The sequence below is a fragment of the Streptomyces abikoensis genome (assembly GCF_014648775.1).
In the GTDB taxonomy this organism is placed as follows: domain Bacteria; phylum Actinomycetota; class Actinomycetes; order Streptomycetales; family Streptomycetaceae; genus Streptomyces; species Streptomyces abikoensis.
Map to the genome: position 1 here is coordinate 57,672 of NZ_BMRT01000009.1, position 57,301 is coordinate 114,972.

At 70.3% G+C, this 57,301-nt stretch carries 52 protein-coding genes and 2 pseudogenes (2 of these 54 only partly in view); 27 read left to right on the top strand and 27 right to left on the bottom strand.

All coding sequences use genetic code 11. From position 1 onward, the window contains the following. From IE096_RS25070 to IE096_RS25085, 4 genes are all read left to right on the top strand, one after another. Positions 1–395, top strand: partial view of a metallophosphoesterase gene (locus tag IE096_RS25070; RefSeq protein WP_189455463.1) — the end only. Its footprint begins 715 nt before the window's first position; the window shows 395 of its 1,110 coding nt (coding positions 716–1,110); its start codon lies beyond the left edge, outside the window; it ends in the stop codon at positions 393–395. Positions 396–581: 186 nt separating this feature from the next. Continuing rightward, positions 582–1,484 (top strand): hypothetical protein, encoded by a 903-nt coding sequence (locus IE096_RS25075; protein WP_308430376.1) that lies wholly within the window; start codon positions 582–584, stop codon positions 1,482–1,484. A gap of 160 nt (positions 1,485–1,644) precedes the next feature. Next, the gene (locus IE096_RS31610; protein WP_229820599.1) at positions 1,645–1,833 is read left to right on the top strand and encodes a hypothetical protein; all 189 of its coding nucleotides are present in this window, start codon (positions 1,645–1,647) and stop codon (positions 1,831–1,833) included. 330 nt (positions 1,834–2,163) lie between these two features. Further along, entirely contained in the window at positions 2,164–2,925 is a 762-nt protein-coding gene (locus IE096_RS25085; RefSeq protein WP_189455467.1) for a DUF6585 family protein, read from the top strand. A 168-nt stretch (positions 2,926–3,093) separates the two neighbouring features. Here IE096_RS25085 and thiC read toward each other — a convergent pair whose 3' ends face one another. Then, entirely contained in the window at positions 3,094–4,869 is a 1,776-nt protein-coding gene (gene thiC, locus IE096_RS25090) for a phosphomethylpyrimidine synthase ThiC (RefSeq protein ID WP_189455469.1), read from the bottom strand. A gap of 193 nt (positions 4,870–5,062) precedes the next feature. Here thiC and IE096_RS25095 point away from each other — a divergent pair, with 193 nt between their 5' ends. The 3 genes and pseudogenes from IE096_RS25095 to IE096_RS25105 form a co-directional block, all read left to right on the top strand. Next, on the top strand, positions 5,063–6,421 hold the full coding sequence (locus IE096_RS25095) for a YibE/F family protein (protein ID WP_189455470.1): 1,359 nt from the start codon (positions 5,063–5,065) through the stop codon (positions 6,419–6,421). Between the two features lie 22 nt (positions 6,422–6,443). Further along, positions 6,444–6,644, top strand: coding sequence for an NfeD C-terminal domain-containing protein (locus IE096_RS25100; RefSeq protein WP_189455472.1), 201 nt, complete (start codon positions 6,444–6,446; stop codon positions 6,642–6,644). Positions 6,645–6,747: 103 nt separating this feature from the next. Next, positions 6,748–8,181, top strand: a pseudogene (locus IE096_RS25105) (SPFH domain-containing protein); the annotation flags it as partial. A gap of 302 nt (positions 8,182–8,483) precedes the next feature. On the opposite strand, the gene IE096_RS25110 reads toward IE096_RS25105, so the two are convergent. From IE096_RS25110 to IE096_RS25120, 3 genes are all read right to left on the bottom strand, one after another. Next, complete coding sequence (locus IE096_RS25110) at positions 8,484–8,930, bottom strand: SsgA family sporulation/cell division regulator (RefSeq protein ID WP_126915073.1); 447 nt, start codon at positions 8,928–8,930, stop codon at positions 8,484–8,486. 427 nt (positions 8,931–9,357) lie between these two features. Further along, positions 9,358–9,576 (bottom strand): DUF5326 family protein, encoded by a 219-nt coding sequence (locus IE096_RS25115; RefSeq protein ID WP_189455475.1) that lies wholly within the window; start codon positions 9,574–9,576, stop codon positions 9,358–9,360. A gap of 218 nt (positions 9,577–9,794) precedes the next feature. Continuing rightward, positions 9,795–10,112, bottom strand: a complete 318-nt coding sequence (locus tag IE096_RS25120; RefSeq protein ID WP_189455477.1) for a cupin domain-containing protein — start codon at positions 10,110–10,112, stop codon at positions 9,795–9,797. Between the two features lie 93 nt (positions 10,113–10,205). Between IE096_RS25120 and IE096_RS25125 the strand changes: the two genes are divergently transcribed. From IE096_RS25125 to IE096_RS25135, 3 genes are all read left to right on the top strand, one after another. After that, positions 10,206–10,586: a phage holin family protein gene (locus IE096_RS25125; protein ID WP_126915070.1), complete on the top strand. Its 381-nt coding sequence runs from the start codon at positions 10,206–10,208 to the stop codon at positions 10,584–10,586. Between the two features lie 253 nt (positions 10,587–10,839). Further along, entirely contained in the window at positions 10,840–11,736 is an 897-nt protein-coding gene (locus IE096_RS25130) for a LysR family transcriptional regulator (protein WP_189455479.1), read from the top strand. 41 nt (positions 11,737–11,777) lie between these two features. Further along, complete coding sequence (locus tag IE096_RS25135; RefSeq protein ID WP_189455481.1) at positions 11,778–12,275, top strand: NUDIX hydrolase; 498 nt, start codon at positions 11,778–11,780, stop codon at positions 12,273–12,275. A gap of 6 nt (positions 12,276–12,281) precedes the next feature. On the opposite strand, the gene IE096_RS25140 is transcribed toward IE096_RS25135, so the two are convergent. The 3 genes from IE096_RS25140 to IE096_RS25150 form a co-directional block, all read right to left on the bottom strand. Next, positions 12,282–13,394, bottom strand: a complete 1,113-nt coding sequence (locus IE096_RS25140) for a globin domain-containing protein (RefSeq protein ID WP_373298202.1) — start codon at positions 13,392–13,394, stop codon at positions 12,282–12,284. Between the two features lie 709 nt (positions 13,395–14,103). Beyond that, positions 14,104–14,736 (bottom strand): HAD family hydrolase, encoded by a 633-nt coding sequence (locus tag IE096_RS25145; protein ID WP_189455485.1) that lies wholly within the window; start codon positions 14,734–14,736, stop codon positions 14,104–14,106. A 38-nt stretch (positions 14,737–14,774) separates the two neighbouring features. After that, positions 14,775–16,040 (bottom strand): MFS transporter, encoded by a 1,266-nt coding sequence (locus IE096_RS25150; protein WP_189455487.1) that lies wholly within the window; start codon positions 16,038–16,040, stop codon positions 14,775–14,777. A gap of 211 nt (positions 16,041–16,251) precedes the next feature. Here IE096_RS25150 and IE096_RS25155 point away from each other — a divergent pair, with 211 nt between their 5' ends. Next, positions 16,252–16,716 carry a MarR family winged helix-turn-helix transcriptional regulator gene (locus IE096_RS25155; RefSeq protein WP_189455489.1) on the top strand — a complete coding sequence of 155 codons (465 nt, stop codon included), beginning with the start codon at positions 16,252–16,254 and terminating at the stop codon, positions 16,714–16,716. 105 nt (positions 16,717–16,821) lie between these two features. On the opposite strand, the gene IE096_RS25160 is transcribed toward IE096_RS25155, so the two are convergent. From IE096_RS25160 to dnaB, 4 genes are all read right to left on the bottom strand, one after another. Further along, complete coding sequence (locus IE096_RS25160; RefSeq protein WP_189455491.1) at positions 16,822–17,571, bottom strand: TetR/AcrR family transcriptional regulator; 750 nt, start codon at positions 17,569–17,571, stop codon at positions 16,822–16,824. 205 nt (positions 17,572–17,776) lie between these two features. Then, on the bottom strand, positions 17,777–18,904 hold the full coding sequence (locus IE096_RS25165; protein ID WP_189455494.1) for a pyridoxal-phosphate-dependent aminotransferase family protein: 1,128 nt from the start codon (positions 18,902–18,904) through the stop codon (positions 17,777–17,779). A 92-nt stretch (positions 18,905–18,996) separates the two neighbouring features. After that, positions 18,997–20,406 carry a serine hydrolase domain-containing protein gene (locus tag IE096_RS25170; protein ID WP_189455495.1) on the bottom strand — a complete coding sequence of 470 codons (1,410 nt, stop codon included), beginning with the start codon at positions 20,404–20,406 and terminating at the stop codon, positions 18,997–18,999. 57 nt (positions 20,407–20,463) lie between these two features. Continuing rightward, a complete protein-coding gene (gene dnaB / locus IE096_RS25175) occupies positions 20,464–21,924 on the bottom strand; it encodes a replicative DNA helicase (RefSeq protein ID WP_189455818.1) in 1,461 nt (486 codons plus the stop codon). A gap of 523 nt (positions 21,925–22,447) precedes the next feature. Here dnaB and IE096_RS25180 point away from each other — a divergent pair. Next, positions 22,448–23,788: an MATE family efflux transporter gene (locus tag IE096_RS25180; RefSeq protein WP_189455497.1), complete on the top strand. Its 1,341-nt coding sequence runs from the start codon at positions 22,448–22,450 to the stop codon at positions 23,786–23,788. Positions 23,789–23,964: 176 nt separating this feature from the next. Here the strand turns inward: IE096_RS25180 and rplI are convergent, their stop codons facing one another. The 4 genes from rplI to rpsF all read right to left on the bottom strand — a co-directional run bounded on the left by rplI (position 23,965) and on the right by rpsF (position 25,700). After that, positions 23,965–24,411, bottom strand: coding sequence for a 50S ribosomal protein L9 (rplI, locus tag IE096_RS25185; RefSeq protein WP_126915059.1), 447 nt, complete (start codon positions 24,409–24,411; stop codon positions 23,965–23,967). An 18-nt stretch (positions 24,412–24,429) separates the two neighbouring features. After that, complete coding sequence (gene rpsR, locus IE096_RS25190; RefSeq protein WP_004950692.1) at positions 24,430–24,666, bottom strand: 30S ribosomal protein S18; 237 nt, start codon at positions 24,664–24,666, stop codon at positions 24,430–24,432. Positions 24,667–24,741: 75 nt separating this feature from the next. Next, positions 24,742–25,329 (bottom strand): single-stranded DNA-binding protein, encoded by a 588-nt coding sequence (locus IE096_RS25195; protein WP_189455499.1) that lies wholly within the window; start codon positions 25,327–25,329, stop codon positions 24,742–24,744. Between the two features lie 80 nt (positions 25,330–25,409). Then, a complete protein-coding gene (rpsF, locus tag IE096_RS25200) occupies positions 25,410–25,700 on the bottom strand; it encodes a 30S ribosomal protein S6 (protein WP_049719052.1) in 291 nt (96 codons plus the stop codon). Between the two features lie 276 nt (positions 25,701–25,976). Between rpsF and IE096_RS25205 the strand changes: the two genes are divergently transcribed. From IE096_RS25205 to IE096_RS25215, 3 genes are all read left to right on the top strand, one after another. Then, complete coding sequence (locus IE096_RS25205; RefSeq protein WP_189455502.1) at positions 25,977–26,306, top strand: hypothetical protein; 330 nt, start codon at positions 25,977–25,979, stop codon at positions 26,304–26,306. A gap of 101 nt (positions 26,307–26,407) precedes the next feature. Then, positions 26,408–27,526 carry a lipid II:glycine glycyltransferase FemX gene (locus IE096_RS25210; protein WP_189455503.1) on the top strand — a complete coding sequence of 373 codons (1,119 nt, stop codon included), beginning with the start codon at positions 26,408–26,410 and terminating at the stop codon, positions 27,524–27,526. Between the two features lie 45 nt (positions 27,527–27,571). Continuing rightward, on the top strand, positions 27,572–28,603 hold the full coding sequence (locus tag IE096_RS25215) for an alanine racemase (RefSeq protein WP_126915054.1): 1,032 nt from the start codon (positions 27,572–27,574) through the stop codon (positions 28,601–28,603). Between the two features lie 35 nt (positions 28,604–28,638). Here the strand turns inward: IE096_RS25215 and IE096_RS25220 are convergent, their stop codons facing one another. Both IE096_RS25220 and IE096_RS25225 read right to left on the bottom strand, forming a co-directional pair. Further along, a complete protein-coding gene (locus tag IE096_RS25220; RefSeq protein WP_189455505.1) occupies positions 28,639–30,132 on the bottom strand; it encodes a glycosyltransferase family 87 protein in 1,494 nt (497 codons plus the stop codon). A gap of 130 nt (positions 30,133–30,262) precedes the next feature. Continuing rightward, complete coding sequence (locus IE096_RS25225) at positions 30,263–32,911, bottom strand: transglycosylase domain-containing protein (protein WP_189455506.1); 2,649 nt, start codon at positions 32,909–32,911, stop codon at positions 30,263–30,265. Between the two features lie 394 nt (positions 32,912–33,305). Here IE096_RS25225 and IE096_RS25230 point away from each other — a divergent pair, with 394 nt between their 5' ends. From IE096_RS25230 to IE096_RS25245, 4 genes are all read left to right on the top strand, one after another. Next, a complete protein-coding gene (locus IE096_RS25230) occupies positions 33,306–33,893 on the top strand; it encodes a PadR family transcriptional regulator (protein WP_126915051.1) in 588 nt (195 codons plus the stop codon). Between the two features lie 48 nt (positions 33,894–33,941). Continuing rightward, the gene (locus tag IE096_RS25235; RefSeq protein WP_189455507.1) at positions 33,942–35,024 is read left to right on the top strand and encodes an inositol-3-phosphate synthase; all 1,083 of its coding nucleotides are present in this window, start codon (positions 33,942–33,944) and stop codon (positions 35,022–35,024) included. 98 nt (positions 35,025–35,122) lie between these two features. Then, positions 35,123–36,391, top strand: a complete 1,269-nt coding sequence (locus IE096_RS25240) for an MFS transporter (RefSeq protein WP_189455508.1) — start codon at positions 35,123–35,125, stop codon at positions 36,389–36,391. Positions 36,392–36,502: 111 nt separating this feature from the next. Beyond that, positions 36,503–37,024 (top strand): LppU/SCO3897 family protein, encoded by a 522-nt coding sequence (locus IE096_RS25245; RefSeq protein ID WP_189455509.1) that lies wholly within the window; start codon positions 36,503–36,505, stop codon positions 37,022–37,024. Between the two features lie 78 nt (positions 37,025–37,102). Here the strand turns inward: IE096_RS25245 and IE096_RS25250 are convergent, their stop codons facing one another. Continuing rightward, a complete protein-coding gene (locus tag IE096_RS25250) occupies positions 37,103–38,584 on the bottom strand; it encodes a CCA tRNA nucleotidyltransferase (protein WP_189455510.1) in 1,482 nt (493 codons plus the stop codon). 209 nt (positions 38,585–38,793) lie between these two features. Here IE096_RS25250 and IE096_RS25255 point away from each other — a divergent pair, with 209 nt between their 5' ends. From IE096_RS25255 to trxA, 7 genes are all read left to right on the top strand, one after another. Then, positions 38,794–41,136, top strand: a complete 2,343-nt coding sequence (locus IE096_RS25255; RefSeq protein ID WP_189455512.1) for a DUF6049 family protein — start codon at positions 38,794–38,796, stop codon at positions 41,134–41,136. 45 nt (positions 41,137–41,181) lie between these two features. After that, positions 41,182–43,392 carry a murein biosynthesis integral membrane protein MurJ gene (murJ, locus tag IE096_RS25260; protein ID WP_189455514.1) on the top strand — a complete coding sequence of 737 codons (2,211 nt, stop codon included), beginning with the start codon at positions 41,182–41,184 and terminating at the stop codon, positions 43,390–43,392. A gap of 109 nt (positions 43,393–43,501) precedes the next feature. Continuing rightward, positions 43,502–45,181 (top strand): protein kinase family protein, encoded by a 1,680-nt coding sequence (locus tag IE096_RS25265; RefSeq protein WP_189455516.1) that lies wholly within the window; start codon positions 43,502–43,504, stop codon positions 45,179–45,181. A 35-nt stretch (positions 45,182–45,216) separates the two neighbouring features. Continuing rightward, complete coding sequence (gene sigM, locus IE096_RS25270; protein WP_189455518.1) at positions 45,217–45,906, top strand: RNA polymerase sigma factor SigM; 690 nt, start codon at positions 45,217–45,219, stop codon at positions 45,904–45,906. Continuing rightward, on the top strand, positions 45,903–46,844 hold the full coding sequence (locus IE096_RS25275; protein ID WP_189455520.1) for an RsmA family anti-sigma factor: 942 nt from the start codon (positions 45,903–45,905) through the stop codon (positions 46,842–46,844). Before sigM ends, IE096_RS25275 begins: the two co-directional genes overlap by 4 nt. Positions 46,845–46,958: 114 nt before the next feature. Then, positions 46,959–47,933, top strand: a complete 975-nt coding sequence (gene trxB / locus IE096_RS25280; RefSeq protein ID WP_189455522.1) for a thioredoxin-disulfide reductase — start codon at positions 46,959–46,961, stop codon at positions 47,931–47,933. A gap of 47 nt (positions 47,934–47,980) precedes the next feature. Continuing rightward, a complete protein-coding gene (gene trxA / locus IE096_RS25285) occupies positions 47,981–48,307 on the top strand; it encodes a thioredoxin (RefSeq protein ID WP_189455524.1) in 327 nt (108 codons plus the stop codon). A 64-nt stretch (positions 48,308–48,371) separates the two neighbouring features. Here the strand turns inward: trxA and IE096_RS25290 are convergent, their stop codons facing one another. From IE096_RS25290 to rpmH, 9 genes and pseudogenes are all read right to left on the bottom strand, one after another. After that, the gene (locus tag IE096_RS25290; protein WP_189455526.1) at positions 48,372–48,989 is read right to left on the bottom strand and encodes a GNAT family N-acetyltransferase; all 618 of its coding nucleotides are present in this window, start codon (positions 48,987–48,989) and stop codon (positions 48,372–48,374) included. A gap of 342 nt (positions 48,990–49,331) precedes the next feature. Then, positions 49,332–50,489 (bottom strand): ParB/RepB/Spo0J family partition protein, encoded by a 1,158-nt coding sequence (locus tag IE096_RS25295; RefSeq protein WP_189455528.1) that lies wholly within the window; start codon positions 50,487–50,489, stop codon positions 49,332–49,334. Continuing rightward, positions 50,486–51,538, bottom strand: a complete 1,053-nt coding sequence (locus IE096_RS25300; protein WP_189455530.1) for a ParA family protein — start codon at positions 51,536–51,538, stop codon at positions 50,486–50,488. Before IE096_RS25300 ends, IE096_RS25295 begins: the two co-directional genes overlap by 4 nt. A gap of 236 nt (positions 51,539–51,774) precedes the next feature. After that, complete coding sequence (gene rsmG, locus IE096_RS25305) at positions 51,775–52,488, bottom strand: 16S rRNA (guanine(527)-N(7))-methyltransferase RsmG (protein ID WP_189455532.1); 714 nt, start codon at positions 52,486–52,488, stop codon at positions 51,775–51,777. Positions 52,489–52,618: 130 nt separating this feature from the next. Continuing rightward, complete coding sequence (locus IE096_RS25310; protein WP_189455534.1) at positions 52,619–53,128, bottom strand: Jag family protein; 510 nt, start codon at positions 53,126–53,128, stop codon at positions 52,619–52,621. Positions 53,129–53,142: 14 nt separating this feature from the next. Continuing rightward, positions 53,143–54,237, bottom strand: coding sequence for a membrane protein insertase YidC (yidC, locus tag IE096_RS25315; protein WP_189455536.1), 1,095 nt, complete (start codon positions 54,235–54,237; stop codon positions 53,143–53,145). Between the two features lie 3 nt (positions 54,238–54,240). Then, positions 54,241–54,558, bottom strand: a complete 318-nt coding sequence (gene yidD, locus IE096_RS25320; RefSeq protein ID WP_126915033.1) for a membrane protein insertion efficiency factor YidD — start codon at positions 54,556–54,558, stop codon at positions 54,241–54,243. A 56-nt stretch (positions 54,559–54,614) separates the two neighbouring features. Then, positions 54,615–54,983: pseudogene (rnpA, locus tag IE096_RS25325) on the bottom strand (ribonuclease P protein component); the annotation flags it as partial. A gap of 24 nt (positions 54,984–55,007) precedes the next feature. Further along, positions 55,008–55,145: a 50S ribosomal protein L34 gene (gene rpmH / locus IE096_RS25330; protein ID WP_003949374.1), complete on the bottom strand. Its 138-nt coding sequence runs from the start codon at positions 55,143–55,145 to the stop codon at positions 55,008–55,010. Positions 55,146–55,565: 420 nt separating this feature from the next. On the opposite strand from rpmH, the gene dnaA reads away from it, so the two are divergent. Next, on the top strand, positions 55,566–57,301 hold the 5' portion of the coding sequence (dnaA, locus tag IE096_RS25335) for a chromosomal replication initiator protein DnaA (RefSeq protein ID WP_189455541.1). It continues 112 nt past the right edge of the window; only the first 1,736 of its 1,848 coding nucleotides appear in the window; it begins with the start codon at positions 55,566–55,568; the stop codon falls past the right edge of the window.

The window sequence follows — 57,301 nt, forward strand, 5'->3', positions numbered from 1 at the left end:
TCGTCCACTCCGACACGACCGCCTATCTGGAGTACGGCGACTCCATCGAGGCCGTCAACGACGCGATCACCGAAGCCCTCCAGCGGAACGACCCCGACGAATGCTGGGATCTCTTCCGCAAATTCACCAAGCGCTTCGCCTTCCGCGACGAGGAAGCGGGCCCCCTGGCCGTACGCGAGCTGCTCCACGCCTACGGCGGCAGCCGTATCGTGCACGGCCACAGCCCCATCCCCTACCTCCTCGGCGAAGTCGGCACCGAGGACGCGGACGGTGACGAGGGCGCGCCCCGCGTGGACGGCCCGCACCTCTACGCCGACGGGCTCGCGCTCGCCATGGACGGCGGCGTCACCATGGCCGGAAAGCTGCTGGTCGTACAACTTCCCCTGGCGGGCTGAGGGTTCAGCGGGGCGGCGCACGGGCAGGTGAGGAGTTCCACCGACGCGGGGTAATTCGGGAAACCGACTGTCACCACGCGCCGGTGCGGCTCTACCATCGGCTTATCCGTAGCAGGCTCTCCTCCGTTTCCGCCCACCGTCGGCACCGGCCGGCAAGAGGGCCCTACGGAGCATCGGGGGATGCACATGAACAGCGCTCCGCACCTGCTGACCGAGGACCGCCCGGAATTCGAGCGAGTTCTCGACCAGGCGTTGCGTACCGCGAACCATGACCCACAGATCAGCGCCCTGGCCGCCGCGATAGGACAGCGCCTCAATACCGAACAGTTGCGCAGTATGGCCCTCAGCGCCATGACGGCCATCTCCGCCTGCGCGATGACGGAATATCAGGACTTCGTCAGGGCGCGGGAGGAACAGCGCGCCTGGTCGGCCACCGCCAGGCCGCCGGCGGGCGAGGACGACGACCCCACGGGCGCGCCGTCCCCCTCCCTCTCCCCCGCGGACGTCCCCGAGGACCCGGGAGCGGGCGCCGGCGCGGTCGTCGTCGTGCTCGCCCCCGTCCTGGCGGGGATCGCCGCCTTCCTCTTCCTGCTCATCGGCTACGTCCTGCGGACGGTCGGGTCGAACGGCGCCGTCGCCGACCCGATCATCAAGATCGGCTGGTGGTTCGGCGGTTTCACCGTCGCCGCGGTGCTCATCGCCAGCTCCGGCATGCTGGTCACGGCCGTGCGCAACGGCAGGCAGACGGAGGAGACGCCGCGGCACGACGGTCTTCCCGACGGCTACGACCAGCTCTCGCAGGAGACCGAGCGGGCCCGTGAGGCCTGGCGGCAGGCGCTGCTGGACCGGGGCATCCTGCCGTTCCTCCGGGAGTCGCTGGCCAACACCCCGGCGGCCCAACGCCGCCCGCCCTCCCCCAGAAACCGCACCAGTCCCGGCCGCACCCCCCAGCTCGGCTACTCCCGCCCCGGCTTCTCGAGCCCCGACGACGGCCGGTCCTCCCCCACCCGGACGGGCTTCACCAGCCCGGACTACACGGGCCCCGAGTTCGGCGGCCCGGCCCCCCGCCAGGCCCCCCGGAAGGACTGACGACGGTGGTGCGCGACAGGGCGTCGCGCACCACCGTGAAAGCGGCCCGGAGGGCCCTGTGCGGGCGGCTCCGTCGGCTACTCGGCGATCGGGAGATACACCCGGTTGCCGGCGGCGCGGTACGCCCGAAGGCTTACCGAGCGTGGAGACGGTCCGGGCCATGGTGGACACGGACCCCACCCTCAACTGCGTGGTCTGCTACGCCCGCATCTCGTTCGACGGCCGTGTCAGGGATGCTCACGGCGTCGAGGACCAGCACCGGCACATGACCGGCGATGCCGCGAAGTTCAATTGGCTGGTCGTTTATCAGAGCAAAGAGGAAGTCGTCCGCGACGATTTCGAACAGTGACTCGTCGACCTCGCGAAGGGCACCACAACCGAGGGATACCCGATCCACGTCGACGATTCGAACGGGATCCAGGACCTCTCTGCGGAGGGCTTCGTGGCCAAGGGGCTGGCCGACGTGGCCTGGAAAGGCCGTCGCGGCATGGCGACCATTCGGGTGGAGGACGACAGGGCCACCCTTCGTCCGAAGGAGGCCGCCGTCCGGTGTTGATGGAACAGCACCAGGTGCGGAACGGCAGCCCAGTGGGGAGGTCCATCCGGCGACCAGTAGGCTCCGCATGCTCGAATCGCTCTTGCCCGTGGAAGACACCTCGGGCGCTATGAAAGAGGCACCATGGCGACAGCCGCAGCCCACGCGGCCCCGGAGCGGATACCGGACGCGGTTGCGTCCCTCGCCGCCGCCCAGGGACTGGGGTGGCACCGGGAGACTTTCTTCCCCAAGCGCCTCGGCGCCGGCCGGACAGCCGGGATGGTCTTCTTCGCACTCCTCGGCCTGGCGTGCTTCGTCCTGCCCGGCCTGTTCTTCGTCTGGCTCCTTCTCCAGGCCCCCAACTTCTCCCGCAAGCAGGCGGCAAAGCGCATCCACCTGTTCGAGCACGGCCTGATCGTCGCCGACCATAGCGGTCCGGTCAGCGCCTTCCGCTGGGACTCGATGACGGTGCTCCAGCAGATCACCAGGCGGTACGCCAACGGCGTCTATGTCGGGACCACCTACCTGTATACGCTGTTCAAGCCGGACGGTTCCACGATCAAGCTGACCAACTTCTACGCCGATCCAGACCGCTGGGGCAGTGCTATCCAACACGAGGTCACCCGGGCCCAACTGCCCAACGTGATCGCCACGCTGGAACGGGGCGCCGCCATTCAGTTCGGCGACATCGCGATGACCATGGGCGGGATCGCCACCGTCAAGCGTGGTGCCGTGCAGTGGAGCGAGATCCAGAAGATCGAAGTCAAGAACGGCGTCGTCTTCCTGGCGAAGGCCGGCAAATTGCTGTCGTGGTCGAACACCCCGGTAGCGAAGATCCCCAATTTCTTCCTGTTCCTCACGGTCGTCGACCAACTCTGTGCCGGTCACCGGCTCAGGAGGAACTGACACGCAACCCGGGATAGCCCGACCTCTGACTCGACAGCCCCGCAGTCTGTTCGGCACTCCTCCGCAAATTTCTGCGGAGGAGCACTAGGTCCCGGGCCGTAGCGAAGCAGCGGAGCGAACGCTGTACGACGACAGCGCCCGCTCCGCGCACCCGAGACTTCCGGATGCCTACTCGGCCATCGGCAGGTAGACCCTGTTGCCCGCAGCCGCGAACTCCTTGGACTTCTGGAGCATCCCGGCCTCAACCTCCTCGGAAGAGGCCGATTCGTCCGCATCGGCACCGAATCGTTCTGTGATGCTTCTGCTGATTTTCATCGAACAGAACTTCGGACCGCACATCGAGCAGAAGTGCGCGGTCTTCGCCGGCTCCGCCGGAAGCGTCTCGTCGTGGAAGGCGCGGGCGGTGTCCGGGTCGAGGGCCAGATTGAACTGGTCCTCCCAGCGGAATTCGAAACGCGCGTCGGAGAGCGCGTCGTCCCACTCCTGGGCGCCCGGGTGGCCCTTGGCCAGATCCGCCGCATGTGCCGCAATCTTGTAGGTGATCACACCGGTCTTGACGTCGTCGCGGTCCGGCAGGCCCAGGTGCTCCTTGGGCGTGACGTAGCAGAGCATCGCCGTGCCCCACCAGGCGATCATCGCCGCGCCGATGCCCGAGGTGATGTGGTCGTACGCGGGCGCGACGTCCGTGGTCAGGGGGCCGAGCGTGTAGAACGGGGCCTCCTCGCAGATGTCCTGCTGGAGGTCGATGTTCTCCTTGATCTTGTGCATCGGGACATGGCCCGGGCCCTCGATCATGGTCTGGACGTTGTGCCGCTTGGCGATCCGGTTGAGCTCGCCGAGGGTCTTGAGCTCGGCGAACTGGGCCTCGTCGTTCGCGTCCGCGATCGAACCGGGGCGCAGGCCGTCACCGAGGGAGTAGGTGACGTCGTACGCGGCGAGGATCTCGCAGAGCTCCTCGAAGTTCTCGTAGAGGAACGACTCCTTGTGGTGCGCCAGGCACCACGCGGCCATGATCGAGCCGCCGCGCGAGACGATGCCGGTCTTGCGGCGGGCGGTCAGCGGGACGTAGCGGAGCAGGACGCCGGCGTGGACGGTCATGTAGTCGACGCCCTGTTCGGCCTGCTCGATGACCGTGTCCTTGTAGATCTCCCAGGTCAGCTCCTCGGCCTTGCCGTCGACCTTCTCCAGGGCCTGGTAGAGCGGCACGGTGCCGATGGGCACGGGGGAGTTGCGCAGCACCCACTCACGGGTGGTGTGGATGTTGCGGCCGGTGGAGAGGTCCATGACCGTGTCGGCGCCCCAGCGGGTCGCCCAGGTCATCTTCTCCACCTCCTCCTCGATGGAGGAGGTGACGGCGGAGTTGCCGATGTTGGCGTTCACCTTGACCAGGAACTTCTTGCCGATGATCATCGGCTCGATCTCCGGGTGGTTCACGTTCGCCGGGAGGACGGCCCGGCCGGCCGCGATCTCCTCGCGGACCGTCTCGGGGGAGACGTTCTCGCGGAGGGCGACGTACTCCATCTCGGAGGTGATCTCGCCCCGGCGCGCGTAGGCCAGCTGGGTCACCGCCGCGCCGCCGCGGCCTCGGCGCGGCTGGCGGGGGCGGCCGGGGAAGACCGCGTCGAGGTTCTTCAGGCCTCCTCGGGGGGACGTGTGCTTGATGCCGTCGTCCTCCGGGCGCATGGGGCGCCCCGCGTACTCCTCGGTGTCGCCGCGGGCGATGATCCAGTTCTCCCGCAGCGGGAGGAGACCGCGCCGGACGTCCGTCTCGACGGCCGGGTCGGTGTACGGGCCGGACGTGTCGTACAGCCGCACGTCCTGCCCGTTGGTGAGGTGAACCCGCCGCACCGGAACCCTGAGGTCCGGCCGCGAGCCGGTCACGTAGTCCTTGTGCCAGCCGATCTCCCGGCCGGTCGCGGACGTGCGTGCATCCTGCGTGGTCATATGACCGTAACTCCCTACGCCGGCATTACCCGGTAACAGGTTCGGCGGTCGACGCAGCGGCTTCCGTACGTGCTCCCGTACGAAGGTCAGCGCCCTCTCAGCCCGGTGCTCCGAGCTCCCGCGATTGCAAAGGTGGCACCACGCTAGCGCCTCCGTCGACCGGAGGGCCAGTGGGGCTTGCGATGATGCGGCGGTGACCCCCACCGAGCCCACACCCCACGCCCCCCACTCGCATGCGCAGGCCCAACCGCACGGACATTCCCACGGGCACTCCCCTGGACATTCCCATGGGCACTCCCACAGCCACGGGCCCGCGACGCCCGTTTCGGCACACCTCCGCAAGGTGATCGCGGCGGTACTCGTCCCCTTCACGGTGGCGGTGCTGGCCGGGCTGATAGTCCTCTGGCCGGGCGGCGCGCCGCCGCATCAGCACACCGGTGTCGGCCTCGACCAGCAGTTGCGGTCGGGGCAGGTGACGAAGATCGAGAAATTCGACTGCCCGAAGGGCGGCGGGCTGCCGGGCGCGCCGCAGCAGGGACCCTCGCCCGCCCCGGCGCCCGCGCAGGGCACCTGCGAGAAGGCCACCATCGAGGTGACCGAGGGCCCGGACAAGGGCAGGACCTTCACCGAGATCGTCCAGCCGAGCGCGTCGCGCCGCTACGACGTGGGCCAGAAGGTGGTTCTCGCCTACGCGCCGAAGGCGCCGGAGAACCTGCGCTATTCGGTCACGGACGTGGACCGCGACTTCCCGATGGCCCTGCTCGCGGGGGTGTTCGCGCTCGCGGTCGTGGTCGTGGGCCGGTTGCGCGGCGTCTTCGCGCTGGTGGCCCTGGTGATCAGTTTCGGGGTCCTGACAATGTTCATCCTCCCGGCGATCCTCCAGGGCTCGAATCCCCTGCTGGTCGCCGTGATCGGCGGCAGCGCGATCATGCTGATCGCGCTCTACATGTGCCACGGGCTCAACGCGCGCACCTCCGTGGCGGTGCTGGGCACGCTGACCTCCCTGCTGGTCATCGGGCTGCTCGGATCGGTGTTCATCGACTGGGCCCATCTGACGGGCAACACCGACGACCAGACGGGACTGGTGCACGGCCTCTACCCGCAGATCGAGATCCGGGGCCTGCTGCTCGCCGGCATCATCATCGGCTCGCTGGGTGTGCTCGACGACGTCACGGTCACCCAGACCTCGGCGGTATGGGAGCTGAAGGAAGCCAACCCGTCGGCCAATTGGCGGAAACTCTACGGTTCCGCGATGCGCATCGGGCGGGACCACATCGCCTCGGTCGTGAACACGCTGGTCATGGCGTACGCGGGCGCGTCCCTGCCGCTGCTGCTGCTGTTCTCGATCGCGGACAGCGGCGTGGGCACGGTGGCCACCAGCGAGATCGTCGCGGAGGAGATCGTCCGGACGCTGGTGGGCAGCATCGGCCTGGTGGCCTCGGTGCCGGTGACGACCCTCCTCGCCGCGCTCGTTGTCAGTGCCGACCGGCATGATGGAGGAGGCAAGGGGCGGGCCAGGGCCCGGGGCGGCAGGCGCCGCCGCGCGAAGTAACGGGAAGGCGGGGGGGCTTCCAGTGGTCGGTGAGCTGGGCAGAGTGACGGGGACGGTCGGCCCCGGGCTGGTCGGCGAGGTGATCGTGCGGGTCCGGGGCGGCGCCGAGGCCTTCCTGGCCTACGCCGCCGAGCCGGGCGAGCGCATCGAGCGGGGGACGGTCGTGATGGTCACGGAATATCAACCGCCGCGCACCGTCTATGTGACGTCCGTCTACACCTGATTTCGGAGTCGCGGGCGGGGTATCAGCGTCTTCACCCGGCTCTGCCGGGTCGCACACTTCGTGAACGTACGGCCCGCAGTGGGTCGTAAAGGGGGAGGGACGCATGGTCGTTGGCGTCGTGGCGGGGGCTGTCCTCGTCGCGGTCATCATCCTGGTCGGGCTGTTCAAGCTCATGTGGCGGGTCGCGGAGCCCAATGAGGCCCTGATCATCTCCGGTTCCAGGCACCGCACGGAGGGCCTGGGGGACGGGCTGGGATTCCGGATAGTCACGGGGCGGGGGACGTTCGTGCTGCCGGGGGTGCAGGCGGTACGCAAGTTGTCCCTCGACCTCAACGAGGCGGATCTCAACGTGGATTGCGTCACCAAACAGGGCATTCCACTGAAGGTGCACGGCGTGGTGATCTTCAAGGTGGGCGATGACTTCGTCTCGATCGCCAACGCCGCCCGCCGCTTCCTCGACCAGCAGAAACACATGCCCGAGCGGGTGCACAACGTCTTCGCCGGCCATCTGCGCTCGATCGTCGGCGGGTTGACCGTGGAGGACATGATCCGCGACCGGGAACGGCTGACGGGTGAGACCCGGGCCGCCTCGGGCACGGAGATGGAGAAGCTGGGCCTGATCATCGACTCCCTCCAGATCCATGAGATCCAGGACCCCACGGGCTACATCCAGAACCTCTCGGCGCCGCACGCCGCCGCCGTGCGCCGGGACGCCCGGATCGCCCAGGCGGAGGCGGACCGGCTGGCCACCGAGGCCGAGCAGCAGGCCGCCGCACGGATGTCGGAGGCCCAGCGCGACAGCGAGATCCTCCAGGCCGGATATCAGGCCGAGCGGGACAGCGCTGCCGCGAAGGCGCGACAGGCGGGCCCGCTGGCGGAGGCCGCCGCGCGCCAGGAGGTCGTCGTCCAGGAGACGCGGGTCGCGGAGCTGGACGCCATGCGCCGGGAGCAGCAGCTCCAGGCCGATGTGCGCAAGCCCGCGGACGCGGCGGCGTACGAGAAGCGGACGCTCGCGGAGGCCGAGCGCGACGCCCGGATCTCGGCGGCCGAGGCCCAGGCCAAGGAGACGGAGCTCGCCGCGGCGGCCGAGGCGACGCGCGTGAAGGCGGCGGCGGGGGCCGAGGCGGAGGCCACCAGGACGCGCGGTGACGCCGCCGCCGCGGCGACCCGTGCCACCGGTGAGGCCGAGGCCGCCGCCGCGCAGGCCAAGGGTCTGGCGGCGGCCGAGGCGGCCAGGGCCCAGGGGCTCGCCGACGCCGAGGCGCTCAAGGCCCGGGCGGCGGCCCTCGCGGAGAACCAGGACGCGGTGGTCGCGCAGCAACTCGCCGAGAAGTGGCCCGAGATCGTCCAGGCGGGCGCTCAGGCGTTCGGAAACGTGGACCACATGGTGCTGCTGAACGGGGCGGACGGCATGTCCGACCTGTTCGCGAAGGCGCTGACGATGGGAGGTACGGGTCTGGGGCTCGCCCGGCAGCTGCTCGCGGCCATGGGCACGAACGACGGAGCCGGCTCGGGCACGAGCGCGGGCACCGGCACGGGCATGGGCACGGTGGGGAACGGTGGCCTGGTCGGCGGCGCCGGAACGTCCGGTGGTGCGGGTGGCGCCGGTGGGGCTGTCGGTGGAGCTGTCGGGGTGACGGTCGCTGGTTCGGACGCGCACGGCGGTACGGCCGGCGTGACCGCGGACGCGGCGGCGGACGGCGGCACGGGGCCGCGGGCGCGGGTCCCGGCGTTCGCCCCGCAGGGTCGGGGGGCGGCACCGCGCGCCGAGCGGGTACCGATCGAGGAGGACGGCGGTACGCCCGGGACGGGCGGCGGCGCACCGGCTCCCGAGGCCGGCTAACCCGCGTTCTGCCCCTCGGGGTTGCCGGCGAGGATGCTGTCGAGCGCCGCGGCGAGTTCGTAGTCGAAGTCGGCGACCGTGTGCTCCTCGCCGAGCGGGGCGACGCGGTCGGTGCGGTCGAGGAAGGCCACCAGCGGCGCCGCCCCGGCCCGGAACAGGGCTCCTTCGCCGCCCACTTGCAGCCGGATGAACACGTCCGACAGGTGCTGGGAGGAGGCGGGGGCGATGTGCACATCGCCCTCGCCGGAGGGCTGGCTCAGCCCGTCGAGGAGCAGCTCCCTGGCGAAGGCCCATGTCACGGGCGCGTCGCCGGGGAGGTGGAAGGTGAACTTCACCGCGTACGGGTCGCTGCTGTCGTAGCCCAGCTCCACCGGGATCCGGAAGGACAGCTCCTCGGAGACGAGGAAGGTCATGACCACTTCTGCCTGAACTGTGTCGCGCATCGCCCAATGCCCCGTCTTCGTCGGTTTGGCAGGGATTGAAGCCTGATGGCCCCAATGACGCCATAGTCTGACAAGAACGCCCGGTGGATCACAAGGAGTGATTTTCCAGTTACTCATGGAGACCGAGGGTGAGCATACGAGCTCTCCGACTCTGGAGCGTAGCGACTCGACTACGGGGTGGAGTCGTAACAGGGGATTTGCCACCACGGACCGGCCGAGAACTGGCCAAAGTGGCCCGAGGGCGCACGGATTACCGTAGGGGCGGTGCCCCCGGCGTTCACGTTGACGGAGGAATGTTGACGGGAGAGATAACTCCTCGCCTTCCGCTTCGTTGAGTTGACCAGCGGGCACCGGACGGTGGCGTGGGCGACGTCGCCTGCCCGGTGGGCGCTGCCCGGGCGTCCCCCTCGCCCGGGACGGCCGACTCCTACCAGTCGCCCTTCGACGAGGAGGACGACGTGAACTTCTTGACGACGAAGATCAGGCCGGCGACCAGCGCGACCAGCAGCAGGGCCTTGAAGAGCAGGCTGATGACAAAGCCGAGCAGGCTCATGATCAGGCTGCCGAACACCACCAGCACGAGAACCGGCACCGCGACCCAGGTCACCCACCAGGGCAGTCCCGCGAATATCCCCTTCTCAGCCATCTCGACTCCTGATCTCCGCATCACGCGTGGATTCACACGCTCTTGTCACGTCATGGCCGCCGCGCGGACGGGAATGAATGCCCCGCCGTGATTCACCGGCCGTCCGGAGCGGAATACCCCGGCCTGTTCTCGATGCTAGGCCCGGGGAGCGGCCCGACAGGGGCCCGACAGCCCCCGTAGACCCCTGAACGGCCCCCTACGGGATTCCGGGGCGGAGGTCAGCTCTCCGGTGGAGAGAAGACGACGAGGACCCGGAGATCCTCGCTGATGTGGTGGAACTTGTGGGGCGTCCCGGCCGGTACGTACACCACGCTCCCGCGCCCGACGGTGGTGGTCTCCGTGCCCACCGTGACCGCCGCCCGGCCGCTCACCACCACATAGACCTCGTCCTGGGCGTGCGGTCCTTGGGGGTCGGAGGCGCCGGCGTCCAGCGCGTACAGCCCCACGGACATGTTCCGCTCCCGCAGGAACTGCAAATACGCGCCGTCGTTCGCGACGCGCTCCTGCTCCAGCTCGTCCAGCCGGAACGCTTTCATTCGCCGTCCACTCCTCGCCGCTCGGCCCGGCCGGGCCGGTCGTGGTCCTCGCGCGCATCCCCGTCGGCCGCGCCCGTCTGCAACGATCTCACCATGAAGAATTTCGTAGTCAAGACGATCGCCAACGCGGCGGCCCTGGCTGTGGCCATCTGGCTGCTCAAGGGCATCACGCTGTCCGGCGAGAACACCGCTCGCAAGGTGGTCACGCTCTTCCTCGTCGCGCTCGTCTTCGGCGCGGTCAACTTCATCGTCAAGCCGGTCGTGAAGCTGCTGTCGTTCCCGCTCTTCATCCTGACCCTCGGCCTGATCACCCTGGTGATCAACGCCCTGATGCTGCTGCTGACCTCCTGGCTGGCGGACAGACTGGACCTGGCCTTCCACGTGGCCGGCTTCTGGTCCGCGCTGGTCGGCGGCGTGATCATCTCGATCGTGGCCTGGGCGATGCACGTCATCCTGCCGGACGAGAACGACTGAACCGCGGGATCCGACGGCGCCGGGCCCCGCGCCGGCGCCTCGGCCGACCCGTCGGGGCCACGACAGGAGGACGGCTCGAGCCTCCCCCCTCTTGGCTCGAGCCGTCACGGCTCCACGCTCGAAGAACCGCGCGAAGAACCGCGCGACCCAGGCTAGTTGACTCTGCGTCAGTGTCCAATCACCCTAGCGGCACAGCCCTATCGACTTATTTATAGTTCCTTCACGATCGGTGGCGGCATCACAGGGAGACGACATGGATCTGGCCCTTTTGCGCACATTCGTCACGGTGCACAGGGCCGGCTCCTTCACCCGGGCGGCAGCGCTCCTCGGCCTCTCCCAGCCGGCCGTCACCAGCCAGATCCGGACACTGGAACGCCAGCTGGGCCGACCGCTCTTCCTCCGCCAGGCGCGCGGGGTCCGCCCCACCACCATCGGCGACGAGCTCGCCCACAAGATCGCCCCGCATGTCGACGCGCTGCTGGAGATCGCCGAGGCCGACCTCGACGACCAGTGGGCCAGCCGCACCCTCCACCTGGCCGGCCCTCCCGAGTTCACCGCCCTGCGCGCCCTGCCCGCGCTCGTCCCCCTGATCGCCCGGGGCCTGGCCGTACGCGCCGCCCACGGCATGGCCGAGGAACTCTTCGAGGGCCTGTCCGACGGCCACCACGACCTCGTCATCGCCACCTCCCGGCCGCGCGGCCGACTGCTGGCCGCCACACCGCTCTGCGACGAGGAGCACGTGCTCGTCGCCGCCCCGCGCTGGGCGGCCCGCCTCGGCGGCCCGGCCGTCGTCCGCGACAAGGGCCTCGCGACCCTGGAACACCTGCCCGTGGTCGAGGTCCACGAGAGCCTGCCCTTCGTCTCCCGCTACTGGTCGGCCGTCTTCGACTCCAAGCCCCTGGCCGCGGGCACCGTCATCGTCCCCGACCTGCGCGCGGTGCTCTCCTGCGTCGCCGCCGGAGCGGGCATCGGCGTGCTGCCGCGCTATCTGTGCGGAGAGGCCCTGGACGCAGGCGAGGTCGTGGCGCTCCTGGATCCGCCGGTACCACCGCTGCGCACCTATTTCCTGGTCGTCAGGGCCGGCACGCTGGCGCATCCCCACCTCGCGCGGGCGCACGAGTGGCTGCTGCGCGCTGCCGTTTCCTGGTGAGAAGGGGTTTCACCCCGGGGCGTGCGCGGCAGATGTCCCCTATGACCGAACGGCCCGTGGTCAAACGCACCGCCCGCGCCATCCTGCTCGACGGCGAACCCGGCTCCGAGACGCTCCGGCTCGTCCTGATCAAACGCACCAAGCCCGGCGAGGCGCCCTACTGGATCACCCCCGGCGGCGGGGTCGAGCCCGAGGACAGCACCGTCGTCGCCGCCCTCCACCGCGAGGTGGACGAGGAGCTCGGCGCGAAGGTCGTCGATGTGGTCCCCGCCTTCGTCGACACCGTCTCCCACTCCCTCCACCACGCCGCCCACGGCGTGAAGGTGCAGCACTTCTTCGTCTGCCGACTGGCCTCGATGGACCTCTCGCGGCGGCACGGCCCCGAGATCGACGAGCCGTGCGGGACGTACGAGGTGGTGCGCGTGCCCTTCACCCGGGCGGGCATCGACTCCGTGGAGATCGTGCCGCCGTCCCTCCGGGTCTTCCTGCGCGCGAACATCGAGGGGGTACGGGCCCTCCTCGCGCCGGACCTGGCCTGACGCTCCTCAGCCCGCCACCGAGGCCATCAGCTCGTCGATCGAGTCGTGGCGGATCCGGTGCGCCGGGATCCCTATGCCGACCAGCGTGTCCACCCCGCTGCGGACCATCCCGGGCGGCCCGGAGAGATAGGCGTCGTAGGCGTTCCACGGACCGTACTTGCGGACGACCTGCGGCAGTTGCCCGCTCAGGCCGAGCGTGGGTCCGTCGGAGATCACTGGACGCACGGAGAGCCAGCGGTGCGACTTCTGCAGTCGCAGCATGGTGTCTATGTCGTAGAGGTCGTCATCATGACGGGCACCGTAGAAGACCTCGACGGGGCGACTGCGCCCATGCCGGACGACGTCCTCGACCAGTGCCTTGATCGGAGCGATGCCGGTGCCGCCGCCCAGACACAGCAGTCCGCTGTCGCTGCCGTGGTCGACGGTCATCGAGCCGGCCGGGGGGCCGAGCCGGATGACGTCGCCCGGCCGGGCGCGATGGACCAGCGCACCCGAGACCCAGCCGGCCGGCACGGCCTTGATGTGGAAGGAGAGCAGGCCGTCCTCGCGCGGGGCGCAGGAGAAGGAGTAGTGCCGCCACACGCGTGGCCACCAGGGCGTCTCCACGCTCGCGTACTGGCCGGCGAGAAAGGGATAGGGCTGGTCGGGCCGTACGGTCACGATGGCGACGTCCGGCGTGCGCGGCTCATGGCCGACGATCTCGGCCTGCCACCAGGGCGGCGAACTCCGCTCGTCCTCGGCGGCCGCGTCGATCATGATCTGGGAGATGGCGGTGTAGACCCGCACCCACGCGGCCTGCGTGGCGTCGTTCCAGGTCCGGGAGGCGTGGCGGGCGAGCGCGTCGATCAGGCACTCCCCGACGGCGGGGTAGTGGGTGGGGGCGGTGCCGTACTTCCGGTGTCCCCGGCCGAGTTGGGAGAGGTAGGTGGTGAGGATCGCGGTGTCGTCGGCGTGGCGGGCGGCGGTGAGCAGCGCCTTGAACAGCCGGTCGCGCTGGACGTCCATGGCGGCGGGGAAGAGGGCGCGCAGCTCCGGCCGGCGGACGAAGAGCAGGGCGTAGAAGTACGAGGTGGTCTTGTCGGCGACGGGCTCGATCTCAGCCAGTGTGCGGCGGATCAACAGGGCGTCGGAGGACGGTGAGCCGCCGGGTGACGGGGCCTTCCCGCTACCGGGACACGTGGGGGGAGCGGCGGGCGCCGGGGGCGATGCGGGGGCTCGGGGCGGGGCCGGGGGGAGGGGTGGGGCCGCGGGGAGAGGCGGGACGAGGGGTGGGGCCGGGCGGCTCGCGGGGGGCTCTTCCGCCGGGCGTTCGTGTTCCCGCGCGTGCGTGCGGTACGCCAGCGGCTGCCAGCGGTCGCCCAGGGGTGAATGGTGCTCCTGGACCGGGGTCCGGGGGCGGACCGCGCCGGGCGCCTCCGCGAGCCCCTCCCCCGCGGCCGGTGACCCACCCGGCCCGTCCGGCGCCGGTAACTCCTCCGCCTCCGCCGTCCATGGCACCTCGGCCGGGGTGAACCGGTTCCTCTCGCCTCCCTGTCCGGACGCGCCGCCATGGGTCGGCGGGGTGGTCGGAGCGTTCATGGTTGCCTCGCCTTGAGCGTTTCCCGGCCGGGCCGCGCGCTTCCGCCGAAGAGGGCGGGAAGGTTTCCGCGATTCCCCGCGCTGCTGATGAGTCGCTGTTCCCGTCCACGCAGCATGGCACCCCGGGTCCCCGATTCCGGGTGTCTTCCCGGAACTCCGGGTGATGGGGAGTCGGTTGAGGCTAGGCTGACCCGATCCGGTGCGGTGCGGGCCGACCGCACCCGCTCCTCCGGCTCACGGCCCGTGGCGGCTAGAGGCCGCCGCCGGCCAGCGCGTACGCCTCCCGGAGGTCGAGGCCGTCGTACGCGTGCGAGGCGATGCCCCGCACATGGTGGTCGGCGTTGACCGCGACCGATACCGGCACCGCGGCGAAGAGCCGGGCGTCCGACATCGAGTCCCCGTAGGCCACGCAGTCGGCGCGGCCCAGCCCGTACCGCTCGCAGAGCTCGTCGGCGATCCGCACCTTCGCCGAGGCGTCGAGGATCCCCGCCGGGTCCACCGGGTCGCGGAAGGGCACGGAGGGCCAGCGCGAGCCGTGGGCCGCGTCGGCTCCCCAGTCCAGCAGGCGTTCGACGAAGAAACCCGGCGACAGGGAGATCACCGCGCAGCGCTCGCCGCCGGCCCGGATGGCGGCCCAGACCTCCCGGATCCCGGCCAGCCAGGGTGCGCCCTCGAAGGCTGCCGTGACCTGCGCTTCCGTCAGCTCGGCCCAGAGCTCCACGGCCAGTTGGGCGAACCGGGACGGCAGCAGCTCCCCCATGGCGAAGGCCCTCTCCAGCTCGCCGATCTCCTTCTCCAGGCCCAGCTGCCGGGATATCTCGACAGCCGCGGCCGAGCCGTGGATGAGCGTTCCGTCCAGGTCGAACAGGTGCAGTCTGGTCATGACCACCGAGCCTAGGCGTTCGGGATCGGGCTCGGACGTCAGCGGCCGGCCGCCACGCGCCCCGCACCCTTCGCGTCAGCCGCGTCCACCGTGCCCGCCGCGTCCGCCGTGTCGGAGAGCACCGGCTTCGGCCCCGAGGCCACGATCCGCCCGCCCCGGCCCTCGCGCCGCTCCAGCGACGCGGAGAGCAGGGCGAGGAGCAGCGCGGCGGCGGCCATCCCGGCGCCGACCCAGTTGGGCGCGGTGTAGCCGAATCCGGCGGATATCACGAGGCCACCGAGCCAGGCGGCCATGGCGTTGCCCAGGTTGAAGGCGCCGATGTTGACGGCGGAGGCGAGCGTGGGGGCGTCGGCGGTCTGGTCCAGGACCCGCTTCTGGAGGGGCGGCACGGTGGCGAAGCCGAAGGCGCCGATGAGCGGGATGACGACCGCGGTCGCGATCTTGTCGTGGGCGGCGAGGGGCAGCAGGGCGAGCAGGATCGCGAGCCCGCCGAGGGCGGTGAAGAGCATGGGCATCAGCGCGCGGTCCGCGTACTTGCCGCCTATCAGGTTGCCCACCAGCATGCCGAGGCCGAAGAGGACGAGCAGCCAGGTGACGGACGAGGGCGCGTAACCGGCGACGTCGGTGACCAGCGGGGCCAGGTAGGTGCTCATGGTGAAGACGCCGCCGAAGCCGAGGACGGTCATCGCCATGGCGAGCAGCACCTGGGGGTTGCGGAAGGCGGCCGTCTCGCCGCTGAGCCGGGTCCGCTCGGGGCGCGGCTGGTGGGGCACGAGGGCCGCGATGCCCAGGACGGCGAGCACGCCCAGCCCGGCGATGATCAGGAAGGTGACCCGCCAGCCCGCGTTCTGGCCGACGAGGGTGCCCAGGGGCACGCCCACCACGGTCGAGGTGGTGAGCCCGGTGAACATCATCGCTATCGCGCCCGCCTTCTTCTGCGGGGCGACGAGCCCGGCGGCCACGATCGCGCCGATGCCGAAGAACGCGCCGTGCGCGAGCGAGGCGACGATGCGCCCGGCGAGCATGACCCCGAAGACGGGTGCGGCGGCCGAGATCACGTTCCCCGCAACGAACAGGCCCATCAGGGCCATCAGCATCGTCTTGCGTGCGACGCGGCCGCCGACGACGGCGAGAACCGGGGCGCCGACGACGACGCCGAGGGCGTAGCCGGTGGTCAGGAGGCCGGCCGTCGGGATCGAGACCCCGAAGTCCGCGGCGATGTCGGGGAGCAGTCCCGAGGTGACGAATTCGGTGGTGCCGATTCCGAAGGCGCCGATGGCGAGCGCCAGCAGGGCGAGGGGCATGGAGGGTCCTTCGTACGGGATCGAGGCAGGGGAGACCTTCCGGCCAGGTGGTTGTGGCCGACTTCTACCGGCCTCCACAATAATTGCAGACGCATTTACTTGCAAGCGCGGGCTATTGCAGAGGGGAGATACGCTGGTAGTGACCGCACGGCCACGTGCGGACGGCGCGCTCGGACGGCACACCCGGACGTCCCCGAAGGAGGGCTCACCCATGTCCCGCACCCTGGATCCCGCCCTGGCCGGCCTGGCGCAGGGCTGGTGCGCACTCTCGGCGCTGCACAGCCGGATCGAGGCGCACATAGAGCGCGCCCTGCAGAACCGTCACGAGCTGAGCGTGCGCGAATTCTCCGTGCTCGACGTCCTCAACCGCCAGCACAACGGCGAGGGCGGCCACCTGCGGATGAACGAGGTGGCGGACGCCGTCGTCCTCAGCCAGTCCGCGACGACGCGCCTGGTGACCCGCCTCGAGGACCGCGGCCTGCTGACGCGCTACCTCTGCCTCACCGACCGGCGCGGGATCTACACCGACGTCACGGACGCGGGCCGCGCCCTCCTCGAAGAGGCTCGCCCCACCAACGACGCGGCCCTGCGCGAGGCGCTGGACGAGGCCGCGAACCGGACCGAGCTCGCCCCGCTGGTCGCCGCGGTGGAGTCCCTCGCCCCCGCCGCCCCGTAACCACCGGCCCGAGGTAACCGCCGGCCCGAGCCACGCCGCCCCCTGTCGGCCGCCGGGCCGGTCGCACTCGGCGGCCCGGCAGGTCGCACTCAGCTGCCGGGGCGGTCACATCTCGCGTGCGCGCGCCCGTTCCCGGTGCGCCTTCTGACGGCAGGCCGCGGCGCAGTACCGGGCGGGCCGGCCCGTACGAGCGGCGGCCACCGGCCCACCGCATACGGCACACCGGGTTTCGTTACGGTCCGGGGCGGGATTCGCGGGGAGTTTCGTCACATGCCGCCCCGGTCGGAGGCTGTCGCACGCCAGCGCGGTCATCCTGCCCGGCGCCGTCCCCGGCCCGCGCCGCTGCTCCATCGACAGACACCCCACGAGCAGGGCCGTCACATCACCGACGGACACGTCCTTCCGTACCGCGCCTGCCTGTTGGGCCCGTTCCAGCAGGACGGCGAGAGCGTCCCGGAAGTCCGCCTCGACCCCGGGGGAGGGCTCGAAACTGCCCTCCAGCGCGTCGCACAGGCCCTTGTTCCGCACGGACAGCCGCACCACAGCCGCCAGATAGCGGTAGAACACCCGCCCGGGGTCTTCCGCGTGCGCCAACTCCCGCGCCGTATCGGTGAAGAGCCGCACCCGGTCCACGACCGTGGCCCTGAACAGGGCTTCCTTGGACGGGAAATGGCGGTAGACGGTCCCCGCCCCCACCCCGGCCCGGCGCGCGATCTCACCCAGCGGCACCGCCAACCCCTGCTCCTCGAAGGCCGATCGGGCTGCCTGGAGGACCAGCGCGCGGTTGCGGCGGGCGTCCGAACGCAGCGGCTGAGAGACCGGTGAGGCGGTCGTCGGGGTCCTGCGCCGAGCCATGCGCCTGGGTCTCCGGAGGGCTGGGAGGGAAACGGGATCGAGGTTCCGATTCTATCCGCGCGAATGAGCGAGGACCTGCAGCGCCATACCGGGACAAAAGCCAACGTGAAGCAGAAGCCGGGAAAACAAAGAGCCGCCGCCGGCGCGTGAAGCGCCGACGGCGGCTCGATGCGGTGACGCGGCCCGGCACGGCCGCGCCGCACGGTCAGCCGGAGATCACCGCGTCCCAGGCCTTGCTCGCGGCCGCCAGGGCACCGTCCTCGTCCGCGACCGGGACGCCCAGGGCGCGCAGCCCCGCGGCGAGCGCCGTCAGCGAGTCGAGCACGACCTCCCGGTCCGCGTCGAGGCCGTAGTGGTTGACCCGGATCATCTCCGTCGCCAGCGTGCCCCCGGCCGCCTGGACGGGCACGGACGCGTCGGCCGCCAGGGCGGCCGCCACGATGTCGCGGGCGTCGACGCCGTCGGGCGCGCGCAGCGTGGTGGCGACGGGCGCGGCGTCCTCGTCGCGAATGACGTAGGGCGCGAGGGCGCCCAGCGCCCGTACGCCCGCGCGCGTGGCGGCGGAGGCGGCGCGGTGGCGGGCGATCACGCCGTCCAGGCCGTCCGCGGTGATGCGGTCGGCGGCCTGCTCCAGCGCGAGCATCTCCAGCTGGGCCGGCGCGTGCGGGAGGGCGGCGCGGCCGCCGTCGATCCAGCGCTCCTTCCAGTCCAGCAGGGAGAGGTAGGAGCGGCGCGGCGCCTGCTCGTTGGCGGCGATGCGCTCCCAGGCGCGGGCGCTCACGGAGACGACGGAGACTCCCGCCGGGCCCGCCATGGCCTTCTGGCCGCCGATGACGCACAGGTCGACGCCCCACTCGTCGGTGAGCAGCGGCTCGGCGGCGATGGAGGCGACGGCGTCCAGCATCAGCAGGGCGCCGTGCTCACGGACGACCGCGGCGATCTCGGCGACGGGGTTGGTGTTGCCGGTCGCCGCCTCGGCGTGCACCAGGCTGACGAAGTCGATCGTGGGGTTCGCGCGCAGCGCCTCGGCCACCTGCTCGGCGGTGACCGCCCCGCTGAACGGCGCGCTCACGGTCACCACTTCGGCGCCGCAGGAGCGCAGCCAGCCGCCGAAGGTCTCGCCGTACGGGCCGGTGATGATGTTCAGCGCGGTGCTGCCGGGCCGCACGGCCGAGCGGATGCACGCCTCCAGCGGGAGCAGTGCCTCGCCCTGCATGGCGACGACGGTCTCGCGCGTGCGCATCAGCGCCGCGACCTTGTCCTCGATCCGAGCGAAGTGGCCCGCGCCGAGGGGCGCGAAGTCGAGCAGGTCCGGTGCGGTGTTCGCGGTCACGGTGCCTTCCAGGGGATGTCGCGCCGCGTCGCGGCGCCCGCCAATCTCCTGCCGACTCTACGTCCGCACCCCCGGCCATGCCGACAATCCGACTATCGCCAGCCACCCGTGTCGACGCCGCCCGGCACCGCGCCCCCGGGCTCGTAGGGCTCACGGGTGAAGACGAAGGTGCCGAGGTCGAGATGGCTCACCGTGCCGTCCTCGCGGCGCACGGCCCGCAGGGTCTCCCCCGCGTAGTAGCCGTCGAGCCCCGTCCAGGTGCCGTCCTCCTCGGCGCGGAAGCGCGCGGCGCGCCCGCCGTTGCCCACGGGGCCCAGGCGCAGCGCCCGGTCGGCTTCCAGGCGCAGGACGAACGGGGTGGCGCCCCAGTACCAGGGCCCGGTCAGCTCCAGCAGGGCCGGGTCCACGCCGTCGAGCGGACGCCAGGGCTCCGGGATCCGGGGCTCGTGCTCCACGACCGTGCGCACGAGGTCCGTCACGACGGGGACCAGGCCGAAGAACGAGGTGAGGTTGCTCAGCGCCACGGCCGCGACGCCCTCGGCGGGGTCGGCCCACAGCGACGCCACGAAGCCCGGCATGCTGCCCGTGTGCCCGCACAGGACCCGGCCGTCATGGCGCGTCAGCTGGAGGCCCAGGCCGTAGGCGCCCGTCCAGTCCGGCCCTTGGGGCTCGGTCCGCGGCGTCCGCATCTCCGCCACCGTGCTCGCCCCCAGCACCCGGTCGTCGCCGTTCAGCAGGAACTCCGCGAAGCGGCACAGGTCGGCGGCCGTGGACCAGAGCTGACCGGCGGGCGCCATGCGCCCGGTGTCCACCGCGGGCTCCGGGAGCAGCACGTCCGCCCAGGGATGCACGGCCCGGCCCTCGGCGTACGGCGCCTCGGGGCCGAGGGTCGTACGCGCCATGCCCAGCGGCAGCAGCACCTCCCGGCGCAGCACCTCGTACCAGTGCTCACCGCGCAGCCGCTCCACCAGCGCGCCGAGCAGCGCGTATCCGGGGTTGGAGTAGTGGTGCAGGCGCCCTGCGGGATGGCGCTGGGGGCGCTCGCCGAAGATGTCCGCGAGCTCGGGGCGCAGAGCGCCGTCCGTGCGCTCCCACCAGGGGCCGCGCGCCTCCGCCGCCAGTCCCGAGCTGTGCGACAGCAGTTGGGCGATGGTCGCCCGGCCGCCCTCGGGCGTGTCGAGGTACGTCCCGAGCGGCTCGTCGAGGTCGATCAGCCCCTCGTCACGCAGCCGCATGACGAGGACGGCGACGAGGGACTTGGTGATCGAGCCGATCCGGTACTGCGTGTCGGCACCGGGGATCTCCCCGGCCACGTCCCCCCGCCCGGCGGACCACACCATGCGCCCGTTCCGCGTCACCGCGCCCACCAGCGAGGGCGCACGGCCCTCGGCCTGGCAGGTGGCGACCCGGTGCAGCAGCGCGCGCCGGGTGGCCGGGAGGAGCTCGTCGAGGGGGGCGGCGTCCGGGAGCTCTTGCTTGGGCACTTCGCACGAGACAGTCATGTCCCGCACCCTAGCCAGGCGTTCTCCCCGGACACCGAAGGGCATCCACCGTTCCGATCAGGTCTGCGCCATGTCGACGAAACGGGAGTAGTGGCCCTGGAAGGCCACGGTGATCGTGGCGGTGGGGCCGTTACGGTGCTTGCCGACGATGATGTCCGCCTCGCCCGCGCGGGGCGACTCCTTCTCGTAGGCGTCCTCGCGGTGGAGCAGGATGACCATGTCGGCGTCCTGCTCGATGGAGCCGGACTCTCGCAGGTCGGAGACCATCGGCTTCTTGTCCGTACGCTGCTCGGGGCCACGGTTCAGCTGGGAGAGCGCGATGACCGGGAGCTCCAGCTCCTTGGCCAGCAGCTTGAGGTTACGGGACATGTCCGAGACCTCCTGCTGGCGGCTCTCGGCGCGCTTGGAGCCACCGGACTGCATCAGCTGCAGATAGTCGATGATCACGAGCTTGAGGTCGGCGCGCTGCTTCAGCCGGCGGCACTTGGCGCGGATCTCCATCATCGACAGGTTCGGCGAGTCGTCGATGAAGAGCGGGGCGGCGGAGACGTCGGGCATCCGGCGCGCGAGCCGGGTCCAGTCGTCGTCCGTCATCGATCCGGAGCGCATGTGGTGGAGGGCGACGCGGGCCTCGGCGGACAGCAGACGCATCGCGATCTCGTTGCGGCCCATTTCGAGCGAGAAGATCACGCTCGGCATGTTGTGCTTGATCGAACAGGCGCGGGCGAAGTCCAGCGCGAGGGTCGACTTACCCATGGCGGGACGGGCCGCGATGACGATCATCTGGCCGGGGTGGAGGCCGTTGGTCAGGGCGTCGAGATCGGTGAAGCCCGTGGGAACACCGGTCATCTCGCCGCTGCGGGAGCCGATCGCCTCGATCTCGTCGAGCGCGCCCTCCATGATGTCGCCGAGCGGGAGGTAGTCCTCGCTGGTGCGCTGCTCGGTGACGGCGTAGACCTCGGCCTGGGCCTTGTTGACGATGTCGTCGACATCGCCGTCGGCCGCGTATCCCATCTGCGTGATGCGCGTGCCGGCCTCGACCAGGCGGCGCAGGACCGCGCGCTCGTGGACGATCTCGGCGTAGTACTCGGCGTTGGCCGCGGTCGGCACCGACTGCACCAGGGTGTGCAGATACGCCGCGCCGCCGACCTTGGTGATCTCACCGCGCTTGGTGAGCTCGGCGGCGACGGTGATGGGGTCGGCCGGCTCGCCCTTGGCGTACAGGTCGAGGATGGCCTGGTAGACCGTCTCGTGGGCCGGACGGTAGAAGTCGTGGCCCTTGAGGACCTCGACCACATCCGCGATGGCGTCCTTCGACAGCAGCATGCCGCCGAGGACGGACTGCTCCGCGTCGAGATCCTGCGGGGGGACGCGCTCGAAGCCGCTGCCGCCGCGCTCCCAGGAGCCCTCGTCCCCCCGGTCGTGCTGCTCGCCGCGGCCCTTGCCGTCGCCGCGCCGGGAGCGGGGGAAGGGAAGCCGGTCACCGGGGCCGCCGTCGCCCCACGGGCCGTCGTCCATGGGCTCGGGAATGCTCACCCGGGCCACCTCCTCCCGTCCGCCGAGCGGACCTCGCCGTGCCACTCCTTCTTACGGCACGGCTCTGACAAATAGGACGCCCGACTCCGGTTCTTGCGCGTCGAGTTCGCGGTGGATTCGCGAGGGGATCGCGACGGACCCGTGAGGTCCGCGAAGCGATGACGGGAGCGGTGGACAGATGGCGGGCGCCGGTCCACGGTAGGGCCCCGGGCACCGTCAGCCAATCTGGTTATCCACAGGGCATGTGGATGAGCGGCCCAAGCCTGTGGAGAAGTCCCCGTAACCTGTGCACGGGCCGGGGGAAAGCACTGTGGACAAACACACAATCACCTCCACCGCAAGCCTCTGACCTGCAGCTTTGCCATCCACCGGCTGTTGAGGAGAAAAACTTTCCCCGTTGGCCCGAGATCACGACAAACGGCGCAGAGAAGATCGCGCACCACCCGCCACAGTAAGGGTCCTAAGCTAGATGCACTGATTACCTGTGGAAGATGGGAGGGACTCCGTGCCCCAGGCCCCCGCGCCCGTCCGGCCAGACGTCCGCCGGCACGACCGTGAGATCGTCGCCCTGTCCGTCCCGGCCTTCGGCGCCCTCGTCGCGGAGCCCCTCTTCGTGATGGCCGACAGCGCCATCGTGGGACACCTCGGCACCTCTCAGCTCGCGGGCCTCGGCATCGCCGCCGCGCTGCTCACCACGGCCGTCAGCGTCTTCGTCTTCCTCGCCTACGCCACCACCGCCGCCGTGGCCCGCCGGGTCGGCGCCGGTAATCTCCCGGCCGCCATCCGGCAGGGCATGGACGGCATATGGCTGGCGCTGATACTCGGGGCGGTGGTCACCGCCGCCGTGCTGGCCACCGCCCCGCTCCTCGCCCGCGCCTTCGGCGCCTCCGCCACCGCCGCCCCGTACGCCACCACCTATCTGCGGATCAGCGCGCTGGGCATCCCCGCGATGCTCGTCGTCCTCGCCGCCACGGGCGTGCTGCGCGGCCTCCAGAACACCAGGACGCCGCTGTACGTCGCCGTCGGCGGATTCGTCGCCAACGCCGCGCTCAACGTCGCGCTCGTCTACGGCGCGGGCCTGGGGATCGCCGGTTCCGCCTGGGGGACGGTCCTCGCCCAGTGCGCCATGGCCGCCGTCTACCTCACCGTCGTCGTCCGGGGAGCCCGGCGGCACGGCGCCCCGCTCCGGCCCGACGCCGCGGGGATACGGGCCTGTGCCCGGGCCGGTGCGCCCCTGCTGGTGCGCACCCTCTCACTGCGCGCCATCCTCATGATCGCCACGGCGGTGGCGGCACGGCTCGGCGACACCGACATCGCCGCGCACCAGGTCGTGCTCTCCCTGTGGAATCTCCTGGCCTTCGCGCTGGACGCCATCGCCATCGCCGGACAGGCGATCATCGGTCGCTACCTGGGCGCCGGAAACACCGCCGGGGCACGGGCCGCCTGCCGTCGCATGGTGCAGTGGGGCATCGCCTCGGGTGTGGTGCTGGGGGCCCTGGTCGTGGCGGGCCGGCACGCGTTCGTCCCGCTGTTCACCTCGGACCCGGCGGTACGGGACGCCCTGCTGCCCGCCCTGCTCGTGGTCGCCGTGGGGCAGCCGGTCGCCGGGGTGGTCTTCGTCCTGGACGGGGTGCTGATGGGCGCCGGGGACGGGCCCTATCTGGCCCGGGCGATGCTCGTGGTCCTCGCCGTCTTCGCCCCGGCCGCCCTGCTGGTGCCCGGCCTGGGGGGCGGCCTGACGGCGCTGTGGTGGGCCATGACGCTGATGCTGACGGCCCGGCTGGTGACCCTGTGGCTGCGGGCGCGCTCGGGCCGCTGGATCGTCACCGGGGCCGTACGGGGCTGAGGGCGCCGGCACCCCGCGCGGAGCGGGCCTGTGTGCCGGCCACCGCCTGCGCATTCGGTCGGCCCGCTCGGGCGAACATTCGGTCGACCCGATCAGGCGAAACGGTTCCGTGGAACGGCGGAAGGGCCGCACCCCTCGCGGGATGCGGCCCTTCACACAGCTGCCTGGTGCGAACGTCAGGCGGCGACGACCTCGATGCCGAGCTTGGCAACGACGTCGGCGTGCAGACGCACGGACACCTGGTGGGCGCCCAGGGTCTTGATGGGCGAGCCCAGCTCGACGCGGCGCTTGTCGACCTGCGGACCACCGGAAGCCTTGATCGCGGAAGCGACGTCGGCCTGGGTCACGGAGCCGAACAGGCGGCCGGCCTCGCCGGCGCGGACGGCAAGGCGAACCTTGGCGCCCTCGAGCTGGCCCTTGATCTCGTTGGCCTGCTCGATCGTGGCGATCTCGCGGATCTTGCGAGCGCGACGGATCTGCTCGACGTCCTTCTCGCCACCCTTGGTCCAGCGGATCGCGAAACCGCGCGGGACCAGGTAGTTACGGGCGTAGCCGTCCTTGACGTCGACGACGTCACCGGCGATGCCGAGGCCGGAGACCTCGTGGGTGAGGATGATCTTCATTAGTTGGTCACCCTTCCCTTATCGCGCGGACGACGTGTAGGGCAGCAGCGCCATCTCACGGCTGTTCTTCACGGCCGTGGCGACGTCACGCTGGTGCTGAGTGCAGTTGCCGGTCACGCGACGGGCACGGATCTTGCCGCGGTCGGAAATGAACTTCCGCAGCATGTTCGTGTCCTTGTAGTCCACGTAAGCGGTCTTGTCCTTGCAGAACGCGCAGACCTTCTTCTTGGGCTTGCGCGGGGGCGGCTTCGCCATTGTCTCTCTCCTGTGAATCAAGAAGTTTTGTGCTGTCGCCCTCGGGCCCCTTGGGGCCCGGGTCCCCGGGGGGACCTAGAAGGGCGGCTCGTCGGAGTAGCCACCGCCGGAGTTGCCGGAGCCGCCGCCCCAGCCACCTCCGCCGCCGCCCTGCTGGCCGCCGGACGGAGCGCTGGACGCCCAGGGGTCGTCGGCGGGAGCCCCGCCGCCCTGCTGGCCGCCGGGACCGGAGCCCCAGCCGCCACCACCCTGCTGGCCGCCACCGCCGCCACCGCCGAAGCCACCCTGGCCGCCGCGACCCGTGGTCTTGGTGACCTTCGCCGTGGCGTTCTTCAGGCTGGGCCCGACCTCTTCGACGTCGAGCTCGAAGACCGTGCGCTTGACGCCCTCGCGGTCCTCGTAGGACCGCTGCTTCAGACGGCCCTGCACGATGACGCGCATGCCTCGCTGAAGCGACTCGGCGACGTTCTCCGCCGCCTGCCGCCACACCGAGCACGTGAGGAAGAGGCTTTCGCCGTCCTTCCACTCGTTGGTCTGGCGGTCGAAGGTGCGGGGAGTGGACGCGACACGGAACTTCGCGACCGCCGCACCGGACGGGGTGAAGCGCAGCTCGGGGTCGTCGACGAGATTGCCGACGACCGTGATGACGGTCTCGCCTGCCATGGATGAACCTCTCGGCGGGTGTGCTGCTGGCTGCTTGCTACTCGTGGAGTTGCAGCCCGATTACCTCTGAACCTTCAGGTTCAGTGGGTCTCGGGACGGAGGACCTTGGTCCGGAGGACCGACTCGTTCAGGTTCATCTGGCGGTCGAGCTCCTTGACGACCTCAGGCGTGGCCTGCAGGTCGATGACCGAGTAGATGCCCTCGGGCTTCTTCTTGATCTCGTAAGCGAGACGACGACGGCCCCAGGTGTCGACCTTCTCGACCTTTCCGTTGCCCTCACGGACGACGGAGAGGAAGTTCTCGATCAGCGGGGAGACAGCGCGCTCCTCGAGATCGGGGTCGAGGATGACCATCACCTCGTAGTGACGCATGTGGAACCCACCTCCTTTGGACTCAGCGGCCACGGTCGATCCGTGGCAGGAGGGTCGTGATGCGTGAACAACGGTATCGGCGGACACTGACAATCAGCGGAAAGTCCCTGGGTTGCCCCTGGGACCGAAGCTGGGTCCGGGCAGACACCGGTGCAGACCGTACAGAGTACCCGCACTTCGGCGCGTGGTTGAAATCGGGCGACCCGGCCCCTCAGTCTGGACCGGACGGGTGTGACCGGCGCCATAGCGCGCCGCCTGCTTTCAGGAGGTGCCCCCATGACACAGGCAGCACGACAGCCCCGCGGGCTCCGCTCGCTGCTCAGCGGTGTGCTCAACAGCGACGGAAAGCCCCATCCCGTCGAGAACACCTTCGTCGCCGTGACGGTCGTGCTCGGTGCGCTCGCCTTCATCTCCTCGGCCTTCAGCAACCTCCACCTGCTCTCGTCCTGGAGCGGGCTCGTGGGCATCCTCACGGGGGCCTGGGGACAATTCATCTCGGCCACCACCGGCGAGCGCTTCCTGCTGATCATCGGGCTCGGCGCCTCGGCCATCGGCTTCTTCCTGGGCATGGCGCACGGCGGACTCTTCGGGGGTGTGATCGGATAGCGGACCGTACGCCCAATCGGGGCGCTCCCCTGTCGCAGTAGGCTTCGGCGCGAGAGCCGGAGCCCCGACCATGGGGACACACCTGCCGAGGAGCGCCCCGCATGAGCCTGACCCTGAGGACAATCAGCCGAGAGCAGCATCTGGCATACATCCAGAGCCTGCCCGCGGCCAGTCACATGCAGGTACCGGGGTGGGCCGATGTGAAGAGCGAGTGGCGCTCCGAGAACCTGGGCTGGTTCGACAAGACCGGCCAGATGGTCGGCGCCGGCCTGGTCCTCTACCGCCAGCTGCCCAAGATCAAGCGCTACCTGGCCTACCTGCCCGAGGGCCCGGTCATCAACTGGTACGCCCCGAACCTGCGCGACTGGCTGGAGCCCATGCTGGCCCACCTCAAGCAGCAGGGCGCCTTCTCCGTGAAGATGGGCCCGCCGGTGGTCATCCGCCGCTGGGACGCCGACGCGATCAAGAAGGGCATCGCCGACCCGGACGCCAAGCGCCTGCGCGACGTCGAGGCCACCTTCATCGAGCCGCGCGCCTTCGAGGTCGCCGACCAGCTGCGCCGGATGGGCTGGCAGCAGGGCGAGGAGGAGGGCGCCGGGTTCGGCGACGTCCAGCCGCGCTACGTCTTCCAGGTGCCGCTGGAGGGCCGCTCGCTGGAGGACGTCCACAAGGGCTTCAACCAGCTGTGGCGGCGCAACATCAAGAAGGCCGAGAAGGCCGGCGTCGAGGTCGTCCAGGGCGGCTACGAGGACCTGCCCACCTGGCAGCACCTCTACGAGATCACCGCCGAGCGCGACAAGTTCCGCCCGCGCCCCCTGAGCTACTTCCAGCGCATGTGGACGGCCCTCAACAGCGAGGACCCCAACCGCATGCGGCTGTACTTCGCGGTGCACGAGGGCGAGGCCGTCGCCGCCGCGACGATGCTGATCGTCGGCGGGCACGTCTGGTACTCCTACGGCGCCTCGGCCAACCACAAGCGCGAGGTCCGTCCGTCGAACGCGATGCAGTGGCGGATGCTGCGCGACGCCTACGCCCTGGGCGCCAGCGTCTACGACCTGCGGGGCATCGGTGACTCGCTGGAGGAGACCGACCACCTCTTCGGCCTGATCCAGTTCAAGGTCGGCACGGGCGGTCAGGCGGCGGAGTACCTCGGCGAGTGGGACTTCCCGCTCAACAAGCTGCTCCACAAGGCGCTCGACATGTACATGTCGCGGCGTTGATCCAGCAGCTCCAACCACACTCAGGGAAAGGTTCCGGGACCGGCCATGGCGCTCACGCTCTACGTCGACACCGCGCGCTGGCGGGCACACCAGCAGTCCGTCATCCAGCAGTTTCCGGGGATCATCCCCGTCTGCAAGGGCAACGGCTACGGCTTCAGCAATGAGCGCCTGGCCGACGAGGTCACGCGCATGGGCGCGGACACCCTCGCCGTCGGCACCACCTACGAAGCGGCCCGGATCAAGGACTACTTCAGCGGCGACCTGCTGGTCCTGACGCCCTTCCGGCTCGGCGAGGAGCCGGTGCCGCTGCCGGACCGGGCCATCCGGTCCGTCTCCTCGGTCGAGGGCGTGCGCGGGCTGGTGGGCGCCCGCGTGGTCATCGAGGTCATGAGCAGCATGAAGCGGCACGGCATCAGCGAGGAGGACCTCCCCAAGCTGCACGCCGCCATCGAGGACGTGCGCCTGGAGGGCTTCGCGATACACCTCCCGCTCGACCACACGGACGGCGGCAACGGCGTCGACGAGGTCACCGCGTGGATGGAGCGGCTGCGCAACGCCCACCTGCCGCTGCACACGATGTTCGTGAGCCACCTCAAGTCGGAGGAGCTCCGCGAGCTCCAGCAGCGGTTCCCCCAGACCCGCTTCCGGGCCCGGATCGGCACCCGGCTGTGGCTGGGCGACCACGACGCCACCCAGTACCGGGGCGCCGTCCTGGACGTCACCCCCGTCGCCAAGGGCGACCGCTTCGGCTACCGGCAGCAGAAGGCCGCCGGTGACGGCTACCTGGTCGTGGTGGCCGGCGGCACCTCGCACGGCGTCGGGCTGGAGGCGCCGAAGGCGCTCCACGGCATGATGCCGCGCGCCAAGGGCGTGGCCCGGGCGGGCCTGGCCACCATGAACCGCAATCTGTCGCCCTTCGTCTGGGCCGGCAAGCAGCGCTGGTTCGCGGAGCCCCCGCACATGCAGGTCTCCATCCTGTTCGTGCCGAACGACGCCCCCGCCCCGCAGGTCGGCGATGAGCTGGTGGCCCATCTGCGGCACACCACCACGCAGTTCGACCGCGTTGTCGACCACTGATTCCACCCCCCGTGTGATGTGGCCGGGAGCCTGACTCAGGCGTCGTGGCTCCCGGTCCCCCAAGCGACGCGCGTACCCGCGGAGGGCTCGGCCTGCCGCTCGCGGCGCGCGGAGCCGAGGACGAATATGTCCGGCGCCCCGTCCAGGACGCCTCCGGAGGGATCGTCCGAACCGTCGCGGCGCACCACGTCCCGCTCGGGCTTGAGGATGTCCCGCACGACCAGCGCGCAGAGGTAGAGCGTGCCCAGCAGGTGGACGACGATCGCCAGTTGGTAGCCCTCCATCGGCAGCCCCTGGTGCTTGTCGCCGCTGCCGTTGTAGGCCAGGTAGAACCAGATGGCCAGGAAGTACAGGACCTCGCAGGACTGCCAGACCAGGAAGTCGCGCCACTTGGGCCGGGCCAGCGCGGCGAGCGGCACCAGCCACAGCACGTACTGCGGCGAATAGACCTTGTTGACGAGGACGAACAGCGCCACCACCAGGAAGGCCAGCTGCGCGAGGCGCGGTCGCCTGGGGGCCCTCAGCGCGAGGGTGCCCAGGCCGAGGCAGCCGAGGATCATCAGCAGCGTCGCGTAGACGTTGACGTCGTTCAGCGGGTCGCCGGTGCGCTCGGAGATGAAGAGCCAGAGGGAGCCGAAGTCGACCGGCCGTTCCTGGCTGAAGGTGTAGAACTTCGCCCATCCCTCGCGGATGTGGAAGCCCGTGGCGTCATGGGTGAACATGAGCGGCAGATTCACCGCCAGCCAGGCGGCGACCGCGCCGCCCGCGGCGGTAAGGAAGGCCCGCGACCGCCCGGCCCGCCAGCACAGCACGAGCAGCGGCCCGAGCAGCAGCACGGGATACAGCTTCGCGGCGGCCGCCAGGCCGATCAGCAGGCCCGACAGCACCGTGCGCCCACGGGACCACATCAGCATGGCGGCGGCCGTCAGAGCGACCGCGAAGAGGTCCCAGTTGATGGTGGCCGTGAGCGCGAAGGCCGGGGCGAGGGCCACCAGCAGCGCGTCCCAGGGGCGGCGACGGTGCGTACGGGCCACGCACACCACGATGACGGCCGTGCAGGCCAGCAGCATGCCGGCGTTCACGAACCAGTACAGCTGCTCGCGGTGCTGGAGGCTTCCGCCGCTCGGCGTGAACAGCGCCGCGACCTCCATGAACAGCCCCGTCAGGACCGGGTACTCCAGATAGTCCATGCCGCCGCCGACGGACTGGGGAATCCGGTCGAGGTACGGGATGAGGCCCTGGTCGAAGCCCCGGCCGTTGTAGAGGTGCGGGATGTCGGAATAACAGGCGTGGGTGTACTGGGTGGTGGCGCCGAAGAACCAGCCGTGGTCGTAGCACGGCAGCTTCTGCACCATGCCGAGCGCGAACATCCCGATCGCCACGAGCGCGATCACCCGCACGGGTGTCCACCAGTGCGCACCGATCAGCGCACGCCGCCCCACCGGCCCGCCGATGAGCTCACTGCCGGCCGCGGCCACCTCGTCCTCGACGGTGGGCCGTACAAGCTGATCGTCCCGCGCGCTCCTCATGCCCTCATCCTGCCGTACCCGCCGTCACCCCCGCGGAGCCTGTGGACAACCGCGAGGGCCGCCCCGCGCGAACGCGGGACGGCCCTCGAAAAGACGTGCTCAGACAGCCCGTGACGGATTCATACGATGATCAGCCACCCGGTCCGCCGAACAGTCCGCCACCGCCGCCGCCCGGCGGGCGCTTGTTCCCGCTCGGCGACGGCGACTCGCCCGGATCCCCGGCGCCACCGTTGCCTCCGGGACCGCCCGAAGCGCCCCCGTCCTTGCCACCGGGGCCGCCGTTGTTCCCACCGTTGCCGCCGATCCGGCACTTGAAGTCGAACGGCCCGCAGGACCCGCTCGGGGAGGGGGAGGCGGACGGGGACTTCGACGGCGTCGCCGACGGCGAGACCGGGGCCGAGGGGGTCGTGGCCGGCACGGGGGTGGGGGAGGGACTGGCCCCGTCCCCGAACACCTTCTGCCCGATCGGCTGCGGCGGGTCGAACTGGAGCACCGGCTTGCCCTTGAGCGCTTCGGTCATGTAGTCCGCCCAGATCTCCGCCGGGAACGAGGCGCCGTGAATGGTGGGCTGGCCGCCCACACCGCGCATCGACAGGAACTCCTGGTTCTTGGCGTTGGGGTCGACACGGTACATGCCGATCGCCGTCGACAGCTGCGGGGTGTAGCCCGCGAACCAGGCGGAGCGGTTGCCGTCGGTCGTACCCGTCTTGCCCGCCACCGGGCGGTCACCGAGCTTGGCCTTGGTGCCGGTGCCCGACTCCACGACGGTCTTGAGCACGTCGGTGACGTTGTTGGCGACGTTGGAGTCGAAGGCCTGGGCGCTCTTCTCCTCGTGCTCGTAGGCCGGCTTGCCGTCCTTCTCGACCTTCGTCACCGAGTAGGGGTCGACCTGCTTGCCGCTGGCCGCGAACGTCGCGTAGGCGCCGGCCAGCCGGATGGCGCTGGGCGCCGATGTGCCCAGCGAGAAGGTCGGGGTCAGCGAGGCGAGCTGGTCCTTGTCCAGGCCGGCCTTGAGCGCGGCCTCCTGCACCAGGTCGGTGCCCACGTCCATGCCGAGCTGGATGTAGGGGGTGTTCACCGAGAACTGCATGGCCGTGCGGAGGGTGACGAGACCCTTGTCCTCGTCACCGTCGTTCGGCTGGTGCCATTCCTTGCCGTCCTGGTCGTGCCAGACGGTGCCGTTGTAGGTCCGCAGGGTCACCTTGTTGTTGCCGTTGTAGACGCTCTCCGGCGAGACGAGGGTGCGCTGGCTGTCGCTCTGCTTCGGGCCGAGCGCCGGGTTGCGCTTGCCGTGCGTCATCGCCGCGGCCAGCACGAACGGCTTGAACGTCGAGCCGACCTGGACACCGGTGTAGTCGGCGTTGTTGGTGAAGTGCTCCAGCGCGTTCTCGCCGCCGTAGATGGCGACGATCTTGCCGGTCTTGGGCTCCACCGAGGCGCCGCCGAACTGGACGAACTGGTCGACGTCGCGCACCTTCGGCTTGATGTTCGCCTTGCGCACCTCCTCGACCGACTTCGACAGCGCGTCCACCTTGTCCCGGTCGAACGTCGTGTAGATCTGGTAGCCGCCCTTGTCCAGCTCCGCCTTGCTGATCTTGGAGTGGGCGACGATGTAGTTGTCGGCGAGGTCGGTGAGGTAGCCGATCTGGCCGGCGCGGTTGGTCGCGGGCTTCGGCTTCTGCACCTTGGGGAAGCCCGCCGCGACCCACTTGTCGCGGTCGGGGGCCTGCATGCGGCCGACCTGGACCTCGCGGTCGAGCGTCCACTTCCAGCGGTCGGTGGCACGCTTGAGGTTCTTCTCCGGCGTCGCCGCCGGGCCCTGGCCGCCGTACGGGTCGTAGAGGTTCGGGCCGTTCAGGGTGGCGGACAGGAACGCGCTCTCGCTGGGCGTCAGGTCCGCGCAGTCCTTGTCGAAGTACGCCCGCGCCGCGGCCTGGATGCCGTAGGCGCCGCGCCCGTAGTAGGCCGTGTTGAGGTAGCCGGCCAGGATGTCCTTCTTGTCCTGGGTGGCTCCGACCTTGACCGAGATGAGCAGCTCGGTGATCTTGCGCTTGAGCGTCTGCTCCTGGCTCAGATAGGTGTTCTTCACGAACTGCTGGGTGATGGTCGAGCCGCTCTGCGTCTCACCGCCCTGCGCCATCTTCACGACGGCTCGGGCGATACCCATGGGGTCGACGCCCATGTCCTGCTCGAAGCTGGCGTTCTCCGCGGAGATCACCGCGTTCTGCATGGCGAGGGGGATCTGGGAGATCGGCACGATCTGGCGGTTGAGACTGCCGCCGCCCGCGACGACCATCTGTTTGCCGTCGGCCCAGTAATAAACGTTCTTCTGGACCACGGCGGCCTTCTGCGCGCTCGGCACCTGCACCACCGCGAGCGCGATCCCGACGCTGCCGAGGATCAGGCCCACGAACGAGACGATCAGACCCGCGGTGAGCTTCCAGGAAGGCAGCCAGCGCCGGAACCCGGTCTTGCCCGCACGCGGGTAGTCGATGAGCCGCTTGGCGCCGGACCGGCCGCCGTCCCGGCGTCCGCGCCCCCCGGGCCCCTGCTCGGGGGGGCGTCTGCGCCCGCCCGGCCCGCCGGCGCCGCCGGGCGGGGCACCGCGACGGGCCCCCGGCCGGCTGCCGTGCGGAGGCTCACCGCGGCCGGAGCCGGGCGGGGCCGAGTGGGTGGATGGTGCTGCGCGACGGCCTGGCGTCGGCTGCTGGGCCGCGCGACGGGCCGCGGCTCGTCCGCCGCCCTGAGGCTGCGGCGGCTTGCGGCGGTGCTCGCTCATCGAACGAATACTCCTCGGGCAGGCGCTATCGCCTGACAGCGGCAGGGTGGCTTGCGTTCCCCCCGACGTGCGACCTCCATGCCCCCCTGACCGGTGGGCCGCACTGCGTACAGGTCCAGGACGTCTGTGGGCGTCACCCGGTTCCCTGTGGTCTGCATGGCGCACAGACTACGCACGGCCAAATCCAGCCCACTGCGGATGTTCACTCCAAATCAGGCCGCTTGTGTCCCACGAATCAGTGATGTGACCTCGTTCACCGTGCCCCCCCTTGTCGTTGGTGATCGTCCGTTCTATCGTCTGGATGTATCGAGTCGATACATCAGCTCGCCATAAGGGACCAATAAGGATTTAGGGATCACAAGGAACTAGGCTGTGGGCGACAAGGAGGCGACATATGAGCAGACGCTCCGGCATCCTCGAGTTCGCCGTCCTCGGCCTGCTCCGCGAAGCCCCGATGCACGGCTACGAGCTGCGCAAGAGGCTCAACACCTCGCTCGGGGTGTTCCGCGCGTTCAGCTACGGCTCCCTGTATCCCTGCCTGAAGTCCCTCGTGGCGAACGGCTGGCTGATCGAGGAACCCGGAAGCTCCCCGGAGGACGCCCGCGCGGCGTCACTGGCCGGACGACGGGCGAAGATCGTCTACCGCCTCACGGCGGAGGGCAAGGAGCACTTCGAGGAGCTCCTCGCCCACACCGGCCCGGACGCGTGGGAGGACGAGCATTTCGCCGCCCGCTTCGCGTTCTTCGGGCAGACCTCGCGGGATGTACGGATGCGGGTGCTGGAAGGCCGCCGCAGCCGGCTGGAGGAGCGTCTCGAGAAGATGCGCGCCTCCCTGGCCCGTACGCGGGAACGGCTGGACGACTACACCCTCGAGCTGCAGCGCCACGGCATGGAGTCCGTGGAGCGCGAGGTTCGCTGGCTGAACGAGCTGATCGAGAGCGAGCGGGCCGGGCGTGACAAACGCCCCGGCCCGGATCAGTGAGCTCTGCACCCGCAGAGCTACGTCGAGTACAAACAGGGAGCAACCGGAATGGGTTCGGTTCGCGTAGCGATCGTCGGTGTGGGCAACTGCGCCGCCTCGCTGGTGCAGGGCGTCGAGTACTACAAGGACGCCGACCCGAACGGCCGCGTGCCGGGTCTGATGCACGTGCAGTTCGGCGACTACCACGTGCGTGACGTCGAGTTCGTGGCCGCTTTCGACGTCGACGCGAAGAAGGTCGGGCTGGACCTCGCCGACGCCATCGGCGCCAGCGAGAACAACACCATCAAGATCTGCGACGTGCCGCCCACCGGCGTCACCGTCCAGCGCGGCCACACCCTCGACGGCCTGGGCAAGTACTACCGCCAGACCATCGAGGAGTCCGCCGAGGCCCCCGTCGACGTCGTCCAGGTCCTCAAGGACAAGCAGGTCGACGTCCTGGTCTGCTACCTGCCGGTCGGCTCCGAGGACGCCGCCAAGTTCTACGCCCAGTGCGCCATCGACGCCAAGGTCGGCTTCGTCAACGCCCTCCCGGTCTTCATCGCCGGCACCAAGGAGTGGGCGGACAAGTTCACCGAGGCGGGCGTCCCGATCGTCGGCGACGACATCAAGTCCCAGGTCGGCGCCACCATCACCCACCGCGTGATGGCCAAGCTGTTCGAGGACCGCGGCGTCATCCTCGACCGCACGATGCAGCTGAACGTCGGCGGCAACATGGACTTCAAGAACATGCTCGAGCGCGAGCGCCTGGAGTCCAAGAAGATCTCCAAGACGCAGGCCGTCACCTCCCAGATCCCCGACCGCGACCTGGGCGAGAAGAACGTCCACATCGGCCCCTCGGACTACGTGGCCTGGCTGGACGACCGCAAGTGGGCCTACGTGCGCCTCGAGGGCCGCGCGTTCGGTGACGTTCCGCTGAACCTGGAGTACAAGCTCGAGGTCTGGGACTCCCCGAACTCCGCCGGTGTCATCATCGACGCCCTGCGCGCCGCGAAGATCGCCAAGGACCGGGGCATCGGTGGCCCGATCCTCTCCGCCTCCTCGTACTTCATGAAGTCGCCGCCGGTGCAGTACTTCGACGACGAGGCCCGCGAGAACGTCGAGAAGTTCATCAAGGGCGAGGTCGAGCGCTAAAGGCGCCGACCGGGCACCGCACACGGGCCCGCTCCGCTCGACCGCAGGTCCCCGGGTAATCCGCCCGGGGACCTGTGCGTTGTGTGAGGCTGTGGACCATGCCCGTTGTGCGTGATCTTCGCGTCCTGCTCCAGTTGGGCGATTTCCGCCGGCTGTTGGCAGTACGGCTGCTCTCCCAGGCGGCCGACGGCGTCTACCAGGTCGCGCTCGCCGCGTACGTCGTCTTCTCCCCCGAGAAGCAGACCTCCCCCGCCGCCATCGCCTCGGCCATGGCCGTGCTCCTGCTCCCCTATTCGCTGCTGGGCCCCTTCGCCGGCGTCCTGCTCGACCGCTGGAGCCGCCGCCAGGTACTGCTCCACGGCAATCTCCTCCGCGCCGCGCTGGCCACGGTGACCGCCCTGCTCATCGTCGGCGGGGTGCCCGACCGGCTCTTCTACGCCTCCGCGCTCTCCGTCACCGCCGTCAACCGCTTCGTCCTCGCCGGCCTCTCGGCGTCCCTGCCACGCGTCGTCGACTCCCCCGAGCGCCTGGTCATGGCCAACGCCCTCGCCCCGACCGCCGGTACGCTCGCGGCGACCGCGGGCGGCGGCCTCGCCTTCGCCGTCCGGCTCGCCCCTCCGGAGGGCACCGCCGACGACGCGTCGGTCGTCCTCCTCGGTGCCGTCCTCTATCTCTGCGCCGCGCTCTGCTCGTTGCGCATGCCCATCGGCCTGCTGGGGCCGGACGCCTCGGCGCCCCGGGTCCGGCTGCGCACGGCGCTGGCCGTCTCCGCCCGGGGCCTGGTCGACGGGCTCCGCCATCTGAACGAGCGACGCGTGGCCGCCCGGGCCCTGGCGGCGATGGCGCTGCTGCGCTTCTGCTACGGCGCGCTGACGGTGATGCTGCTGATGCTCTGCCGGTACGCCTGGTCCGGGGGCGGTCCCGGCGGTCTGGTCCTGCTCGGCTACGCCGTGGTCGCCTCGGGGGCCGGCTTCTTCGCCGCGGCCGTCATCACCCCGTGGGCGGTCGGCCGGGTGGGGCGGCTGGGCTGGCTGGTGAGCTGCGCCGCGGCCGCGGCGGTCCTGGAACCCGCGCTCGGCCTGCCCTTCGAGCTCGCTCCCATGCTGATCGCCGCCTTCGTCCTGGGGCTCACCACCCAGAGCGCCAAGATCGTCACGGACACGGTGGTCCAGGCGTCGGTCGACGACGCCTTCCGGGGGAGGGTCTTCTCCCTCTACGACGTCCTCTTCAACGTCGCCTTCGTGGGCGCGGCGGCGGTGGCCGCGCTGGTGCTGCCACCGGACGGACGGTCGCCCGCGCTGGTGATCGGGGTGGCCCTCATCTACGCGGCGATTGCTTCTGCTTTGGCTGGATTTCGTCGCAGCTAACTATTACATCAAGGCCACAGCATGCCGCTGAACTGCGGGAATGTCATGGACACGGGATAACTTACGGGCGGCGTCCGCCGACCGAAAACCACCGTTCCCGAAGGGGTCTCCGTGACCACTCCGCCGCCCCACCAGAACCCGTACGGCCCGCAGGGCGGTGCCCCCTACGGCCAGCAGCCGCCCGCGCCCTATGGTCAGCCGGGCCCGTACGGCCAGCAGCCCGGCCAGCCGGCGCCCCCGCCGTACGGTCAGCAGCCGGGCGGTTGGGGTGGCGCGCCGACGCCTCCGCCGGCCCCCTCCAGGGGCAAGAAGATCGGCAAGAAGATCGGGAGCATCGTTCTCAGCGTCCTGGTCCTCACGGGCATCTACATCGCCAAGGACATGATCACGAGCGACGACACCACCGTGCTGGAGGTCGGCGACTGCCTTCAGAACAAGGGCACGAACTCCAAGCCGGACATCAAGAAGGTCGACTGCACCGACAGCAAGGCCAGCCACAAGGTGCTCAAGAAGGTCGACGGCTCCACGCTGTACACCCTCGCCTGCAACAACGTCGAGGGCACCACGGCGGCACTCACCTGGGAGGAGCGCGCCGACAAGTTCACGCTCTGCCTGGGCGACAACAAGAAGTAGCGGGCGGCTCGGCCCGGATATGAGCAGGGGCGGTGTTTCACGTGAAACACCGCCCCTGCTCACGTTTCACGTGAAACATCAGCCCTGGTTCTGGGTCGTCCACCACTCCTTGAGCGCGGCCACGGCGGCCTCCCGCTCCATGGGGCCGTGCTCCAGGCGCAGCTCCAGCATGTGCTTGTAGGCCTGCCCGATCTGCGGGCCGGGGCCGATGGACAGGATCTCCATGATCTCGTTGCCGTCGAGGTCCGGCCGGATCGCGTCCAGCTCCTCCTGCTCCTGGAGCCGGGCGATGCGCTCCTCAAGCCCGTCGTAGGCGCGCGAGAGGGCGTTGGCCTTTCGCTTGTTGCGGGTGGTGCAGTCGGACCGCGTCAGCTTGTGGAGGCGGTCCAGCAGCGGCCCGGCGTCACGGACATAGCGGCGGACGGCCGAGTCGGTCCACTCCCCGGTGCCGTAGCCGTGGAAGCGCAGGTGGAGCTCGACCAGCTTCGAGACGTCCTTGACCAGGTCGTTGGAGTACTTGAGCTTGGTCATCCGGGCCTTGGTCATCTTCGCGCCCACCACCTCGTGGTGGTGGAAGGAGACCCGGCCGTCCTTCTCGAAGCGACGCGTCTTCGGCTTGCCGATGTCGTGGAGCAGCGCCGCCAGGCGCAGGACCAGGTCGGGGCCGCCCCCCGGCTGGTCACGGGGCGCCTCCAGGGCCATGGCCTGCTCCAGGACGATGAGCGTGTGCTCGTAGACGTCCTTGTGGCGGTGGTGCTCGTCGCGCTCCAGGCGCAGCGCCGGGAGCTCGGGGAGGACCAGGGCGGCGAGCCCGGTCTCCGTGAGCAGGGTGAGGCCCTTGCGGGGGTGGCTGGAAAGGATCAGCTTGTTCAGCTCGTCCCGGATCCGCTCGGCCGAGACGATCTCCAGGCGGTCCGCCATCCCGGTCATGGCCGCCACCACCTCGGGCGCGACCTCGAAGTCCAGCTGGGCGGCGAAGCGGGCGGCCCGCATCATGCGCAGCGGGTCGTCGGAGAAGGACTCCTCGGGGGTCCCGGGGGTGCGCAGAACGCGCGCGGCCAGGTCCTCCAGGCCGTTGTGCGGGTCGATGAACTCCTTCTCCGGCAGCGCCACGGCCATGGCGTTGACGGTGAAGTCGCGACGGACCAGGTCCTCCTCGATGGAGTCGCCGTAGGAGACCTCGGGCTTCCGGGAGGTCCGGTCGTACGCTTCCGAGCGGTATGTGGTGACCTCGATGTCGAAGTCCGACTTGCGGCAACCCACGGTGCCGAAGGCGATGCCGACCTCCCAGACCGCGTCGGCCCACGGCCGGACGATCTTCAGCACGTCCTGGGGACGGGCGTCGGTGGTGAAGTCCAGGTCGTTGCCGAGACGGCCGAGCAACGCGTCCCGTACCGATCCGCCGACCAGGGCGAGCGTGAAGCCTGCCTCCTTGAAACGGCGGGCGAGATCGTCGGCTACGGGGGAGACCCGCAGGAGCTCGCTCACGGCACGGCGCTGCGCCTGGCTGAGCTCGGTCGTCGACGGCGGGGTGTGGCTGTCATTGTTGGCGTTCGGCACAACAGAAGAGGGTACGTGTCCGGGCGCGCCGAAGCCTCCCGGTTGTCGGACGCTCTATGACACCTCTCACAAAGCAGGCGGAGCCTGGACAACGGACCCCGTGGCGATCTTGTAGTGCGGTCCGCAGCACTTCGTCACAGCGGGCCTCGTTACCATTCGTGGACGCACCATCCGACGACCACCGACGAAGACGAGGGACGGGCGAGCGCGTGGCCGAGGCGGCAGAGGTCCAAGGGGCCTTCGAGGGGACATCGCCCGCTCCTGCCTGCCGGTGGTTCCGGCGCACCGCTCTGCTGCTGGCCGGCGTGCTGCTGGTCGTGGGGCTGGGGCAGCTGCCGCAGGCGCCGGCGGCGCGGGCCGAATCGGCGAGCTCGGCGAGCGCCCGGTCCGTCGACGTCTCTCTCGACACCGTGACGCCCGTCGCGCCCAAGCAGGACGACACGCTCACCGTCTCGGGCCGGGTCACCAACAACACGAAGTCGACGATCACCGGTGCCCATGTGGCGCTGCGGGTGGGCCCGCAGATCACCACGCGCAGCGACATCGACGACATCGGCGTCCGGGCGCCCTTCTCGCCGGGCTCCGACGGCCCGGAGGTGGGCGGCAACCACGCCCAGAAGATCGACAGCCTGCCGCCGGGTGTCAGCCGCGACTTCACCATGACCGTTCCGGTGAAGGACATGGAGCTGGGCAAGGACGGCGTCTACCAGCTCGGCGTCACCCTCTCGGGGCAGTCCGGCGGGCAGTCCGAGCAGGTACTGGGCATCCAGCGCACCCTGCTGCCCTGGCAGCCCTCGACGACCGACGCGAAGAAGACCCGGCTGACCTTCCTGTGGCCGCTGGTCTCCGCGACGCACCTCACCGCCCGGACGGTCTCCGACCAGCAGCAGACGCCGGTCTTCCCCAATGACGACCTGGCCGCCGAGCTGGCGCCGGGGGGACGGCTCCAGCAGCTCGTGGCGCTGGGCAAGAGCCTGCCGGTCACCTGGGTGATCGACCCGGATCTGCTCGCCACGGTCGAGGCGATGACGAAGAGCTACCGGATCGGCGGGCCGGGCGACCAGAACCCCGCGCCCGGCCGGGGCCAGGCGGTGGCCAAGCAGTGGCTCAACCAGCTCCAGGAGGCCGTCGCGGACCACCAGGTCGTGGCGCTGCCGTTCGGCGACCCCGACCTCGCCTCGCTCGCCCACCGGGGCAAGGACGTCCCCGGGGCGCTCAGCCACCTCCAGTCGGCCACGGAGCTCGCCTCGACGACCGTGGAGACGATCCTCGGGGTGAAGCCGCGCACCGACTTCGCCTGGCCCGTCGACGGCGCCGTGGACTCCTCCATCGTGGACGTGGCCACCTCGGCCGGCGCCCACAATGTGATCGCCCGCAGCGACAGCGTCCGCGAGACCGGCGGCTCCTCGTACGCGCCCACCGCGGCCCGGCAGATCGGCGGCGGCAACACGGCGATCGTGGCGGACGCCCGGCTCTCGACCGCCTTCGACGGCGAGATGATCAAGGCCAATGACTCCTCGCTGGCCGTCCAGCGCTTCCTCGCCCAGAGCCTCATGGTGAACAAGCAGGCTCCCGAGAACGAGCGCAGCATCGTGGTCGCGCCGCAGCGCATGCCCACGACGAGCCAGGCCCAGGCGATGGCGACGGCCCTCAAGGGCCTGACGGACGGCCGCTGGACCCAGCCGGCCGACCTCGGGGACGCGGCCAAGGCCCAGCCCGACCCGGCGGCCAACCAGCACATCCCCGGCTCGGGCTCGTATCCGGACTCGCTGCGCGCGCGGGAACTGCCCACCGAGGCGTTCGAGGCGATCCAGCGGACCCAGAGCTCCCTGGACAGCTTCAAGGTCATCCTGACCTCCCAGGACCGCGTGGTCACCCCCTTCGGCAGCGCGATCATGCGGGAGATGTCCACCTCGTGGCGGGGCGACCCCAAGGGCGGGGAGACGTTCCGGGACGCGGTGCAGTCGTATCTGGACCAGCTCATCCGGCAGGTCCATCTGATCGCGAAGTCCGACGCGACCCTCTCCGGGCGCAGCGCCACCATCCCGGTGACCGTGCAGAACGGCCTGCTCCAGGGGGTGCGGGGACTCAAGCTCGTCCTCACCTCCAGCCAGCCCAACCGCCTCAAGATCGACGCTCCCCAGCCGGTGGAGGTCGGGGGCGGGCGCCAGCAGTCCGTGAAGTTCGAGACGCGGGCCAACGCCAACGGTCCGGTGAAGGTGAAGGCCCAGCTCTACGCCGAGGACGGTCAGACGTACGGCGATCCGATCTACTTCACTGTGCATGTCACGTCCATCACCCCTATGGTTCTGCTCGTCATCGCCGGTGGGGTCCTCCTCCTGGTCCTCGCGGGACTGCGTATCTACCTCCAGCGCAAGCGGGCCGCCGCCCGTAAGGCCGCGGGGGGCGGGCCCGACGGCGCGGACGGCGGAGACCCGGGCGACAGTGGTGGCCCCGGAGACGACAAGCCGGAGCAGCCGGGTGATCCGGCGGCGGAAACCGGAGCGCGGAGCGGTGACCCGTCCGGCTCAGGTGAGAAAGTGGAACGTTGACGTTTTATGGGGCCGGCAGGCCGCGGACGATGAGGTGGGGTAGCGATGAGCGCGCCGTACGACGGTGACCGCGGTCAGGGCACCGGGGGCGAGCAGCGGGGACAGTACCCGCCGCCGCCCCCGCCTGCCCCGGCCCCTGCCGCCGCGGACCAGCCGCATCAGGGCCCGTACGCCCGGGACCCGTACCTCCGGGACGCCTACGCGTCGGACCCGTACGCCGCGCCGCAGTCCGGCGGCTACCAGCAGCCGCCGGCGCCGCCGCGCGGGCCCGACACCCGGGCCTGGGCCCCGGCCCAGGCGCAGCAGCCCCCGGCGCCGGCCGGCCCGTACGAGGAGCAGGACGCGACCCAGGTCATCGGCGTGGGCGGCTTCGGCGAGCAGCCGCAGCGGGACGCCTTCGCGCACCTCTACCGCGATCAGCAGCAGCCGTACGAGCCCCAGCGCCCGGACGGCCGCCCGATCCCGGCTCCCGGCCAGTACGGATCGGCTCCCGGGCAGTTCGGCTCGACCCCCGGCCAGTACGGCTCCCCCGTGCCACAGCCCCCGCAGCCTCCGGTGGTCCCGCCCGCGGCCGAGCCCGAGCCGGCGGACGCGGCGCCCGCGGCCAAGGGCGGCGGCAAGGCGTCCGGCCTGCTGAAGTCCAGCGCGCTGATGGCGGCGGGCACGCTCGTCTCCCGCGTCCTGGGCTTCGCCAGGAACCTCGTCATGGCGGCCGCCATCGGCGTCAGCACCCTCAGCGACGGCTACCAGGTCGCCAACACGCTGCCGACGATGATCTACATCCTGGTCGGCGGTGGCGCTCTCAACGCCGTCTTCATCCCGCAGCTGGTGCGCGCGATGAAGAACGACGAGGACGGCGGTGAGGCCTACGCCAACCGCCTGCTGACCCTCGTCGTCGTCCTGATGGCCGGTGTCACCACGGTCTGTGTGCTGGGCGCCCCGCTCTTCATCCAGATGATGTCGCCGGACATCGCGTCCGACGCGGACCGGATGGACGTGGCGGTCGCGTTCGCCCGCTACTGCCTGCCGACCATGTTCTTCATGGGCGTGCACGTCGTCCTGGGCCAGATCCTCAACGCACGGGGCCGCTTCGGAGCGATGATGTGGACCCCGGTCCTCAACAACATCATCATCATCGCCACCTTCGGCTCCTTCATCTGGGCCTTCGGTCCCTTCACCCAGAGCGGCGTGACCTCCTCCACCATCACGCCCGAGGGCATCCGCCTGCTCGGCATCGGCACCCTGCTGGGCCTCGTCGTCCAGGCGCTGGCCATGCTGCCCTACCTCCGCGACGCGGGCTTCCGCGTCCGGCCCCGGTTCGACTGGCGCGGACAGGGGCTCGGCAAGGCCGCCGGGCTCGCGAAGTGGACGTTCTTCTTCGTGCTGGCCAACCAGCTCGGCCTGGTCGTCGTCACCCAGCTCGCCACCCGGGCCGGCAGCCTGGCCACCAAGGCCGGCCACGAGGGCACCGGTATCACCGCCTACAACTACGCCCTCCAGCTCTGGCAGATGCCGCAGGCCATCATCACCGTCTCGGTGATGACCGCCGTCCTGCCCCGGATCTCCCGCGCCGCCCACGACGGGGACGTCTCGGCGGTCCGCGACGACCTCTCCCACGGCCTGCGGACGTCCGCCGTGGCGATCGTGCCGTGCGCCTTCGCCTTCCTGGCGCTGGGCGTCCCCATGTCGACCCTGATGTTCGGCAGCGGTTCCGGCGGCGCGGCCGCCACCAACATCGGCTACATCCTCATGGCCTTCGGCCTCGGCCTCATCCCGTACTCCGCCCAGTACGTCATCCTGCGCGGCTTCTACGCCTACGAGGACACCCGCACCCCCTTCTACAACACGGTGATCGTCGCCGCCGTCAACGCCGCTTTCTCCGGACTGAGCTTCCTGCTCCTGCCGTCCCGCTGGGCCGTCGCCGGCATGGCCTTCTCCTACGGCCTGGGCTACGCCGTCGGTGTCGGGGTCGCCTGGCGCCGTCTGCGCACCCGCCTCGGCGGCGACCTCGACGGCGCGCACGTCGTCCGCACCTACGCCAGGCTGATCGGCGCCTGTGTCCCGGCAGCCCTGGTCGGTGGCGCCGCCGCGTACGGAATCGGTCAGGTTCTGGGCAACGGTGTTCCCGGTTCGCTCGGCTCCCTGGTCGGCGGCGGACTGGTACTGATCGCCGTCTTCTACATCGCGGCGAAGCGGATGCGCATCGAGGAGCTGACCGCCATGGTCGGTATGGTTCGCGGCCGGCTCGGTCGCTGACCGGAGCACAACCATCGCCCGCCGCCGCGTGTCGTGCATAGCGCCGGACTGTGGGCACAATTGTCTTGGCTGTGGACAGCGTCCAACGGATGGGGAGGCAGGAGCGACGGTGGCGGAACGGAGCACGGCTGCCGTCGACGTGGCTGACAACAACGGCGACCAGCCGCTGACCGCCCAGGCGGACCAGGCCACGACCGACGGGGCGAAGACCGCGAAGAAGGTCGGCACCCACAAGGACATCCAGCGCGCGGAGAGCGAAAGCCCCGCGCGCGACGCGCAACCGCCCGAGCTGCACAGCGGCCACAAGCTCGCCAGAAGGTACCGCCTGGAGGAGTGCGTCACCCGTCTGGAGGGATTCAGCAGCTGGCGTGCCGTCGACGAGAAGCTCCGCCGCGCGGTGGGCGTCCACCTCCTGCCCGCCGACCACCCACGCGCCCGTCCCGTCCTGGCCGCCGCCCGCTCCGCGGCGCTCCTCGGCGACCCGCGCTTCGTCCAGGTCCTCGACGCCGTCGAGGAGAACGACCTCGTCTACGTGGTCCACGAGTGGCTGCCCGACGCGACCGAGCTGACCCCCGTCCTCACCTCCGGCCCGCTCGAGCCGCACGACGCGTACCAGCTCGTCAGCCAGGTCTCCCAGGCCATGGCCGCCGCCCACCGCGAGGGCCTGGCCCATCTGCGCCTCAACCCCGGCTCGGTGCTGCGCACCGAGACCGGCCAGTACCGCATCCGCGGGCTCGCCGTCATGGCGGCTCTGCGGGGGATCACCTCCGAGCACCCCCAGCGCACGGACACCGAGGCCATCGGCGCCCTGCTGTACGCGGCCCTCACCCAGCGCTGGCCGTACGAGACCAACGCCCACGGCCTCTCGGGGCTGCCCAAGGGCGTCGGCCTGATCGCCCCCGACCAGGTCCGGGCCGGGGTGCACCGTGGCCTCTCCGAGCTGGCCATGCGCGCGCTCGTCAACGACGGGGCCACCGCCTCCCGGCAGGAGCAGCCCTGCACCACCCCGGAGGAGCTGGCCAAGGCCGTCGCCGCGATGCCGCGCATCCGGCCGCCGGAGCCGGCGTACCCCACGCCGGTGGCCTACTCCCGCCCGCACACCGCGTCGCGCAACGGCGGCCCCGTCCAGCCCGTTCCGGTGCCCCCGCCGGCTCCGCTCGAGGGACGCACCGGCCGGGCCCTGAAGTGGACGGTCTCGGCACTGCTCATCGCCGCGCTGGGCCTCGGCAGCTGGCAGCTCGCGGACACCCTGCTCAAGGACGGCGAGACGGACACCCCGCGCTCCCAGTCCTCGGGGGACGACCTCCCCAAGAAGACGCCCCAGCCGATCCGGATCGCGGATGCCAAGGAGTACGCGCCGGACGGCAGCCCCCAGGCCGGCGACGTGCACAGCACCTACAACGGGGACAAGAGTTCCCCGTGGCATTCCCGCTCGTTCAAGGACGGGCCGAAGCTCCAGATCAAGCCCGGCATCGGGATCGTCTACGACCTCGGGTCCAGCCAGAAGCTCAGCACCGCCTCGGTGGACATGCGCTACGGCGGCGACCACACCACCCTGTCCTTCTACGCGACCGACTCGCTGTCGCCCTCGGTCCCGCCGAGCTCCATGAAGGCGTTGTCGACGACGAAGACCTCCGGGAAGGCGGTCCACGTCTCCTTCAAGGACGCCCCGGAGACCCGCTACATCCTGCTGTGGATCACCGCGGTGCCCTATTCCGGGTATGACTCCACGACCTTCAGCAACGCCGGCTACAAGCAGGCCATCAACGAGGTGAAGTTCACCGGCTGAGGCGGTACCGCACCGCTCAAGGGGAGGGCTCGACGGTGGACGACGTCACACATGGCGGCGCGAGCGACGCCGAGCTGCTCGCCCTCCACATCGACGGCGACCCCGACGCCTTCGGAGAGATAGTGCGGCGCCACCGTGACCGGCTCTGGGCGGTGGCGCTCCGGACGCTCGGCGACAGGGAAGAGGCCGCGGACGCCGTGCAGGACGCACTGGTCTCCGCCTACCGGGCCGCCCACACCTTCCGCGGCCAGTCGGCCGTCACCACTTGGCTCCACCGCATCACCGTGAACGCCTGTCTGGACCGGGCCCGCAAGGCCGCCTCCCGACGCACCGATCCGCTCGCGGAGACCGAGCGCCTCGAGCAGCTCCTCGAACCCCATGAGTCCGCCGCCGCGCCGGCCGAGCGCGGGGATCTCCACCGGGAGCTGATCCAGGCCCTGGCCAAACTGCCCCCGGACCAGCGGGCCGCCCTGGTCCTCGTCGACATGCAGGGCTATCCGGTCGCCGAGGCGGCCAGGGTCCTGGACGTTCCCGCCGGCACGGTGAAGAGCAGATGTGCCCGGGGACGGGCACGGCTGCTGCCGATGCTCACCCATCTGCGCCCGGACGGCAGGGGTAGCCCCGCCTCCGACCGGGAAAGGAACCGGTCGCAGGGCACGTCCGTCCCACCACCGGCGGGGCAGAGCGACACAGATCCAGTGAAGGGCGGAGGTGGGCGAGCGTGACTTCGAGGACCGGCACGGATGGGCACCCGGAGGTCGCGGAGATCTCCGCACTCACCGAAGGTGTGCTCTCTCCCGCGCGGACGACGGACATCCGGGAGCATCTCGCGAACTGCGCGCTGTGCGAGGACGTACGGAGCTCCCTGGACGAGATCCGTGGACTGCTCGGCACTCTGCCCGGCCCCACGCGCATGCCGGTGGATGTCGCCGAGCGCATCGACGCCGCGCTCGCGGCCGAGGCCCTGCTGAGCGCCACCGCCCCCGAGACGGGTACCGGCGTCTCGCGGGAGAGCGGTGTTTCACGTGAAACGGGGACCGGGACGCCGACCATGGAGTCTCCGGCACTCGCGGACGCCGCTGTTTCACGTGAAACCGGTGGCGCCGACCGTCCTGCGGGCCGTCCCCATGCCACGACGGGTCCCAAGCGGCGCGACTCCGCGTCGGGCCCGGGCACCCGGCGCGTCCGGCGCTGGCCCCGGGCACTGCTCGGCACCGCCTGTGCCGCCGCCGTCATCGGGGTGGGCAGCTTCCTCCTCCAGTCCGGTGGCAGCGGCGACACCCACGCCGACGGTCCCCGGACGGAGGGGATCTCTGCCTCGGACCGGGCGACCGGAGATCTCACGGCACGGGTCCAGGCCCTGCTGAAGTCCGCGAAGGGTCCCGAGGTCCAGGGCATGACCCCGCGGACCGCTCCCGAGAAGACGCTGAGCGACTCGGGCGTCACCGCCCCCGCCTGTGTGCGGGAGGGCATCAAGCGCCCGGAGCAGGCGCTGGCCACCCGCCAGGAGACCTTCGGTGGTGAGGACGCCTATCTGATCGTCCTGCCGCATCCCGGCGACGCCGCCCGCGTCGACGCGTATATGGTGTCCGCCACCTGTGGCTCGGCCACGTCCCCCGCCCCCGGGAAGGTGCTGAGCACCCAGACCGTGCCGCGTGGCTGAGCCGCCGCGCCCGCGCTGTCGTACCTGCCGGGAATGCTCGCCCCGTAGGATCCGTTGGGTGGGGTGAGACCCAGCAAGGTTCCAGACAGCTGTCGGCAGACAAGGAAGACACCCGTGAGCGACGTCCGCAACGTGATCATCATTGGCTCCGGGCCCGCGGGCTATACGGCCGCGCTCTACACCGCCCGTGCCTCCCTGAAGCCGCTGGTCTTCGAGGGCGCGGTGACCGCCGGTGGTGCGCTGATGAACACCACCGACGTGGAGAACTTCCCCGGCTTCCGCGAGGGGATCATGGGCCCTGATCTGATGGACAACATGCGGGCCCAGGCCGAGCGCTTCGGCGCCGAGCTCATCCCGGACGACGTCGTGGCCGTCGACCTCAGCGACGAGATCAAGACCGTCACGGACTCCGCCGGTACCGTCCACCGCGCCAAGGCCGTGATCGTCACCACCGGCTCCCAGCACCGCAAGCTCGGTCTGCCCCGCGAGGACGAGCTCTCCGGCCGCGGCGTCTCCTGGTGCGCCACCTGTGACGGCTTCTTCTTCAAGGACCAGGACATCGCCGTCATCGGCGGCGGCGACACCGCGATGGAGGAGGCCACCTTCCTCTCGCGCTTCGCCAAGTCCGTCACCGTCGTCCACCGCCGTGACGCCCTGCGCGCCAGCAAGGCGATGCAGGAGCGGGCCTTCGCCGACCCGAAGATCTCCTTCGTCTGGGACAGCGAGGTCGCCGAGATCCACGGCGAGAACAAGCTCTCCGGCCTCACCCTCCGCAACGTCCAGACCGGTGAGACCTCCGAGCTGCCGGTGACCGGCCTGTTCATCGCCATCGGTCACGACCCGCGCACCGAGCTGTTCAAGGGCCAGCTGGAGCTGGACGACGAGGGCTACCTCAAGGTCGCCGCCCCCTCCACCCGCACCAGCGCCACCGGTGTCTTCGGCGCCGGCGACGTCGTCGACCACACCTACCGCCAGGCGATCACCGCCGCCGGCACGGGCTGCTCCGCCGCCCTCGACGCCGAGCGCTACCTGGCCGCGCTCGGCGACGGCGAGAACGTCCGCGAGCCCGAGCAGTCCGCCGCCGTCTGACCTTCACCTCCTTCCCCCACGCACAGAAGACTCAAGGAGACATCTCAATGGCTCTCAAGGCCGTCACCGACGCGTCCTTCGACGAGGACGTCATCAAGAGCGACAAGCCCGTCCTGGTGGACTTCTGGGCCGAGTGGTGCGGCCCGTGCCGCCAGATCGCCCCAGCCCTGGAGGCGATCGCCGCCGAGCACGGCGAGAAGATCGAGATCGTCAAGCTGAACATCGACGAGAACCCGACCACGGCCGCCAAGTACGGTGTGATGTCCATCCCGACGCTCAACGTCTACAAGGGCGGCGAGGTCGTGCAGACGATCGTCGGCGCCAAGCCGAAGGCCGCGCTGGAGCGCGAGCTCACGGACTTCATCCACGCGTAAGCGAAGCCGAAAGAAGCGGCGCGCGGTTTCACGTTTCACGTGAAACCGCGCGCCGCTTTCTCGTTCACAGCGGCCGTAGCGCGGGCTCCTTCTGGACGGCTCCGAGGAGCCGGTCCAGGGCCAGCTCGACGTCCTCCTTCCAGGAGAGCGCCGAACGCAGCTCCAGCCGCAGCCGGGGGTAGCGGGGGTGCGGGCGTACGGTCTTGAAGCCGACGGCCAGCAGATGGTCGGCGGGCAGCACACACGCCGGCTCCTGCCACCGGGCGTCGCCGAAGGCCTCGATCGCCTTGAAGCCCCTCCGCAGGACGTCCTTGGCGACGGTCTGCACCATGACCCGGCCCAACCCCTGCCCCTGGTAGGCGGGCATCAGCCAAGCCGTCATCAGCTGGACGGCGTCCGCGGCGACCGGACTGGTGGGGAAAGCGGTCGAGCGGGGGACATAGGCGGGGGGAGCGTAGAGCACAAAGCCCACCGGGATCTCGTCGACATAGACCACCCGGCCGCAGGATCCCCACTCCAGCAGCACCGCGGAGATCCATGCCTCCTTCTCCAGCTCGGGGCGCCCGGCCCTCAGCGCGGCTTCACCACTGACGGGGTCCAGCTCCCAGAAAACACAGGCGCGGCAACGCTTGGGCAGGTCCGGGAGGTTGTCCAGCGTGAGCGGTACGAGCCGACGCCCCATGCGGTCAGTTCCTCACTTCCGTCGCGTGCCACGCTCCGGGCGGTGGCCAGGACGCTCCGCTCCCGAAGCAGGCCGCCGACGAATCCGCCGACCGCCCCCAGGCCCAAGCCCGCTGCCACCAGTCCGGTCCGGCTCACCGTTCGCATGGCCCCGCCCCTCCGTGAACCGCGTCCAACGTGGATGTGCCACACCTCAACGCATCGTATCCACAGGCCGATTGTGCCGATAGCTTGACAGGGCAAAGGGCGGGTCGTGTTCCACGCAAAAGAGTTCCACGTGAAACACGGCCCGCCCTCAAGGTGAGCGCCGGAGAAACCCGACGGGCCCGATGCCGTCCAGGGGCTACGCGTCGGCGTTCCGCTCCTCGTCGGTGGCGAGCGGCTGCTCCAGCACCCGGCCCTCACCGGGAGCGAGCGTGCCCAGGATCCGCTCAAGATCCTCCATCGAGGCGAACTCGACGACGATCTTGCCCTTCTTCTGGCCGAGGTCGACCTTCACCCTCGTCTCGAAGCGGTCCGACAGCCGCGAGGCCAGATCGGTCAGCGCCGGGGCGACACGGGCGCCGGCCCGGGGGCCCTTGCCCTTCACCGGCTTCTTCGACCGCGACTTCATCAGCGTCACGATCTCCTCGACCGAACGCACCGACAGCCCCTCGGCCACGATGCGATAGGCGAGCTTCTCCTGCTCCTCCGCGTCCTCGACGGAGAGGAGGGCCCGGGCATGGCCAGCGGAGAGCACACCGGCGGCGACCCGCTTCTGCACGGTCGGCGACAGCTTCAGCAGCCGCAGGGTATTGGAGACCTGGGGGCGCGAGCGCCCGATACGGTCCGCCAGCTCGTCATGGGTGCAGCTGAAGTCCTTGAGCAGCTGGTCATAGGCCGCCGCCTCCTCCAGCGGGTTCAGCTGAGCCCGGTGGAGGTTCTCCAGGAGCGCGTCCAGCAGCAGCTTCTCGTCATCGGTGGCCCGGACGATGGCGGGGATCCGCTCCAGCCCGGCCTCCCGGCACGCCCGCCAGCGGCGCTCGCCCATGATGAGCTCGAAGCGCTCCGGGCCCAGCTGCCGCACCACGACGGGCTGGAGCAGCCCGACCTCACGGATGGAGGTCACCAGCTCGGCGAGGGCGTCCTCGTCGAACACCTCCCTGGGCTGCCGGGGGTTGGGCGTGATGGCATCCAGCGGGAGCTCGGCGAAGTGGGCGCCGGCCACCTGGCCGTCTTCACCCTCGGCACCCGGACCGGCTACGGGCGCGGCCTCGGTTTCACGTGAAACGGAGTCCGCCGAGCCGAAGTCGCGCCGGGAGTCCCGGGGCGTCCCGATCTCCTCCAGGGGAAGGGCGGCGACCTTCGCCGCGGCGACCCCCCGCTCGGCCGTCAGCACCGGCACCGCGGTCGGGGACGTCGCGCCGGGTCCGACCGCCGGTCCGCTCTGGTCCGCTGCCTTCGGCGCCGGCGGGATCAGCGCACCGAGCCCCCGGCCCAGTCCTCTACGTCGCTCACTCACTGAAGCCCCTCCGACATGCTGTGCTGATCTTGCTGTTGCTGACGGCCCACGATATGAGCCCTGCTGCCGTCGTACCGCACCCCGATCCCCCGTAGCGCGATCTCCCGGGCCGCCTCCAGATACGACAGCGCGCCACTGGAGCCCGGGTCGTAGGTGAGGACCGTCTGCCCATAGCTGGGCGCCTCGGAGATACGCACCGAGCGCGGAATGCTGGTCCGCAGCACCTCATGCCCGAAGTGGCTGCGCACTTCCTCCGCCACCTGGGAGGCGAGCCGGGTCCGGCCGTCGTACATCGTCAGCAGGATCGTCGACACATGGAGCTTGGGGTTCAGATGCCCCCGCACCAGCTCCACATTGCGCAGCAGCTGCCCCAGACCCTCCAGCGCGTAGTACTCGCACTGGATGGGGATCAGCACCTCCGCGCCCGCGACCAGGGCGTTGACCGTCAGCAGACCGAGCGACGGCGGGCAGTCGATGAGGATGTAGTCCAGCGGCTGCTCATAGGACTTGATCGCCCGGTCCAGCCGGCTCTCCCGGGCCACCAGGGAGACCAGCTCGATCTCGGCACCGGCCAGATCGATCGTGGCGGGGGCGCAGAAGAGGCCCTCCACATCCACGACCGGCTGGACGACCTCAGAGAGCTGCTTGTTGTCCACGAGGACGTCATAGATCGACGGGACATCGGCATGGTGGTCGATGCCCAGCGCGGTCGAGGCGTTCCCCTGTGGGTCGAGGTCGATGACCAGCACCCGGTTGCCATGGAGCGCCAGCGAGGCCGCCAGGTTCACGGTGGTCGTGGTCTTACCGACCCCGCCCTTCTGGTTGGCCACCACCATCACTCGGGTCTGCTCCGGCCTCGGCATGGGAGGCGGCGGCGTTTCCCGTGAAACAAGCTCACCCATGGGCAGGGGGCCGGGAGCGGCCATCGATTCGGAGTCGGAGGGGCGGGGACCGGGGACCGGGTCGGTCATCGGCCCCGCGATATTGGCGTCGGACCGCAAGGATTCACTCTCCTCGACATCGGGCTCGCGATGGACAGAGCCTGCCATGCTTTCGGTGTCGTGAACCAGCGAGGCCCGTTCTCCTGTGGATGAATCCCATGGACCTGTGGACGAAGCCATGTCCTTGACCGCTCGGCGGTCACGCGGCGCGGAGGCCGCGCGGGCGCGGCCGATGATTCCATGCAGCAGGGAGCGATGTTTCACGTGAAACACGATGCATGGCACTCACCGTCGCCGCGCCGCGACACTCCGCTACGGGTAGTTTTGCCAGCTTGTATGGAGCATCAGCGACGGCGCGCCCGGGTGGCCCGGGCCGCCTTCGCCCGCTTGGCGGCGAAGCGCACGCCACCGGGGCTCTCCCCGACCTCGACCCGCACCAGCGTCGACAGCGGGTCGACCACTCCCTCGCCGACATGGAGCACCGACGTCTTGACGACGCCCAGCTTGCCCAGCGCGGCACGGGCGGCCTTGAGCTCTTCCTCGGCCGTGTCGCCCTTGAGCGCCAGCATCTCGCCGTAGGGACGCAGCAGCGGCACGCCCCAGCCCGCGAGCCGGTCCAGCGGGGCCACGGCCCGCGCGGTGACGACATGCACGGGGTCGATCTTCCCGAGCATCTCCTCGGCGCGCCCGCGGACCACCGTGACGTGGTCCAGGCCCAGCAGCTCCACGACCTCCTGGAGGAACGTGGTGCGGCGCAGCAGCGGCTCCAGCAGGGTGATCTGGAGGTCCGGCCGGACCAGGGCCAGAGGGATGCCGGGCAGCCCGGCACCCGAGCCGACGTCGCACACGGAGACGCCGTCCGGCACGGCCTCGGCCAGCACCGCGCAGTTCAGCAGATGGCGTTCCCACAGTCGCGGGACCTCACGGGGACCGATCAGCCCGCGCTTGACGCCCGCGTCCGCGAGCAGCTCCGCGTAGCGGACGGCCTCCGGAAAGCGGTCACCGAAAACAGCCCGCGCCGCCGCGGGCGCCGGGGGGAGCTCCGCTGCCTCTTCCACGGGGAACCGTCCTTCCGTACAAACATCGACGAACGTTGATGGTGAATATTCGGAGCCTGAATATCAGGCTGACAAGGATCGGCCCCGTCTGCGAGCAGACGGGGCCGTACACACCTGGACGTGGGACAGGTCAGGCGGGCAGAACGACCACGCGACGCTGGGGCTCCTCGCCCTCGGACTCGCTGCGGAGACCGGCGGCGGCGACGGCGTCGTGGACGACCTTGCGCTCGAAGGGGGTCATCGGGTCCAGCTTGACCGGCTGACCGGTGCTCTTGGCCTCCTGGGCGGCCTGGGCGCCCAGCCCGGCCAGCTCCTCGCGCTTACGGGCCCGGAAGCCGGCGATGTCGAGCATCAGCCGGCTGCGGTCACCGGTCTCCCGGTTGACCGCGAGACGGGTGAGCTCCTGGAGGGCCTCCAGGACCTCGCCGTCCCGGCCGACCAGCTTCTGGAGGTCACGGCTGGTGGAGTCGCTGATGATCGAAACCGAGGCGCGGTCGGCCTCGACGTCCATGTCGATGTCGCCGTCCAGGTCGGCGATGTCGAGCAGACCCTCGAGGTAGTCGGCCGCGATCTCACCCTCCTGCTCAAGGCGGGACAGGGTGTCGGTGCCCTCGGCGGTCTGGCGCTCCGTGTCCGTCACGGGGGACTCCTTCGTCACTTCTTGGTCGGGTGCTTGGGGCGCTGCGGGCCGCCCTTGCGCTGTCCGGACTTGGCACCGCGGGCGGCACCGCCGGCCTGCTTGGCCTTGGTCTCGCCGGACTCCTGGTCCTGCTTCTCCAGCGTCGTCTTGCCGGAGGAGGCGACGGAGTGGCCCGCGCCGCCGGTCTGGCGCTTGGCCTTCGTCTGGCGCTTCGGCTGCTGGCGGGCCGCACGGGCGGACTCGGCCGCCTCACGCGCCTCGACCTGCGCCGGGTCCTCCTTCAGCTTGCCCTTGGCCCGCAGGCGCTCCTGGCGCTGCTGGAAGGCGAGGCTGCCGGGGGTGGGGTTGCGCCGGATGACGAACATCTGCTGGCCCAGGGTCCACACGTTGGTGGTCAGCCAGTAGACGAGGACACCGACCGGGAAGTTGATACCGAAGACGGCGAACATGATCGGGAAGACGTACATCAGCATCTTCTGCTGCTGCATGAACGGCGTCTTCACCGTGAGGTCGACGTTCTTCGTCATCAGCTGGCGCTGCGTGTAGAACTGCGACAGCGACATCAGGACGATCATGATGACCGTGACGACCCGGACGTCGGTCAGGCTGGCACCCAAGGACTCGACCTTGGACGCGGAGTCCATGAACTTCACCGACAACGGGGCACCGAAGATGTGCGCGTGCCGGGCGCTCTCCAGCAGCGACTGGTCGATGACGCCGACGACCTTGCCCTGCGCGATGTGGTTCAGGACCTGGTACAGCGAGATGAAGAAGGGCGACTGGGCCAGGATCGGGAGACAGCTCGAGAGCGGGTTGGTGCCCGTCTCCTTGTAGAGCTTCATCATCTCTTCGGACTGGCGCTGCTTGTCGCTCTTGTAGCGCTCCTGGATCGCCTTCATCTTCGGCTGGAGCGCCTGCATGTTCCGCGTGGCCTTGATCTGCTTCACGAAGAGCGGGATCAGGCAGATGCGGATCAGCACCACCAGCGAGACGATCGACAGACCCCACGCCCAGCCGCTGTCCTTGTTGAAGATCAAGCTGTAGAACGCGTGGAACTGGACGATGATCCAGGAGACAACGTAATAGAGGGGACCGAGGATCGTGTCCACGAATCAGGCTCCTTGGGCGTTGGACTGGGTCTCGGGCTGTGCGGTGGGCCCCGTGGTGGGGTGCCCGCCCAGTCGGCTCCTCAGCCGCTGGTGCCAGACCGGACGCTTCCGGGGAGGGACGTGGTCGACGCCACCGAGCGACCACGGGTTGCAGCGCAGGATGCGCCAGGCCGTCAGCACTGTTCCTTTGACCGCACCGTGCCTGTCGATCGCGGTGTAGCCGTAGTGCGAGCAAGACGGGTAGTACTTGCAGACCGGGCCCAGCAGGGGGCTGATGGTCCACTGGTAGATCTTGATCAACCAGAGCAGCGGGTACTTCACTGTGCGCTCCCTCCCGGGTGACCGGGACTCCGGGGGTCACCCCCCGGGGGATTGCTTCGCGGCGCCCCTCCCAGGAGCCGCTCCAGCGCGGCGTCGAGATCACGGGCCAATTGATCGTGACCCGCCTCGCCCGCGCCGGGCAGGGCTCGCACCACCACCAGGCTACCGGCGGGGAGCCGATCCAGCCGGTCCCGCACCAGGTGGCGCAATCGCCGCTTGACCAGATTGCGGACGACGGCCCCGCCCACGGCCTTGCTCACGACGAAACCCGCACGTGCCGAGGGGGCAATCCCCCCGGGCACGTGCGGGTCCGTGTTACCGCTGCGTAGGTGGACGACGAGGAGCGGGCGGCCTGCCCTGCGTCCTCGGCGAACCGCGGCCGCGAAATCCTCGCGCCGCCTCAGCCGAGACTCGGAAGGCAGCACGTCAGGACCTCGACGTCAGGCTGGTCAGGCCGACAGGCGAGCGCGACCCTTGCCACGGCGGGACGCGAGGATCGCGCGGCCGGCACGGGTGCGCATGCGCAGGCGGAAGCCGTGGGTCTTCGCGCGACGGCGGTTGTTCGGCTGGAAGGTGCGCTTGCTCACTCGGGGACTCCAGAAATGAATTGATGGCGGGACATCGCCTGGCTGTCACCGTGCGCCCACGAGGAGACTCGCAATACGCCCAAGTGCACCGCTTCATAATCCCGGACCCGAAGTCCGTGATCTTTGCCCATCGGAGGCAGGCGGCAGCAGCCATCGACAACTCGACCTGGTCACGGTACGCGTGGTTACGCCATTCGGTCAAACCGGCAGCGCACCCAGGCTCCACCGTAGCCTCTCCGACGCCGGGAAGACGCCAGGCGACACCTCATGGCACATTTGTACACACCCTGTGGACAACGACTTGAACCACGTGCCTCGCCCTGACTACCGTGGCTGAACTCCGAATCCTTCCCGCCCGTCCCGAGAACCACACATTCGTGGGACTCCGGGGCACCCCCCGTGACTGAGAGAGCGTGCCCTGTGGCTGACCTGCCCGCCGATCTTGCCGCAGTGTGGCCGCGCGTGCTCGAACAGCTCCTCGGTGAGGGGCGTGGTCAGGGCGTGGAAAGCAAGGACGAGCACTGGATCAAGCGCTGCCAGCCGTTGGCGCTGGTGGCCGACACCGCCCTGCTGGCGGTGCCCAACGAGTTCGCCAAGGGCGTCCTCGAGGGCCGGCTCGCCCCGATCGTCAGCGAGACCCTGAGCCGTGAGTGCGGCCGCCCCATCCGGATCGCGATCACCGTCGACGACTCCGCCGGCGAGCCCCCGGCCCAGGCCCCCCAGCAGCCCGAGCGCCATCAGCAGCCCGAGCGTCCCCGGCCGCACGGCCCGGGCCAGGGCCGTGACACGTTCGAGGGCTATGAGGGCCACGGCGGCTACGGCGCCCGTCCGGGCGACGAGCTGCCGACCGTGCGCCCCGCCTACCCCGACTACCAGCAGCCCCGCAGCGAGCCCCCGGGCGCCTGGCCGCGCCACTCGGCGCCGTCCGGCCCCCACGGCGGCGACCGGGGCGACCGCGGCGACTACGGCTGGCAGCAGCCCCGCCTCGGCTCGTACACCGAGGGTGACCGGGACCCCTACGCCTCGCAGTACGAGCAGCAGCCCGAGTACCGCTCCCCGGAGCGGCCCGAGCGCGCGCCGTACGAGCCGCAGCGCCGTGAGCTGCCCGACACGGGCGCCGTCGGCCGTCCCGCCGACCGGCCGTCGCCGTCGGCCGTCCCGGCGCCCTCCGGGTCCGGCTCCGGGTCCTCCTCGTCGTCCTCGTCGTCCTCGGCGGGCACGGGAGCGGCCGAGCCGACGGCGCGGCTGAACCCGAAGTACCTCTTCGACACGTTCGTCATCGGCGCGTCCAACCGGTTCGCCCACGCGGCCGCCGTGGCGGTGGCCGAGGCGCCGGCCAAGGCGTACAACCCCCTGTTCATCTACGGGGAGTCCGGGCTCGGCAAGACCCACCTGCTGCACGCCATCGGGCACTACGCGCGCAGCCTCTACCCGGGCACGCGGGTGCGCTACGTGAGCTCCGAGGAGTTCACCAACGAGTTCATCAACTCCATCCGCGACGGCAAGGCGGACGCGTTCCGCAAGCGCTACCGCGACATGGACATCCTGCTGGTCGACGACATCCAGTTCCTCGCGAGCAAGGAGTCGACGCAGGAGGAGTTCTTCCACACGTTCAACACCCTCCACAACGCGAACAAGCAGATCGTGCTGTCCTCGGACCGGCCGCCCAAGCAGCTGGTGACCCTGGAGGACCGGCTGCGGAACCGCTTCGAGTGGGGCCTGATCACGGACGTCCAGCCGCCGGAACTGGAGACGCGCATCGCGATCCTCCGGAAGAAGGCGGTCCAGGAGCAGCTGAACGCCCCGCCGGAGGTGCTGGAGTTCATCGCGTCCCGGATCTCGCGGAACATCCGTGAGCTGGAGGGCGCGCTGATCCGGGTGACGGCCTTCGCCAGCCTGAACCGGCAGCCGGTGGACCTGGGCCTGACCGAGATCGTCCTCAAGGACCTGATTCCCGGGGGCGAGGACGCCTCGCCGGAGATCACCGCGACGGCCATCATGGCGGCGACCGCCGACTACTTCGGGCACACCGTGGAGGACCTGTGCGGGGCCTCGCGCAGCCGGGTGCTGGTGACGGCCCGGCAGATCGCCATGTACCTGTGCCGGGAGCTCACGGACCTCTCGCTGCCGAAGATCGGCGCGCAGTTCGGCGGCCG

Bases quoted from the DNA above. Each gene is read 5' to 3' on its own strand.
- dnaB (WP_189455818.1), bottom strand. From the start codon at position 21,924: ATGGACGACGGCCCGTGGGGCGACGGCGGCCCCGGTGACCGGCTTCCC.
- IE096_RS25150 (WP_189455487.1), bottom strand. From the start codon at position 16,040: ATGCCCCTCGCCCTGCTGGCGCTCGCCATCGGCGCCTTCGGAATCGGC.
- IE096_RS25115 (WP_189455475.1), bottom strand. From the start codon at position 9,576: ATGGCTGAGAAGGGGATATTCGCGGGACTGCCCTGGTGGGTGACCTGG.
- IE096_RS25085 (WP_189455467.1), top strand. From the start codon at position 2,164: ATGGCGACAGCCGCAGCCCACGCGGCCCCGGAGCGGATACCGGACGCG.
- rplI (WP_126915059.1), bottom strand. From the start codon at position 24,411: ATGAAGATCATCCTCACCCACGAGGTCTCCGGCCTCGGCATCGCCGGT.
- IE096_RS25135 (WP_189455481.1), top strand. From the start codon at position 11,778: ATGACCGAACGGCCCGTGGTCAAACGCACCGCCCGCGCCATCCTGCTC.
- IE096_RS25300 (WP_189455530.1), bottom strand. From the start codon at position 51,538: ATGGCAGGCTCTGTCCATCGCGAGCCCGATGTCGAGGAGAGTGAATCC.
- IE096_RS25230 (WP_126915051.1), top strand. From the start codon at position 33,306: ATGAGCAGACGCTCCGGCATCCTCGAGTTCGCCGTCCTCGGCCTGCTC.
- IE096_RS31610 (WP_229820599.1), top strand. From the start codon at position 1,645: ATGGTGGACACGGACCCCACCCTCAACTGCGTGGTCTGCTACGCCCGC.
- rpsR (WP_004950692.1), bottom strand. From the start codon at position 24,666: ATGGCGAAGCCGCCCCCGCGCAAGCCCAAGAAGAAGGTCTGCGCGTTC.
- rpsF (WP_049719052.1), bottom strand. From the start codon at position 25,700: ATGCGTCACTACGAGGTGATGGTCATCCTCGACCCCGATCTCGAGGAG.
- IE096_RS25220 (WP_189455505.1), bottom strand. From the start codon at position 30,132: ATGAGGAGCGCGCGGGACGATCAGCTTGTACGGCCCACCGTCGAGGAC.
- IE096_RS25235 (WP_189455507.1), top strand. From the start codon at position 33,942: ATGGGTTCGGTTCGCGTAGCGATCGTCGGTGTGGGCAACTGCGCCGCC.
- IE096_RS25195 (WP_189455499.1), bottom strand. From the start codon at position 25,329: ATGGCAGGCGAGACCGTCATCACGGTCGTCGGCAATCTCGTCGACGAC.
- murJ (WP_189455514.1), top strand. From the start codon at position 41,182: ATGAGCGCGCCGTACGACGGTGACCGCGGTCAGGGCACCGGGGGCGAG.
- trxA (WP_189455524.1), top strand. From the start codon at position 47,981: ATGGCTCTCAAGGCCGTCACCGACGCGTCCTTCGACGAGGACGTCATC.
- IE096_RS25240 (WP_189455508.1), top strand. From the start codon at position 35,123: ATGCCCGTTGTGCGTGATCTTCGCGTCCTGCTCCAGTTGGGCGATTTC.
- IE096_RS25125 (WP_126915070.1), top strand. From the start codon at position 10,206: ATGAAGAATTTCGTAGTCAAGACGATCGCCAACGCGGCGGCCCTGGCT.
- IE096_RS25130 (WP_189455479.1), top strand. From the start codon at position 10,840: ATGGATCTGGCCCTTTTGCGCACATTCGTCACGGTGCACAGGGCCGGC.
- IE096_RS25290 (WP_189455526.1), bottom strand. From the start codon at position 48,989: ATGGGGCGTCGGCTCGTACCGCTCACGCTGGACAACCTCCCGGACCTG.
- IE096_RS25210 (WP_189455503.1), top strand. From the start codon at position 26,408: ATGAGCCTGACCCTGAGGACAATCAGCCGAGAGCAGCATCTGGCATAC.
- IE096_RS25215 (WP_126915054.1), top strand. From the start codon at position 27,572: ATGGCGCTCACGCTCTACGTCGACACCGCGCGCTGGCGGGCACACCAG.
- IE096_RS25225 (WP_189455506.1), bottom strand. From the start codon at position 32,911: ATGAGCGAGCACCGCCGCAAGCCGCCGCAGCCTCAGGGCGGCGGACGA.
- IE096_RS25160 (WP_189455491.1), bottom strand. From the start codon at position 17,571: ATGGCTCGGCGCAGGACCCCGACGACCGCCTCACCGGTCTCTCAGCCG.
- IE096_RS25155 (WP_189455489.1), top strand. From the start codon at position 16,252: ATGTCCCGCACCCTGGATCCCGCCCTGGCCGGCCTGGCGCAGGGCTGG.
- IE096_RS25170 (WP_189455495.1), bottom strand. From the start codon at position 20,406: ATGACTGTCTCGTGCGAAGTGCCCAAGCAAGAGCTCCCGGACGCCGCC.
- IE096_RS25075 (WP_308430376.1), top strand. From the start codon at position 582: ATGAACAGCGCTCCGCACCTGCTGACCGAGGACCGCCCGGAATTCGAG.
- IE096_RS25145 (WP_189455485.1), bottom strand. From the start codon at position 14,736: ATGACCAGACTGCACCTGTTCGACCTGGACGGAACGCTCATCCACGGC.
- IE096_RS25205 (WP_189455502.1), top strand. From the start codon at position 25,977: ATGACACAGGCAGCACGACAGCCCCGCGGGCTCCGCTCGCTGCTCAGC.
- thiC (WP_189455469.1), bottom strand. From the start codon at position 4,869: ATGACCACGCAGGATGCACGCACGTCCGCGACCGGCCGGGAGATCGGC.
- IE096_RS25110 (WP_126915073.1), bottom strand. From the start codon at position 8,930: ATGCGCGACACAGTTCAGGCAGAAGTGGTCATGACCTTCCTCGTCTCC.
- IE096_RS25120 (WP_189455477.1), bottom strand. From the start codon at position 10,112: ATGAAAGCGTTCCGGCTGGACGAGCTGGAGCAGGAGCGCGTCGCGAAC.